49 protein-coding genes (1 of these 49 running past the window's edge) are annotated in these 57,671 nt (G+C 69.9%); 29 read left to right on the forward strand and 20 right to left on the reverse strand.

Annotated elements, in window-relative coordinates; genetic code table 11:
* Positions 1-116: 116 nt before the first annotated feature.
* The 3 genes from ACLQ25_RS07830 to ACLQ25_RS07840 form a co-directional block, all read right to left on the reverse strand.
* A complete protein-coding gene (locus ACLQ25_RS07830) occupies positions 117-632 on the reverse strand; it encodes a hypothetical protein (RefSeq protein WP_425730218.1) in 516 nt (171 codons plus the stop codon).
* Between the two features lie 150 nt (positions 633-782).
* A complete protein-coding gene (locus ACLQ25_RS07835; protein ID WP_425730219.1) occupies positions 783-2,000 on the reverse strand; it encodes a chitosanase in 1,218 nt (405 codons plus the stop codon).
* A 118-nt stretch (positions 2,001-2,118) separates the two neighbouring features.
* Positions 2,119-3,036: a LysR family transcriptional regulator gene (locus tag ACLQ25_RS07840; protein WP_425730220.1), complete on the reverse strand. Its 918-nt coding sequence runs from the start codon at positions 3,034-3,036 to the stop codon at positions 2,119-2,121.
* A 71-nt stretch (positions 3,037-3,107) separates the two neighbouring features.
* Here ACLQ25_RS07840 and ACLQ25_RS07845 point away from each other — a divergent pair, with 71 nt between their 5' ends.
* Together ACLQ25_RS07845 and ACLQ25_RS07850 are read left to right on the forward strand one after the other, a co-directional pair.
* Positions 3,108-3,986, forward strand: a complete 879-nt coding sequence (locus ACLQ25_RS07845; RefSeq protein WP_425730221.1) for a dihydrodipicolinate synthase family protein — start codon at positions 3,108-3,110, stop codon at positions 3,984-3,986.
* A gap of 185 nt (positions 3,987-4,171) precedes the next feature.
* Positions 4,172-4,786 carry a hypothetical protein gene (locus ACLQ25_RS07850; RefSeq protein WP_425730222.1) on the forward strand — a complete coding sequence of 205 codons (615 nt, stop codon included), beginning with the start codon at positions 4,172-4,174 and terminating at the stop codon, positions 4,784-4,786.
* Positions 4,787-4,801: 15 nt separating this feature from the next.
* Here ACLQ25_RS07850 and ACLQ25_RS07855 read toward each other — a convergent pair whose 3' ends face one another.
* Entirely contained in the window at positions 4,802-6,427 is a 1,626-nt protein-coding gene (locus tag ACLQ25_RS07855; RefSeq protein ID WP_425730223.1) for a glycoside hydrolase family 43 protein, read from the reverse strand.
* A 253-nt stretch (positions 6,428-6,680) separates the two neighbouring features.
* On the opposite strand from ACLQ25_RS07855, the gene ACLQ25_RS07860 reads away from it, so the two are divergent.
* From ACLQ25_RS07860 to ACLQ25_RS07875, 4 genes are all read left to right on the forward strand, one after another.
* A complete protein-coding gene (locus ACLQ25_RS07860; protein ID WP_425730224.1) occupies positions 6,681-7,976 on the forward strand; it encodes an extracellular solute-binding protein in 1,296 nt (431 codons plus the stop codon).
* A gap of 52 nt (positions 7,977-8,028) precedes the next feature.
* Positions 8,029-9,027: a carbohydrate ABC transporter permease gene (locus ACLQ25_RS07865; protein WP_425730225.1), complete on the forward strand. Its 999-nt coding sequence runs from the start codon at positions 8,029-8,031 to the stop codon at positions 9,025-9,027.
* A complete protein-coding gene (locus tag ACLQ25_RS07870; protein ID WP_355048125.1) occupies positions 9,024-9,863 on the forward strand; it encodes a carbohydrate ABC transporter permease in 840 nt (279 codons plus the stop codon). Before ACLQ25_RS07865 ends, ACLQ25_RS07870 begins: the two co-directional genes overlap by 4 nt.
* A gap of 90 nt (positions 9,864-9,953) precedes the next feature.
* A complete protein-coding gene (locus ACLQ25_RS07875) occupies positions 9,954-10,934 on the forward strand; it encodes a LacI family DNA-binding transcriptional regulator (protein WP_425730335.1) in 981 nt (326 codons plus the stop codon).
* Positions 10,935-10,946: 12 nt separating this feature from the next.
* Here the strand turns inward: ACLQ25_RS07875 and ACLQ25_RS07880 are convergent, their stop codons facing one another.
* Entirely contained in the window at positions 10,947-11,651 is a 705-nt protein-coding gene (locus ACLQ25_RS07880; protein ID WP_425730226.1) for a SanA/YdcF family protein, read from the reverse strand.
* Between the two features lie 367 nt (positions 11,652-12,018).
* Between ACLQ25_RS07880 and ACLQ25_RS07885 the strand changes: the two genes are divergently transcribed.
* The 4 genes from ACLQ25_RS07885 to ACLQ25_RS07900 all read left to right on the forward strand — a co-directional run bounded on the left by ACLQ25_RS07885 (position 12,019) and on the right by ACLQ25_RS07900 (position 26,774).
* Positions 12,019-18,297, forward strand: a complete 6,279-nt coding sequence (locus tag ACLQ25_RS07885) for a protein kinase domain-containing protein (protein ID WP_425730227.1) — start codon at positions 12,019-12,021, stop codon at positions 18,295-18,297.
* A 46-nt stretch (positions 18,298-18,343) separates the two neighbouring features.
* Entirely contained in the window at positions 18,344-21,292 is a 2,949-nt protein-coding gene (locus ACLQ25_RS07890; RefSeq protein ID WP_425730228.1) for a helicase-related protein, read from the forward strand.
* Positions 21,292-25,440, forward strand: a complete 4,149-nt coding sequence (locus tag ACLQ25_RS07895; RefSeq protein WP_425730229.1) for an Eco57I restriction-modification methylase domain-containing protein — start codon at positions 21,292-21,294, stop codon at positions 25,438-25,440. Before ACLQ25_RS07890 ends, ACLQ25_RS07895 begins: the two co-directional genes overlap by 1 nt.
* A gap of 98 nt (positions 25,441-25,538) precedes the next feature.
* Positions 25,539-26,774, forward strand: coding sequence for a hypothetical protein (locus tag ACLQ25_RS07900; protein ID WP_425730230.1), 1,236 nt, complete (start codon positions 25,539-25,541; stop codon positions 26,772-26,774).
* Positions 26,775-26,958: 184 nt separating this feature from the next.
* Here the strand turns inward: ACLQ25_RS07900 and ACLQ25_RS07905 are convergent, their stop codons facing one another.
* Positions 26,959-27,186, reverse strand: a complete 228-nt coding sequence (locus ACLQ25_RS07905) for a DUF977 family protein (protein WP_425730231.1) — start codon at positions 27,184-27,186, stop codon at positions 26,959-26,961.
* Between the two features lie 104 nt (positions 27,187-27,290).
* Between ACLQ25_RS07905 and ACLQ25_RS07910 the strand changes: the two genes are divergently transcribed.
* From ACLQ25_RS07910 to ACLQ25_RS07950, 9 genes are all read left to right on the forward strand, one after another.
* A complete protein-coding gene (locus ACLQ25_RS07910) occupies positions 27,291-27,563 on the forward strand; it encodes a hypothetical protein (RefSeq protein ID WP_425730232.1) in 273 nt (90 codons plus the stop codon).
* Positions 27,556-28,437 (forward strand): helix-turn-helix domain-containing protein, encoded by an 882-nt coding sequence (locus ACLQ25_RS07915; RefSeq protein WP_425730233.1) that lies wholly within the window; start codon positions 27,556-27,558, stop codon positions 28,435-28,437. Before ACLQ25_RS07910 ends, ACLQ25_RS07915 begins: the two co-directional genes overlap by 8 nt.
* A gap of 101 nt (positions 28,438-28,538) precedes the next feature.
* Positions 28,539-29,438 carry a hypothetical protein gene (locus ACLQ25_RS07920; RefSeq protein ID WP_425730234.1) on the forward strand — a complete coding sequence of 300 codons (900 nt, stop codon included), beginning with the start codon at positions 28,539-28,541 and terminating at the stop codon, positions 29,436-29,438.
* Positions 29,435-29,833, forward strand: a complete 399-nt coding sequence (locus ACLQ25_RS07925; protein WP_425730235.1) for a type II toxin-antitoxin system VapC family toxin — start codon at positions 29,435-29,437, stop codon at positions 29,831-29,833. Before ACLQ25_RS07920 ends, ACLQ25_RS07925 begins: the two co-directional genes overlap by 4 nt.
* 234 nt (positions 29,834-30,067) lie before the next feature.
* Entirely contained in the window at positions 30,068-32,608 is a 2,541-nt protein-coding gene (locus ACLQ25_RS07930) for a GmrSD restriction endonuclease domain-containing protein (protein ID WP_425730236.1), read from the forward strand.
* 47 nt (positions 32,609-32,655) lie between these two features.
* Positions 32,656-33,069, forward strand: a complete 414-nt coding sequence (locus tag ACLQ25_RS07935; RefSeq protein ID WP_425730237.1) for a hypothetical protein — start codon at positions 32,656-32,658, stop codon at positions 33,067-33,069.
* Positions 33,070-33,097: 28 nt separating this feature from the next.
* Complete coding sequence (locus ACLQ25_RS07940; protein ID WP_425730238.1) at positions 33,098-33,322, forward strand: 3'-5' exonuclease; 225 nt, start codon at positions 33,098-33,100, stop codon at positions 33,320-33,322.
* A gap of 59 nt (positions 33,323-33,381) precedes the next feature.
* Positions 33,382-33,801, forward strand: coding sequence for a hypothetical protein (locus ACLQ25_RS07945; protein WP_425730239.1), 420 nt, complete (start codon positions 33,382-33,384; stop codon positions 33,799-33,801).
* Between the two features lie 295 nt (positions 33,802-34,096).
* Positions 34,097-34,348: a hypothetical protein gene (locus tag ACLQ25_RS07950; RefSeq protein ID WP_425730240.1), complete on the forward strand. Its 252-nt coding sequence runs from the start codon at positions 34,097-34,099 to the stop codon at positions 34,346-34,348.
* Between the two features lie 425 nt (positions 34,349-34,773).
* Here ACLQ25_RS07950 and ACLQ25_RS07955 read toward each other — a convergent pair whose 3' ends face one another.
* From ACLQ25_RS07955 to ACLQ25_RS07970, 4 genes are read right to left on the reverse strand one after another with little or no spacing between them, the layout of a single operon-like run.
* A complete protein-coding gene (locus ACLQ25_RS07955; protein ID WP_425730241.1) occupies positions 34,774-35,379 on the reverse strand; it encodes a response regulator transcription factor in 606 nt (201 codons plus the stop codon).
* The gene (locus ACLQ25_RS07960) at positions 35,376-36,521 is read right to left on the reverse strand and encodes a sensor histidine kinase (protein WP_425730242.1); all 1,146 of its coding nucleotides are present in this window, start codon (positions 36,519-36,521) and stop codon (positions 35,376-35,378) included. Before ACLQ25_RS07960 ends, ACLQ25_RS07955 begins: the two co-directional genes overlap by 4 nt.
* A 20-nt stretch (positions 36,522-36,541) precedes the next feature.
* A complete protein-coding gene (locus ACLQ25_RS07965) occupies positions 36,542-37,273 on the reverse strand; it encodes an ABC transporter permease (RefSeq protein ID WP_425730243.1) in 732 nt (243 codons plus the stop codon).
* A 1-nt stretch (position 37,274) separates the two neighbouring features.
* A complete protein-coding gene (locus tag ACLQ25_RS07970; protein WP_425730244.1) occupies positions 37,275-38,168 on the reverse strand; it encodes an ABC transporter ATP-binding protein in 894 nt (297 codons plus the stop codon).
* A 253-nt stretch (positions 38,169-38,421) separates the two neighbouring features.
* Here ACLQ25_RS07970 and ACLQ25_RS07975 point away from each other — a divergent pair, with 253 nt between their 5' ends.
* Positions 38,422-39,222 (forward strand): SAM-dependent methyltransferase, encoded by an 801-nt coding sequence (locus tag ACLQ25_RS07975; RefSeq protein ID WP_425730245.1) that lies wholly within the window; start codon positions 38,422-38,424, stop codon positions 39,220-39,222.
* A gap of 53 nt (positions 39,223-39,275) precedes the next feature.
* On the opposite strand, the gene ACLQ25_RS07980 is transcribed toward ACLQ25_RS07975, so the two are convergent.
* Entirely contained in the window at positions 39,276-42,077 is a 2,802-nt protein-coding gene (locus tag ACLQ25_RS07980) for a M14 family zinc carboxypeptidase (RefSeq protein ID WP_425730246.1), read from the reverse strand.
* Positions 42,078-42,245: 168 nt separating this feature from the next.
* Here ACLQ25_RS07980 and ACLQ25_RS07985 point away from each other — a divergent pair, with 168 nt between their 5' ends.
* On the forward strand, positions 42,246-42,608 hold the full coding sequence (locus tag ACLQ25_RS07985; RefSeq protein WP_425730247.1) for an effector-associated constant component EACC1: 363 nt from the start codon (positions 42,246-42,248) through the stop codon (positions 42,606-42,608).
* A 97-nt stretch (positions 42,609-42,705) separates the two neighbouring features.
* Here the strand turns inward: ACLQ25_RS07985 and ACLQ25_RS07990 are convergent, their stop codons facing one another.
* The 4 genes from ACLQ25_RS07990 to ACLQ25_RS08005 all read right to left on the reverse strand — a co-directional run bounded on the left by ACLQ25_RS07990 (position 42,706) and on the right by ACLQ25_RS08005 (position 45,684).
* Positions 42,706-44,031 (reverse strand): glycoside hydrolase family 18 protein, encoded by a 1,326-nt coding sequence (locus tag ACLQ25_RS07990; protein ID WP_425730248.1) that lies wholly within the window; start codon positions 44,029-44,031, stop codon positions 42,706-42,708.
* A gap of 118 nt (positions 44,032-44,149) precedes the next feature.
* On the reverse strand, positions 44,150-44,569 hold the full coding sequence (locus tag ACLQ25_RS07995) for a PPOX class F420-dependent oxidoreductase (RefSeq protein ID WP_425730249.1): 420 nt from the start codon (positions 44,567-44,569) through the stop codon (positions 44,150-44,152).
* A 100-nt stretch (positions 44,570-44,669) separates the two neighbouring features.
* Positions 44,670-45,125 carry a pyridoxamine 5'-phosphate oxidase family protein gene (locus ACLQ25_RS08000; protein WP_425730250.1) on the reverse strand — a complete coding sequence of 152 codons (456 nt, stop codon included), beginning with the start codon at positions 45,123-45,125 and terminating at the stop codon, positions 44,670-44,672.
* Positions 45,126-45,273: 148 nt separating this feature from the next.
* Positions 45,274-45,684: a VOC family protein gene (locus tag ACLQ25_RS08005; RefSeq protein WP_425730251.1), complete on the reverse strand. Its 411-nt coding sequence runs from the start codon at positions 45,682-45,684 to the stop codon at positions 45,274-45,276.
* Positions 45,685-45,803: 119 nt separating this feature from the next.
* Here ACLQ25_RS08005 and ACLQ25_RS08010 point away from each other — a divergent pair, with 119 nt between their 5' ends.
* The 5 genes from ACLQ25_RS08010 to ACLQ25_RS08030 all read left to right on the forward strand — a co-directional run bounded on the left by ACLQ25_RS08010 (position 45,804) and on the right by ACLQ25_RS08030 (position 51,088).
* A complete protein-coding gene (locus ACLQ25_RS08010) occupies positions 45,804-46,712 on the forward strand; it encodes an NAD-dependent epimerase/dehydratase family protein (protein WP_425730252.1) in 909 nt (302 codons plus the stop codon).
* 53 nt (positions 46,713-46,765) lie between these two features.
* Positions 46,766-47,965, forward strand: coding sequence for a low temperature requirement protein A (locus ACLQ25_RS08015; RefSeq protein ID WP_425730253.1), 1,200 nt, complete (start codon positions 46,766-46,768; stop codon positions 47,963-47,965).
* 156 nt (positions 47,966-48,121) lie between these two features.
* A complete protein-coding gene (locus tag ACLQ25_RS08020) occupies positions 48,122-49,027 on the forward strand; it encodes an acetyltransferase (RefSeq protein ID WP_425730254.1) in 906 nt (301 codons plus the stop codon).
* 78 nt (positions 49,028-49,105) lie between these two features.
* Positions 49,106-50,197 carry an alpha/beta hydrolase gene (locus ACLQ25_RS08025; RefSeq protein ID WP_425730255.1) on the forward strand — a complete coding sequence of 364 codons (1,092 nt, stop codon included), beginning with the start codon at positions 49,106-49,108 and terminating at the stop codon, positions 50,195-50,197.
* A gap of 111 nt (positions 50,198-50,308) precedes the next feature.
* Positions 50,309-51,088, forward strand: a complete 780-nt coding sequence (locus ACLQ25_RS08030) for an SDR family oxidoreductase (protein ID WP_425730256.1) — start codon at positions 50,309-50,311, stop codon at positions 51,086-51,088.
* Between the two features lie 180 nt (positions 51,089-51,268).
* Here ACLQ25_RS08030 and ACLQ25_RS08035 read toward each other — a convergent pair whose 3' ends face one another.
* Positions 51,269-52,357, reverse strand: coding sequence for an aldo/keto reductase (locus tag ACLQ25_RS08035; RefSeq protein ID WP_425730257.1), 1,089 nt, complete (start codon positions 52,355-52,357; stop codon positions 51,269-51,271).
* A gap of 109 nt (positions 52,358-52,466) precedes the next feature.
* On the opposite strand from ACLQ25_RS08035, the gene ACLQ25_RS08040 reads away from it, so the two are divergent.
* A complete protein-coding gene (locus ACLQ25_RS08040) occupies positions 52,467-53,096 on the forward strand; it encodes a TetR/AcrR family transcriptional regulator (RefSeq protein ID WP_425730258.1) in 630 nt (209 codons plus the stop codon).
* The gene (locus tag ACLQ25_RS08045; RefSeq protein WP_425730259.1) at positions 53,093-53,830 is read left to right on the forward strand and encodes an alpha/beta fold hydrolase; all 738 of its coding nucleotides are present in this window, start codon (positions 53,093-53,095) and stop codon (positions 53,828-53,830) included. Before ACLQ25_RS08040 ends, ACLQ25_RS08045 begins: the two co-directional genes overlap by 4 nt.
* 24 nt (positions 53,831-53,854) lie before the next feature.
* Here the strand turns inward: ACLQ25_RS08045 and ACLQ25_RS08050 are convergent, their stop codons facing one another.
* From ACLQ25_RS08050 to ACLQ25_RS08060, 3 genes are all read right to left on the reverse strand, one after another.
* The gene (locus ACLQ25_RS08050) at positions 53,855-54,454 is read right to left on the reverse strand and encodes a DUF305 domain-containing protein (protein WP_425730260.1); all 600 of its coding nucleotides are present in this window, start codon (positions 54,452-54,454) and stop codon (positions 53,855-53,857) included.
* A 70-nt stretch (positions 54,455-54,524) separates the two neighbouring features.
* Positions 54,525-55,412 (reverse strand): DUF1996 domain-containing protein, encoded by an 888-nt coding sequence (locus ACLQ25_RS08055; RefSeq protein WP_355048165.1) that lies wholly within the window; start codon positions 55,410-55,412, stop codon positions 54,525-54,527.
* Between the two features lie 297 nt (positions 55,413-55,709).
* Entirely contained in the window at positions 55,710-56,471 is a 762-nt protein-coding gene (locus tag ACLQ25_RS08060) for an SDR family oxidoreductase (RefSeq protein WP_425730261.1), read from the reverse strand.
* 144 nt (positions 56,472-56,615) lie between these two features.
* Between ACLQ25_RS08060 and ACLQ25_RS08065 the strand changes: the two genes are divergently transcribed.
* A complete protein-coding gene (locus ACLQ25_RS08065; protein WP_425730262.1) occupies positions 56,616-57,500 on the forward strand; it encodes a helix-turn-helix transcriptional regulator in 885 nt (294 codons plus the stop codon).
* A gap of 9 nt (positions 57,501-57,509) precedes the next feature.
* Here ACLQ25_RS08065 and ACLQ25_RS08070 read toward each other — a convergent pair whose 3' ends face one another.
* Positions 57,510-57,671 carry the 3' end of a Xaa-Pro dipeptidyl-peptidase gene (locus ACLQ25_RS08070; RefSeq protein ID WP_425730263.1) on the reverse strand. 1,722 nt of this gene lie beyond the right edge of the window, so only the last 162 of its 1,884 coding nucleotides appear in the window; its start codon lies off the right edge, out of view — the gene reads right to left on this strand; its stop codon occupies positions 57,510-57,512.

Below are 57,671 nucleotides of genomic sequence, written 5' to 3' on the forward strand. Positions count from 1 at the left end.
GTGGCGACAACACCCCCCGGATCATCCGAACGACAGGGGCAGGAAGTCATACCGGGCCGGGCGACCGAGGGTCCCCGACTGGGGACGATCAAAAAGGTAACGGGGTGAAGCTCACCTCACTCGTCGTCGGCGGACTCGTCCTCGTCCACGGGGCGTTCGTGACCTGTTCGGCCGAGATGGCCCGTCGAGTCGCGCCACCACTCTGCTCCCGCGTTGTCCCTGAAGGTCAACACTGGACGGCGGCGTGCACCCTCGATCTCGGAGGGAACCTGAGTCTCGAAACGCTCGCCCGGCAGCAGGACGTCTCGCTGGGTGACGACGCGCAGCGCGATGTCCTGTCCCAGATCGAAATGCACCGACAGCCGGTAGATCGGAAGCGCCGACATGTTTGTCACCACAAAGGTCAGCTCGGGCTCCGATACGGGCTCCGGCTCGTCCTCGTCACGATCCAGTGGCGCGACGTCGTCGCGGATCCACACACCGATCGACGCTGCCTGCTGCCTCGCCCACTGCATCTCGGTACGTCGATCACGCTCGGACTCGATCTTGTAAAGCCGGTATGCGACGAACCCCGCTATCGCCGCAAGCAGTGCGCCAGCCGCTGACCCCACCGCGTCCACGACATCCCACACAGGCCGCAGCGTACCGACGACGTCAACGACCGCTGGCCGGTGTGCCGGACATGGTCGGCGTCGGACGACGCCGACGGCGATCGCGCCGCCACCCGCATGCCCAATCGGGGCAACTGGCAGCGGCGCGACCACCGTGGCGCCGCCGGCAGGTCAGCTGATGCGGAACTGCTGTCCGTAGACGGCGAAGGCCAACGGCGTGTTCAGGTTGAAGTTGCCGTTGTTGAGGAACACCCGCTGGGCCGTGTCGACGCGGGAGGTGTCCGAGTGGGCCTCTTCCTTTTTCATCTCGATGACCCGCTCGTCGAGGAACGCGTTGAGCCAGGTCCGCTCGTCGCCGCCCTGCGCCGGGGGCTTCGCCCGGGTGAGCGCGCGGCTGCGGATCTGACGCATGCCCTCGTACCCGTGCATGACCGACGCGTCGTAGTAGGCGAACTGGCCGAGTGCGCGTACCCCGTCGTTCTTGCCGTCGCGGACCGACGGGTTGAAGTAGACCCGGTCCCGCTCGGCCTCCTGTGCCGCCCGGAACACGGAGTCGTTGGCGGCGGTGCGCCAGTCGCGGGTGAAGTTCGGGTCGAGGCCCGAGTGCGACGCGGTGCCGTTGACGGCGCGCAGGGCCGGCAGGTAGCCGGCGAGCACGTTGCCGGGCTTGGTGTTCGTGTAAGCCTGGACGAGTTCGAGCATGTCGCCGGTGCCGGAGCAGAAGCCGATGATGCCGGCGGTGTAGCCGCGACCGTCGCCGATGTCCTCGATGTAGGAGAACTGGGCACGCCAGTCGAGTGAGGAGTTCTCCGCCGCCGACACGAGCTGCATGGCGACGTCCTTCTTCGCCGGGTCGTCCAGGTTGGTGCCGGTGGAGCCGCTGGCGGTCGGCGTGGGGGTGGGGGTGCTGCCGCCGGGAAGGGTCCACTGCTGGTTCGTGGTGCCGCCGCAGGTCCAGATCTGGAGCCGGGCGCCGTTCGCGGTGCTGCGGTCGGTCACGTCGAGACACTTGCCGGAGGCGGTGTTGACGAGGGTGCCACCGCTGCCGGCGGTCCACTTCTGGTCGCCGGTGCTGTTGCAGTCGTACAGCTGGATCTTGGCGCCGTTGGTGGTCGACGCGGCGGTGACGTCGAGGCACTTGCCGAGCGCGCGGATCGAGCTGTCGCTGTTACCCACCGTCCACGTCTGGGCCGCGCTGCCGTTGCAGTCGTAGAGCTGCACCGCTGTGCCGTTGGCCGAGCTGGCGCCGGCCACGTCGACGCACTTGCCGGCCAGGCCGGTGATCCGGCCGGCGGTCGCGGCGCTCGCCGACGGCAGGCCGTAGCCGACCGCCGCGACGCCGATCAGCAGGGTGCCCACGGCGTAGGCGGCTGTTCTCTTACGCACCATGGTGTTCCTCGGGGGAAAGGGGCGGCATGCCGCCGACCGGTCGGGTGCCCGGCGTGGGGGAGGGCGCCAAGGCACCGCGAGAATCAGGAAACTGTATTAACAGATAGCAGTATGTCGATCAACTGTCAATCGGGACTCCACTGGGCAGGGCGGTGGTGGCTCTGCGTAGCGCGGAGACGCACGCCAACACCGCGGGGTGCTCACCCGCACCCCTGCGGTAGGCGACTCTCGTGCGACGGCGCAGGGCCAGCGGGAGGAGCCGAACCTGCGGCGGAGGCCGCGTGAAAGCGAGCTGTGGGACGAGCCCGACCCCCTCGCCCGCGGCGACCAGGGCGAGCATGGCGGTGAAGTCGTCGACGTGGTGCCGTACCGCCGGAGCGAAGCCCGCCAGTTGGCAGACGTGCAGGGCGACCGAGTGGCAGAGCGTCCCGGGAGTGCCGACGATCCACTGCGCGTCGCGCGCTTCGCCGACCGGATCGGCGCCGCCGCCGTCCGGCATGACCCCCGGGGGTACGGCGAGGTAGACGGTCTCCTCCAGCAGCGCGATGGAGTCCAGCGCCGAATCGGGCGCGACCGGCGCGATGTCGTAGTCGTGCAGCAGCGCGACGTCGAGCTGCCGGCTCCGCAGGGCGGCCGGCATGTCGACCGGATCCAACTCGGTGATCGTCAGATCGAGCGCCGGATGGTCGCGGGCCAGGGTGACCAGCGCCGCCGGGAGCAGGGTGCGCACAGCGCTGGGAAAGGCGCCGATGCGTACGCTCCCGCGCAGTCCCGTTCGTGCGGCCGCGAGGGTCGCGTCGGCGGCTTCCAGCGCGGCCAGGATGACCTCGGTGTGCCGTACGAGCGCGGTCGCCGTCGGCGTGAGGGTGACCCGGCGGCCGGTGCGCTCCAGCAGCCGGGTGCCGGCCTCCCGTTGCAGAGCGGCCAGTTGCTGCGACACGGCGGACGGCGTGTAGGCGTGTGCCTGCGCGACCGAGGCGATGGTGCCGAGACGGGCCAGGTCCCGCAGCAGAACGAGGCGACGGACGTCAAGCATCAGCTCAGCTTAGGTATTGCGTGAGTAATCGGAACTGGACCTACCCGGTTCGGTCCGTCGAGAGTGAGGACATGACCCTGACCGGCCTGTACGTGCCCCTGATCACCCCGTTCGACAGGTCCGGCGCCGTCGCCATCGACGCGCTGACCACCCTGGCCTTCGACGCCCTGGACGCCGGCGCGGCCGGTGTGGTCGCGTTGGGAACGACGGGTGAGCCGGCCGCCCTCAGCGACGAGGAGAAGCGCGTGGTCCTCGACGTCCTGGCCGCGGTGTGCCGTGAACGTGGCGCGCGCCTGCTCGTCGGTGCCAACAGCGTCGCGGCGGTACGCGCCCTGGGGGAGCGGCCCGAGGTGACGGCGGCCCTGAGCCTGGTGCCCCCGTTTCTCCGTCCGGGCGCGACGGGAGTGCTCGCCCACTTCGCCCACCTCGCCGAGGGCAGCCCGGTGCCGCTGGTCGTCTACCACGTCCCGTACCGGACCGGGCAGCAACTCGACGCCGACGACCTCCGCCGGCTCGCCGAGGTGCCGGGCGTCGTCGGCGTCAAGTACGCCACGGGTGGGATCGACGCGGACACGATCGACCTCCTCGCCGACATTCCGCCCGGCTTCGCCGTACTCGGTGGTGAAGATCCGCTCCTCTCGCCGCTGCTGGCCCTCGGCGCGCACGGTGCCATCGCGGCCTCGGCCCAGGTCGCGGCGGCGGAGTTCGTCCGGTTGGTCACCCACTGGCAGGCGGGTGACGTCGTCCGTGGGCGGTCGCTCGGTCATCGACTCGCGGGCCTGTCGACCGCGCTGTTCGCCGGACCCAACCCGACCGTCATCAAAGCGGTGCTGTACGCGCGGGGACGCATTCCGACCCCGGCGGTCCGACTGCCGCTGCTGCCCGCCGACCAGGACGCCGCCCGACGGGCGCTGCGTCGCCTGGACGGGTTGGCGAGCGAGCCGACGTGACCGGTCCCGCCAGGCCATCAGACCGCGACGCGACACGTCGGAGACAAAGATCATTTGTTCATCCGGCCGTTGCGCGGCCGTGCGCGTCGGTCGCTATCGTCAGCCCGCGCGCGGGCCCCGACGGTGCCGGCAAGCGCACCGACCCGTGTGCGTCAGCAGCGCCACCGAACCGCGAGGAGCGTTCCATGGCAGTCGATCTCCGCCGTACCCTGCCCTGGTGGGCCGCCGCGACCGCCCTGCTCGCCGTCGCGGCGCTGTCGGCCTGCGGCAGCGCCGACGGCGCCGAGCCGGCCGCCGCGCCCGCCACCAGCGCCGCGGTCGCGCCGACGACGAGCGCGCCGCCCGCGCCGGCACGGGGAAAGCTGCGCGGGTACGGCACGGTGCAGCAGCTCACCGAGACCGCGGACCTCGTCGTACGCGGCCAGGTCGCGTCCGCCGGCTTCCGGGTCGACGAGGTGCTGCGGGCCAGGACCGAATCCGGGGTACGCCCCGGAGCGTCGATCACGCTCGCCAGCCTCGACGCCGGGGTGGCCGACATGGCCGACATGTCGACCCTGGAGTCGGGTCAGAACGTGGTCCTCTACCTGTCCCAGGACGCGGGAACCGCGACGCCGACGTACCGGACGCTCAGCGGCGACTTCGGCATCTTCGACGTCACCGGATCCGGCGACGACGCCGTCGCGGCCACCCGCTCGCAGGCCATGGCCGTGACCGGCCTGCGCGCCGAGGACGCGACGGCGTCGGGTAACGGCTTCCGCACCACCCTCGGCGAGTTGCGCGCGGTCGCCCAACGGCCGTGAGGCGCCTCGCGTGGGTCAGTGCTCCCGGTAGGTGGCGTGGTCGAAGTCGGCGTACACCCCGTCACCACCGAGATCCTGCACCCACAACCCGACGAAGGCGCCGGTGAAGCCCCACGCCGCCGGCTCCCCGTCGATGATCAGCGCGGCGTGCTCGTCGGACAGGATCGTCGCGTCCAGGTCGACGGGCAGGCGCTGCCAGCCGGCCCCGAGGTCGTAGTCGAAGCGGACCACCGGCCCATCGAACACCGCCCGCAGACCGACCCGCGCGACGCCGCTGGCGTCGACGGTGAGCTCGGGGTACGGGGTGCGCCGGCCGTTGTCCGAGCTGAGCAGCTCCAACACCGTACGGCCGTCGTCAGCCCGGGTCAGGTAGAGGTGGTGCCAGTTCAGGGTGTTGTAGTACGCGGTGGTCCCGGCGAGCTGCCGGTGGTCGATCGGGTCGAACTCGACGACCGTCTCCAGCGAGCAGTGCGTCGCCCCGACCCGTCGTGCGACGAGGCTCGGCGCCTGGCGACCCACCGGCGACTGTCCACCGTGGACACGTAGGTGCGAGGGTCGGGAGCGCAGATCGACCCAGTCCGGGGTGGCCGGCCGGCGCAGCGTCGACCAGCAGGATTCCAGTTCGGCGGCGTCGAAGTCGTCGGTGGCGGGCTCCTCGGGCCACGGGTGCGGCGACAGGTCCGGAGCGACGACCTCCTCGGCCGGGACCCCTCCGGGGATGCGGGGCCAGCCACCGTCCGGCCACTCGACCCGCTGGATCGCGGTCTCCCGCCCGAGCACGCAGTTGCCCAGGGGTGAGTAGGGGCGACCGACCAGGTGGGCCAGGTACCACCCACCGTCGGGGGTCTGGACCAGGCTGCCGTGCCCCGCCTTCTGCAGGCGCAGGTCGGGGCGGCCGACCGAGGTGAGCAGCGGCCCGTCCGGGTCCACCTCGTACGGGCCGAACAACTCCCGCGAGCGCGCGACGGTGACCTGGTGTTCCCAGCTCGTGCCGCCCTCGGCGGTGATCAGCCAGTACCAGCCGTCGTGGCGGTACAGGTGCGGCCCCTCGGTCACCCCGACCGGTGTGCCGGTGAACAGGATGCGGGGCCGGCCGACGAGACGCCGCGCGGCCCGGTCGTACTGCTGGATCTCGATGCCGCCGAAGCGGTCCCGGCCCGGACGCCAGTCCGCGCTCATGCTCAGCAGCCAACTGGTGCCGTCGTCGTCGTGGAACAGGGCGGCGTCGAAGCCACGCCCGTGCAGCTTCACCGGGTCGGACCAGGGCCCCGCGATGTCGGGCGCGGTGATCAGGAAGTTCTGGGGATCCCAGTAACCGCTGGCGAAGCTGGCCACGTCACTGTAGACGAGGTGGAACTCCCCGTCGTGGTACGTCAGGTCGGGCGCCCACACGCCGTTGGAGTCGCCGCAGCCGCGCAGATCCAGCAGGCGGCGGTCGGTGATGATCCCACCCAGTGGGCGCCAGTTCACGAGGTCGCGTGAGTGGTGCACGCGTACCCCGGGATACCACTCGAAGGTCGAGGTGGCCAGGTAGAAGTCATCGCCGACGCGCAGGATCGACGGATCCGGGTGGAACCCGGCGAGGACGGGGTTGCGGATCGACCAGGCAGCGGTCGCCACGTCAGCGGTGTCGGTCGACACGGGGGCTCCTCTGTGCGGTGCGGCTGTGAAACTTCCGGAAACTTGCGGGACCAGATCACTGGAAGCCCCTCGTACGGTAGCCGGTCTTATCGCGATAGGACAGGGGTCTTGACCGCTGGGGGAACTGCTCGTAGCGTCCCGGCCATCGATCGGTAATACCGACGAAGCAATGAAAGTTCCGGAGATCCAGGTTCGAACCCTTGCCGGCTCGGCCGGCGTCCGAGCACACCGTGAGTCCCCGAAGGGATGGATCATGACAGAGCACCTTTCCCGCCGATCGCTGCTCGGCATCGCCGGCGCCGGCGCCGGCGCCTACCTGCTGAGTGCCTGTAGCAGCGACGACAAGTCCAGCGACCCGAACGCGGCGCAGACGATCAACTGGTGGCACATCCAGAACACCGAGCCGATGCTGCCGGTCTGGGCCGCGATGGCCAACGAGTACAAGACCGCGCACAGCAACGTCACGTTCACCATCCAGCCGCTGGAGAACGAGGCGTTCAAGGCCAAGCTCACCACCGCCACGCAGGCCGGCGACCCGCCGGACCTCTTCCAGTCCTGGGGCGGCGGCGTGCTCAAGCAGCAGGTCGACGCGGGTCTGGTCAAGGACCTCACCGACGACGTGAAGGACCTGGTCAGCGGCATCCTGCCGGCCGCCATGGGGCCGTACACGATCGACGGGAAGATCTACGGAATCCCGTTCGATATCGGCATGGTCGGGTTCTGGTACAACAAGGACCTCTTCACCCGCGCCGGCATCACCGAGCCCCCCACCACCTGGACGGCCCTGCTCGACGCGGTCCGCAAGCTCAAGACCGCCGGCATCACCCCGGTCGCCATCGCCGGCAAGGACAAGTGGCCAGCCCACTTCTACTGGTCGTACCTGGCGATGCGCATCGGTGGCGTCGGCGCGCTGCAGAAGGCCGTCGACGACAAGAACTTCGACACCCCCGACCTGGTCGCCGCGGGTGAGCGGCTCAAGGAGCTCGTCGACCTGCAGCCCTTCCAGAAGGGCTTCCTCGGCGCCGAGTACGGCTCCCCGGACGGGCAGGCCGCCACCATGGGCAACGGCGGCGCGGCCATGGAGCTGATGGGTCAGTGGGCGCCGGCGGTGCAGGCGTCCAGCTCGACCAGCAAGAAGGGCATCGGCGACAAGCTCGGCTTCTTCCCGTTCCCCGCCGTCGACGGCGGTAAGGGCACCGCCACCGAGGTGTTCGGCGGCGGCAACGGCTTCGCCGTCGGCAAGGACGCCCCGCCCGCCACGATCGACTTCCTGAAGTTCCTGCTCAGCGTCGACAACCAGCGCCGGTCCGCGAAGACCGGCGCGGTCCTGCCCACGGTGAAGGACGCCACCGACGCCATCAGCGACCCGAACAACAAGGTCGTCGCGGAGACGCTGGCCAAGAACACCGGCTTCCAGCTCTACCTCGACCAGGCGTACGCGCCCGCGCTCGGGCAGCAGATCAACGACAGCGTCGCCGAGATCATCGCGGGCAAGAAGGCGCCGGCGGCGATCCTCAAGGACATCACGCAGGTGGCAAAGACCGTCTGATCGTGACCCCGTACCCATCCGTAGCCGGCGATAGAAACCGAGTGGAGCAGGCATGACCAGGCCATCGACCGTGTCGTACACAGGGCGCGGCGACACGGCGACAGATCCGCCGGCACCGGGGCCGGGCATCGCGCGACGGCGCGGCCGCCAGCCCCGGCCGGGGCGGGGTGGCGTCCTTGCCGTCTTTCTGACGCCCGCCCTGACCCTGTTCCTGCTGCTGGTCATCACGCCCATCCTGGTGGCCGCCTACGCCAGTCTTTACAAGTGGAACGGCTTCGGGCTTCCGGAGAACTTCATCGGGCTGGACAACTACACCCGCGCCTTCGGTGACCCGACCTTCCGCGGCGACCTGTGGCGCGGGCTGGTGCTGGTGCTGCTGTCGCTGACCGTGCAGCTACCCGCCGCGCTGGCCCTGGCGATGCTGCTCAACCAGCCGCTGCGCGGCCGAGCCGCCTACCGGCTGATCTTCTTCGCGCCGTACGTGCTCTCCGAGGTCACCACGGCGGTCCTGTTCACCCTGGTGTTCTCACCCAACCGGGGTCTGGGCGAGTCGGTCTCGAAGTTCCTCGGCGCGGAGGCGGGCGCGGTCTTCGCCGACCCGTCCACCGTGCTGTACGCCGTCTTCCTGGTGGTGTCCTGGAAGTACTTCGGCCTCTACATGATGCTCTTCCTGGCGGCCCGACAGGGCATCCCGAAGGAGCTGTCCGAGGCTGCGGTCACCGACGGCGCCACCGCGTGGCAGGCCTTCCGTCACGTCACCCTGCCGCTGCTCGGGCCGACGATCCGGATCAGCATCTTCCTGTCGGTCATCGGCACCATCCAACTGTTCGACATGGTCTGGGTGCTCACCGGCGGCGGCCCGATCCACTCCTCGGAGACCATGGCCGTCACCATGTACCAGTTCGGTTTCCGCCGGTTCGAGGTCGGCTACGCCAGCGCGATCAGCATGGTCATGTTCCTGCTGAGCCTCGTTTTCGCCCTGTTCTACCAGCGCGTCGTCCTGCGTCGGGACACCGCGGGCGCGATCACCAACCAGGGAGGCCAGCGATGACCGCCAAGACCAGTAGCGCCCAGCGGACCCGCAGCATCGTGCTGCACCTGGTCTGCATCGGCGTCGGCGCGCTCATCGTTGTGCCGGTGTGGTTCGGTGTGATCGGTGGCTTCAAGGACAACGGCCAGCTGTCGACCAACCCGCTGGGCCTGCCCGATCCCTGGGTGCCGTCGAACTACACCGATCTGTTCGCCTCCGGCGTGTTCTGGCGGCAGCTCGGCAACAGCCTGCTCATCGCCGTCACCAGCACGTTCATCGTGGTCGCCGCGGCGGCGATGGCCGCGTTCGTCTTCGCCCGGTACGCCTTCCGGGGCCGCGAGTTCCTGGTGACCCTGTTCGCGATCGGCCTGATGTTCCCGTTCGCGGTGGCGATCCTGCCGCTGTTCGTCCTGCTGCGCTCCATCGGCCTGCTGGACAACCCGCTCGGCGTCATCCTGCCCCAGGCCGCCTTCGGGCTGCCGATCACCATCATCATTCTGCGTCAGTTCTTCCGGACCATCCCCGCCGAGGTGGAGGAGGCCGCCGTCCTGGACGGCTGCAGCTCCTTCGGGTTCTTCTGGCGGGTCCTGCTGCCGATGGCCCGCCCCGCGTTGGCCACCGTCTCGGTCCTGGCCGTCGTCACGAGCTGGAACAACTTCATGCTCCCGCTGGTCGTCTTCAGCGATCAGAGCTGGTGGACCCTGCCCGTCGGGGTCCAGGCGTTCCAGGGGCAGTACGCCGACGACACCGCCCGGGTGCTCGCCTACGTCGTCCTGTCCATGCTTCCCGCACTGGGCTTCTACGCCGTGGCCGAACGTCAACTGATCGGCGGCCTCACCGGCAGCGTCAAGGGGTGACGACACCAGATCACCGACCGACCTGAAACGCCCCGCCACACAAAGGAGCGGACCGTGGGCTCCGACAACGGCCGAAACGTCACCATCGCGATGATCGCGCGACTGGCCGGTGTCTCCGTGCCCACGGTCTCGCGCGTCATCAACGGCCGCACCGACGTCGCTCCCGAGACCCGGGAGCGCGTCGAGGCCCTGCTCAACCATCACGGCTACCGCCGACGCACCCAGGCCCGGCGCACCGAAGCCGCGCTGATCGACCTGGTCTTCAACGACCTGGACAGCCCCTGGGCGGTGGAGATCATCCGCGGGGTGGAGGACGTCGCCCGCGCCAGCGGCGTCGGCACCGTCGTCTCCGCCATCCACTGGCGCATCTCCTCGGCCAAGCAGTGGCTCGACAACATGCGTACCCGCTCCACCGAGGGCGTCATCTTCGTGACCTCGATGGTGAACCCACCGTTACAGGCGGAGCTGCGCCGGCTGCACCTGCCCGTGGTCATCATCGACCCGGCCGGCGTCGACCCGCAGGAGTCACCCACCATCGGCGCGACCAACTGGGCGGGCAGCCTGAGCGCCAACCAGTACCTGATCGGCCTCGGTCACCGCCGTATCGGCTTCATCGCCGGGCCGCCGCACCTGATGTGCAGCCGAGCACGGATGGACGGCTACCGCGCGGCTCTGGGGGCCGCCGGCATCGCCGTCGACGACGCCCTCATCCGGCCCGGCAACTTCTACCACGAGTCCGGCTTCACCTCGGGTACGCAGCTCCTGGCCCTGCCCGACCCACCCACCGCCATCTTCGCCTCCAGCGACCAGATGGCCCTCGGCGTCTACGAGGCGGTCCGCAAACGTGGCCTGCGGGTGCCCGACGACGTCAGCGTGATCGGCTTCGACGACCTACCCGAGGTCCGCTGGTGCTCCCCACCGCTGACCACCGTCCGCCAACCCCTCGCGGAGATGGGCATGCTGGCCGCCCGGACGGTACTGCGGCTCGCCGGGGGCGAGAAGACCGAGAGCCCTCGCATCGAACTCGCCACCGAACTCGTCGTCCGCGACAGCGCCCGCTCACCGCGCTGACCCCCACCGTGCTCAGGCGTCACGCAGGGCGTCCTCGACACCGGTCTCGCGGCGACCGAGGTGCGCGGGTTCCCGCCCGGACAGCACGTCCAGCGCGGCCTTGAGGCAGGCGCAGTTCTCGCGCAGGGACCCGAACCGCCAGGTCCGGGAGTACCGCTTCGCGCTGTCGTGACCCACCCCCTGCGCGTCGATGCCGAGCCGCCGGCACAACGCCACGGCCCGGGGCAGGTGGAACGACTGGGTGACGACCGTGGCCCGATCGACCCCGAAGATCTGTCGGGCCCGCGCACACGAGTCGTAGGTGTCGAACCCGGCGTAGTCGAGGACCACCTTGTGCGCCGGCACGCCCCGGTCGACAAGCCAGCGCGACATCGCCTCGGGCTCGTTGTAGTCGGCGTTCATGTTGTCGCCGGACACCAGGATCGCGCTCACCCGCCCGGCGTCGAACATCCACCGCGCGATCTCCAACCGGGCCGCGAGGACCGGCGGCGGCGCACCGCCCGCGTCCACCTTGGTGCCCAGGACCAGGGCGACCGGCGCTGCCGGCACGTCGGCCTCGTCGTAGAGGTGGCCGGCGGCGACGTCCCGGACCCACCGCACGCTGGCGACGGTGCCGCCAGCCAGGACCACCGCAGCCACCACGACCGCGAGGAGGGTACGGCGGACGAGCCGCCGATGCTTCCCGTACCACCGCGCCACACCGAACCGTCCCCGCATGCCGGCGAGACTAGCCCGGCGGCGCTTGTCTCGACCTATCCGGGGAGTACCGCCAGGGCGACGCGTGCGGCGAAGCCGGGTGCGGGTTGCGCGTTCGAGTCGACAATCCGACAGCGTGCGAGGGGCATCACGCCGCAGTGCCGAACCGGGCTCTTCGCTGGTCGGGAAGGGGTGCCGTCAGCCGCCGGAACCATCGGTTGACTATCTCCGCCAACCGGACGATTTGCCGCTGATCAGCTCCAGCAATACTCCACGGACGACATCGCAAACAAACCTCGCGATCCATGGTGGACTGAGTCCTGTCGGCGGGACCCCCCGAGTTGTGCGGGCAATCAGGCCCCCGCTTCGGGTGCATGGCGCGGCTGCGATGGACAACGAGCTGGGGGCGTTGGGTGTGGCGGTATTGAAGGATCGGATCGCGGGGCGGTTTCGCCTCCAGAGTGCGATCGGCAAAGGCAATATGGGCGAGGTCCACCGTGCCGAGGACATGGATGCGAGCGAGGACTCCGGCGACCGCATCGTGGCGCTGAAGCTGATCCTGCGGAGCCGTGCCGGGGTGGTCATCGACACCTCCGCCGACAGCAAGACCCGGCTGCGGTTCGAGCGCGAGGTGCGCATCATGCGCATGCTCCGGCATCCGCGTCTGCCGCGGATCATCGCCGGTGCGGCGCGGGTGGACGAAACGCCGTACATCGCGATGGAGTTGTTGGACGGCGAGACCTTGCGGGACCTGGTGTCCGAGCATCCGCAGTTGCCGGTCTCGTGGGTCGCGGCCATGGGTGCGCAGATCGCGGACGGCTTGGCGGCGGCACACCTTGTCGGGGTCGTACACCGTGATCTCAAGCCGTCGAACGTGATGCTGCTGCGCACCGGCGCGATCAAGGTGCTCGACTTTGGGATGGGCCGGATCCTCGATGACGAGGCCGGTCGAGTCACGAGCACCGGCGTCACTGTCGGTACGGCCCGCTACATGGCACCGGAGCAGTTCCTCGCGGCGGCGGTCACCGCGGCGGCCGACCTGTATGCGCTGGGCTGCGTCCTGTTCGAGCTGTTGACCGGTGTGCCGCCGTTCCTGAGCGAGTCCGGGTTCGAGTTGGGCCAGAAGCACCTGCACGAGGCGGTTCCGCCGATCCGACTGATGCGCTCGGACGTGCCGGCTGAGCTGGTGCGGCTGATCAGCCGGCTGCTGGCGAAGGAACCAGACGACCGACCGGAGAACGCGGTGGTCGTCCGGGAGGTGTTGCTGCCCTTCGCCACCGGCACCGACCCGGTCCCTGGCTGGGAGACCTTCGACCCGGTGGACTACCTGCGGCGGACACGGGCCGCCGTCGACGCCGTCGCACTGTCGGGGATGGGCGAGGCGCGAGAGGAGGACGAGGCCGCCGACGTACCCAGCTTCGGCATGGATGTCTTCGGTGTGCATCAGCAGCTCATCAAGGACTATCGCGCGTTCACCCAGGGCGGCACGGTCATCCGCGACGACCAGATCGCGCTGTTCGTCGAAGATGATCTGAGCGCCAAGTCGCAGTGGCCTGACCCGTGGGTCTCGCTCAATCCGTTCTTCGCCACCGGCGGCTCGATCCTCGAACTCGTCAGCCAGGGCGTGCTGCACGAGGAGTGCGCCCGGATCTTCCAGGCCAAGAAAACCGCGGGCGGTACGCGCTGCGACGGTCGCCCGCTGACGTTGCACCAGCACCAGCGGGAAGCGATCGAACGGGCGCAGACGGGCGCGTCGTACGTGCTGACCACCGGGACCGGCTCCGGCAAGTCGCTGTCGTACATCGTGCCGATCGTCGACCGGGTGCTCAAGGCCCGTCAGGAGGAGAAGAAGGCGCCGAAGCGGGTTCGGGCGATCATCGTCTACCCGATGAACGCGCTGGCCAACAGCCAGCTCAAGGAGCTGGACAAGTTCCTCCAGGACGGCTATGGCCCGGGTCGGGAGCCGGTCAGCTATGCCCGCTACACCGGCCAGGAGAGCGACGAGCAGCGCCGGCAGATCCGCGAGAGCCCACCGGACATCCTGCTCACCAACTACGTGATGTTGGAGCTGATGCTTACCCGCCCGGACGACCGGCGGTCGCTGATCAGGATGGCCAGCGGGCTGGAGTTCCTGGTCTTCGACGAGCTGCACACCTACCGGGGTCGGCAGGGCGCCGACGTGGCCCTGCTGATCCGTCGGGTCCGGGAAGCCTGCCAGGCGGAGGCCCTCCAGTGCATCGGCACCTCCGCCACCATCTCCAGCGAGGGCAGCGCCGAGGACCAGAAGCAGGTCGTCGCACGGGTCGCCAGCACCCTGTTCGGCAGTGCGGTCACCCTCGAAAACGTCATCGGTGAGACCCTGGTCCGCGCCACCGGACCCGCCCCCGACAACGTGCCGGTCGAGCGGTTGCGGGCACCCGGGGCGCCGCGCGCCTACGCCGATCTGGTGAACGACCCGCTGGCCCGCTGGATCGAGACCTACTTCGGCCTCGGCTTGGACGCCGAGGGCCACCTGGTGCGGCAGAAACCTGCAAAGATCGAAGAGGCTGCGAACGAGCTGGCTGATGCCGCTGACCTCACCGTCGCCGACTGCGCGAGGGCGATCCGGCACACTCTCAAGGCCGGCTCGGAGGCACGGCACCCGGTCACCGAGCGACCTCTGTTCGCGTTCCGGCTGCACCAGTTCCTCTCCAAGGGGGACACCGTCTACGTCACCCTGGAGGACGAACTCACCCGCCACCTCACCCGGGACTATCAGCTGGTCCTGCCCGGGTCGGACGGCAAGATCCTGCTGCCGCTCGCGTTCTGCCGGGAGTGCGGCCAGGAGTACCTGACGGTCTGGCGCACCACCCGTAACGGCAGCGTCGTCTACGAGCCCCGCCGCGACACCATCGGCACGGGCGGCCAGGCCACCGACGGCTACCTCTACATCGACTCCGACCGGCCCTGGCCGACCAGCCGGGAGGAGGTCATCGCGGACCGGCGTATTCCGGAGTCGTGGTTGGAGCCCGACGAGCACGGGCAGGAGACCGTCCGCGCCTCCTACCGGGACCGGCTGCCGACCGCCGTCACCGTCGACCCGTACGGCTTTGAGGGTCGGGGTGCGCTGCGGGCCGCGTTCATCCCGTCGCCGTTCCTGTTCTGTGCCCACTGTGGGGTGGCGTACGAGCAGGTCCGGGGCAGGGACTTCGCCAAGCTCGCCACCCTCGACCAGGAGGGGCGGTCCTCGGCGACCTCGTTGGTCTCCGCGTCCATCGTCCGGTCGCTGATGAGCGCGCCGCCGGAGGCGCTGGACCCGAAGGCGCGCAAGCTGTTGACCTTCGTCGACAACCGGCAGGACGCCTCGCTCCAGGCCGGGCACTTCAACGACTTCGTGCAGATCACCCAGCTCCGCGGAGCGCTCTACCAGGCGGCCCGCACCGCCGGCCGGGAGGGCGTCACCCACGAGGATCTCGCGACGGCGGTGACGGCCGCCCTGGGCCTGCGCGAGGCCGACTACGCCCGGGGCAACGACCTGCCGCCGGCACTGGCGAAGGCGGCGGCCCGGACGCTGCGGGACGTCGTCGCCTTCCGCCTCTACCTCGACCTCGAACGGGGCTGGCGGATCACCATGCCCAACCTGGAGCAGACCGGCCTGCTGGAGATCGACTATCAGGATCTCGACTGGCTGGCCGGCAACGAGGACCGCTGGTCGAGGACCCATGAGCCGCTGCGGCACGCCGAGGCGGCCACCCGCATCGACATCATGCGCGCGCTGCTCAACGAGATGCGCCGTTCCCTCGCCATCGACGTACAGTATTTCCGCGACGACTTCGACCCGCTTCAGCGGGCCAGCGAGGAACGGCTCGTCGACCCGTGGGTGCTGTCGGTCAGCGACAGCCCGAAGGTCGGCATCGCCTACCCGCAACCCTCCGGGCGGGGGATGGACCGCACTGGGCTGTTCCTGTCCGGGCGGGGCAAGTTCGGCAAGTACCTGCGCCGGGTCCACTTCGGCACCCGCCTGAGCTTCGACGACGCGCAGCGGGTGATCGCCGAGGTGCTGGAGGTGCTGGCCGACGCCGGCCTGGTCACCAGGATCGAGGTCGCGCCGCAGCGCGCCGGCCGGTTCCACCGTCCGGCCGGCCCGAGCAGCACCGGTTACCGGGTGTCGGCGGCCTCGCTGATCTGGCGGGCCGGCACCGGTGAGCGGGGCAGCCACGACCCGCTGACCCGCACCTTCACCGGCGACGACGGCCCTCGGGTGAACACCTTCTTCCGCCGGCTCTACCGGGAGGCCGCAGGCACCCTCGCCGGCCTCACCGCCCGCGAGCACACCGCCCAGGTGGACCCGACCGAACGGGAACGGCGTGAGGACGCCTTCCGCACCGCGGACCTCAAACTGCTCTACTGCTCGCCCACCATGGAGTTGGGCGTCGACATCTCCGAACTCAACGCGGTCATGATGCGCAACGTGCCGCCCACCCCGGCGAACTATGCCCAGCGCAGCGGCCGGGCCGGCCGATCCGGGCAGCCGGCGCTGGTGACCACCTACTGCGCCACCGGCAACAGCCACGACCAGTATTATTTCCGCCGCTCCGAGCGGATGGTCGCCGGCGCGGTCGCCCCGCCCCGGCTGGACCTGGCCAACGAGGACCTTGTCCGGTCGCACGTCCAGGCGATCTGGCTGGCCCAGGCGGGCCTGAAGCTCGGCCGGGCCATCCCGGAGACGGTCGACATCGCGTACGCCGAGGACTCCCGGCTGCCAAACCCGGCCCTCGCGCTGCGCGACCACATCACCGCTGCCCTGCACGACACCCAGGCGCAAAAACGGGCCGCCCGCGCGGCCCGCACGGTCTTCGCCGGCCTACTGACCGAGTACGCCGAGTCGAGCTGGTGGGACGACAGGTGGATCGAGGACACCGTCCGGACGACCCCCGACCGGTTCGACGCCGCGTTCGACCGCTGGCGTGGCCTGTTCAAGGCGGCGCTCGTCGACCAGGCCGAGCAGAACCGGCGGGTCCTCGACCACACCCTCTCCGAGCGGGACCGGCGCATCGCGGTGGGTCGCCGTAAGGAGGCCGAGACCCAGCTCAACCTGCTCAAGAACGAGAGCGTCGACAGCAAGTCGGTGTTGTCGGACTTCAACCCGTACCGGTACCTCGCCAGTGAGGGCTTCCTGCCCGGCTACTCGTTCCCCCGGTTGCCGCTCGCGGCCTACGTGCCCACCACCGGGCGTCGGTCCGGTGAGGGCGACTACCTCCAGCGTCCCCGCTTCCTCGCGATCCGCGAGTTCGGCCCCGGCGCGCTCATCTACCACGAGGGCGCGCGATACCAGGTCACCCGGATCCAGTTGCCGCCGGACGCCGCGGGTGACGTGACCACCGGTGCGGCCAACCGGTGTGGCCAGTGCGGCTACCACCACGATGACAAGGAGCGGGCCGACCGCTGCCAGATGTGCGACCAGCCGTTGGGCGAGAAGACGACCGGCCTGTTGCACCTGCACACCGTCTACACCAAGCGCCGGGAGCGGATCTCCTCCGATGAGGAGGAGCGCCGCCGGGCCGGCTACCGGCTGGTCACCTCGTACCGGTTCCACGACCACGGTGCCCGTCCCGGTCGCCGCGACGCCCTGGTCGGCGACGCCGCCGGGGGCCTGGCGACCCTGTCGTACGGCGACTCGGCGACCGTCCGGATCACGAACGTCGGGCGGGTGCGGGCCAAGCCGGACGAGCCGGACGGGTTCTGGCTCGACCTGGCCGACGGCCGGTGGATGAACGAGCGCGACGCCGGGGAGGCGGCCGGCGACTCCAGCGAGATGCCGCTCGTCGACGCCGACGGGAACGACAAGCGCCGCAAGAAGCGGGTCATCCCGTACGTGGAGGACCGGCGCAACATCCTCGTGCTCAAACTCGACGAACCGGTTGACCAGGAGGTGGCGCTGTCGCTGATGTACGCGCTGGAGCGCGGCATCGAGGCCGTCTTCGAGCTGGAGGACTCGGAGTTGACCACGGAGCTGCTGCCGCCGAACGAGGGGCCGCGTGACCGGGTGCTGTTCACCGAGGCGGCCGAGGGCGGGGCGGGCGTGCTGCGGTTGATGCAGGCCGACTCGACCGCCCTGCGGCGGGCCGCGGCCGAGGCCCTGGCCATCTGTCACTTTGCCCCCGACGGCACCGATCTGAAGGGACCCCACCCCGACCGCCCCTGTGCCATGGGTTGCTACGAGTGCCTGCTCACGTACGGCAACCAGCTCAACCACCGGTCCATCGACCGGCACAGCGTGCGGGACCTGCTGCTGCGCTTCGCTGCCGCATCCGCCGCCCCGACCGGCCAGGGCGAGTCGCGCACCGAGCAGCTCGCCCGGTTGACCGCCCGGTCGGACACCGCGCTGGAGGCCAAGCTCATCACCTGGCTGAAGAAGCGCGGGCTGCGGTTGCCCGACGAGGCGCAGATCCTGGTCACCGAGGCGTTGGCCCAACCCGACTACGTCTACCGGCTGCCCGGCGCGACCGTCGCGGTCTTCGTCGACGGTCCGGTCCACGAGTACGACGAGGTGGCGCAGCGCGACCGTGAGGCCGAGGAGCGGCTGCGTGACGCGGGCTGGGACGTGATCCGGTTCCCGTACGACGCCGACTGGGCCGCCATCGCGGCGGAGCACCAGTACTGCTTCGGGACCAGCGTCACCGGCTGACCTCTCCGCCCACCCCACCCACCACACGACGCGCGAGGACCCCCTCATGAGCACTCCCTTCAGCGCCGGCACGTTGGTCTCCGCCCGAGGCCGCGACTGGGTCGTACTGCCGGAGAGCGCGCCCGACATGCTCGTCCTGCGCCCCCTGGGCGGCGCGGACGACGACATCGCGGCGGTCTTTCCCGACTTCGAACCCGTCACCGGCGCGCGGTTCGCCGACCCGTCGCCCGCCGATCTCGGCGACGCCCAGGCCGCCGGCCTGCTGCGTTCCGCGCTGCGGATCGGTTTCCGGTCCGGGGCTGGCCCGTTCCGGTCCCTGGCCGGCATCGCCGTCGAGCCGCGCGCCTACCAGCTGGTGCCGTTGATGATGGCGCTGCGGCAACGGACCGTCCGGATGTTGATCTCGGACGACGTGGGCATCGGCAAGACCGTCGAAGCGGGCCTCATCGCCAGTGAACTGCTCGCCCAGGGCAGTGCGCGCAAACTCGCCGTGCTCTGCTCGCCCGCGCTGGCCGAGCAGTGGCAGGGGGAGCTGCGCGGCAAGTTCGGCATCGACGCCGAACTGGTCCTGGCCTCCACGGTGTCCCGCCTGGAACGCGGCCTGGACCTGGGCCAGTCGCTGTTCGACCGGCACCCGTACGTGATCGTCTCCACCGACTTCATCAAGTCGACCCGGCACCGCGACGACTTCGTCCGACACTGCCCCGACCTGGTCATCGTCGACGAGGCGCACACCTGCGTCGCGGCCGACGACAACACCTCCGCGCAGAATCAGCTCCGCTTCGAGCTGCTGCAACGGGTCGCCGCCGACGCCGAGCGGCACCTGCTGCTGGTGACCGCCACCCCGCACAGCGGCAAGGAGGGCGCCTTCCGCAACCTGCTCGGCCTGGTCAAGCCGGAACTCGCCGCCGTCGACCTGGGCTCCGACGCGGGCCGCCGGGCACTCGCCCCCTACTTCGTGCACCGCAAGCGCGCCGACGTGCGCCAATACCTCACCCGCTCCGACGGGCTACCCGACGACACCCTGTCGGAAAAGACGTCGTTCCCCACCGACCGGCACTTCAAGGACGAGACGTACAAGCTCTCCCCGGCGTACCGGGCGCTGCTCGACGACGCCATCGCGTACGCCAGCGAGCGGGTGACCGCCGCGGACCGGCAGGGCCGGAGGGAGGCCCGGATCGCCTGGTGGTCGGCGATCGCGCTGCTGCGATCCCTGGTGTCGTCGCCGCGTGCCGCCGCACAGACCCTGCGCACCCGGTCGGCGACCGTGGCGGCCGGCAGCGCCGAGGAGGCCGACCGGCTCGGCACCCCGTTGACCAGCGACTCGTCCGACAACGACGCCCTCGAAGGTCTCGACGTCGCCCCCGGTGCGGCGACCGGCGACCTGGCCGGGGGTGTCGACCGGGGCGGCGCGCGGCTCGCCGAGCTGGCCGAGCAGGCGGCGAAGCTGGAGGGCCCCACCGAGGACCGCAAGCTCGCGGCCCTGGTCACCCACCTCAAGGCCCTGCTCAAGGACGGCTACCACCCGATCGTGTTCTGCCGCTACATCCCCACCGCCGAGTACGTCGCCGAGCACCTCGACGGCAAGCTCGGCCGCAAGACGGTGGTGCACGCGGTCACCGGCACGCTCTCCCCACAGCAGCGCATCAACCGCATCGAAGAGCTTGCCAGGGCGGCCGGCGACGACCCGGCCGCCCGCCGGGTGCTGATCGCCACCGACTGCCTCTCCGAGGGCGTGAACCTGCAACACCACTTCGACGCGGTCGTGCACTACGACCTGGCCTGGAACCCCACCCGCCACGACCAGCGGGAGGGCCGGGTCGACCGGTTCGGCCAGAAGCGCGACGTCGTCAAGGTCATCACCCTTTACGGCGGTGACAACGGCATCGACGGCAAGGTCCTCGACGTCCTCATCCGCAAGCACCGACAGATCCGCAAGGACCTCGGCGTCTCCGTCTCCGTGCCCGACGAGGCGTCCTCCGGGGTGACCGACGCGATCGTCGAGTGGGTGCTGCTGCGCGGCCAGCAGGCCGAACGCGGCGAACAGGGCAGCCTCTTCGACGCCGACGAATACCGGGCCCTCGACCGCAGGGCCGCCACCCTGGCCGCCGACTGGCAGTCCGCCGCCGAGCGGGAGAAAACGTCCCGCTCCCGGTTCGCCCAGCACGCCATCCGGCCGGAGGAGGTGGCCGTCGAGGTCGCCGCCGTCCGCGACACCCTGGGTCGGGCGGGGGAGATCCGAGCCTTCGTACGCCAGTCACTGCGCGCCCTCGACGGCATCCTGCGCGACGACCCGGCCCGGCCCGGCGACTTCACCGCGGACGTCAGCGGCACCCCCGCCGGCCTGCGCGACGCCCTCGCCCCGGTGCTCGGCGGCGACGTGGTCGAACTCGGCCGTCCGGTGCCGGTCCGCGACACGGCGGCTGTCGACCGGGGCGAGGTGGCGCTGGTGCGCACCGACCCGGCGGTGGCGGCCCTCGCCGGGTACGTCCTCAACGCCGCCCTGGACGAGCAGGCCCCCGGCCCCCGTCCGGCACGGCGCTGCGGCGTGATCCGCACCCGGGCCGTCACCGCCCGCACCACCCTGCTGGTGGTCCGCTACCGCTTCCACCTCACCCTGCCGTCGCGCACCGGCACCCGGCAGCTCGTCGCCGAGGACGCCCGGCTGCTCGCCTTCGCCGGGGCACCTACCAACGCCCGCTGGCTGCCCGCCGACGACGCCTTCGCGCTGCTCGACGCCACCGCCGACGTCAACACCGACCCCGGCTTCGGCGAACGCACCATGAAGCAGATCCTCGCCGACCTGCCCGTCGTAGCCGACCACCTCACCGGCTACGGCCAGGAGTTGGCCGCCGAACTGCTCGCCTCGCACCGCCGGGTACGCAGCGCCTCCGGCGAGATCGTCCGGGGCCTCACCGTCACCGCCCAGGACGGCGCCGACGTGCTCGGCGCGTACGTCTACCTGCCTGCCCCCACCGCAGGAGGCCCCGCCTGATGTCCGCCACCGCCCGCAACCAGGTCTTCACCGCCGTGCACACCATCGGCGGCCTGCTCCCCGCCGACATGCTGGTCCGCATCGCCGAAGGCAGGGACGTCCCCGGCAGCAAGCCCGCCGACTACCGGGTGGTCGGCGCCCGCTCGGTCCGCGACGACGCCGAACGGCACTGGGAGTGGCTCAAGTCGGTGTGGAAGGACCTGCGCGGCAACCTGCCCGCCGCCCCGGAGGCCGACACCCCCGCCGACCCGACCGGCCGCGCCGTCACCCAATGGCTGGAACCGCTGCTCGACGCGTTCGGCTTCGGTGCCCTCACCCCCATCGGGGCCACCGGCATCACCTCCGACGACGGCGGCAAGACCTTCTCGATCAGCCACCGCTGGCAGCACGTCCCGATCCACCTGGCCCGCTGGAACGCCATCCTGGACAAACGCCCGGCCGGCGGCGGCGTCCCGCCGCAGTCGCTGGTGCAGGAGTGCCTGAACCGCTCCGACGCCCACCTGTGGGGGGTGCTCACCAACGGCCGGCAGCTCCGGCTGCTGCGCGACTCCAACGCCCTCGCCACCGCCGCCTACGTCGAATTCGACCTGGAAGCCATCTTCGACGGCGAACTGTTCAGCGAGTTCGTGCTGCTCTACCGACTGCTGCACGTCTCCCGCTTCGCGGTGGGGGAGGAGGCCGCCCCGTCGACCTGCTGGCTGGAAAAGTGGCGCGCGGAAGCGATCACCTCCGGCGTGCGCGCCCTGGACCACCACCGCGAGGCGGTCAGAAGCGCCATCATGACGCTGGGCACGGGGTTCCTCAGGCACCCGGCCAACGGCGAACTGCGGCGCACGCTCGACGTGGACGAGTACCACGGCGCGCTGCTGCGCCTTGTCTACCGGTTGATCTTCCTTTTCGTCGCCGAGGATCGCGACGCCCTGCATCCGCCGGACACCAGCGAGGAAACCCGCGACCGGTACGCGACGTACTTCTCCTCCGCGCGACTGCGCCGCCAGGCGCTGCGGCGGCGCGGCACCGCCCACGCCGACCTCTACCAGGCGCTGCGAATCGTCCTCGACGCGCTCGGCCGCCTGGACGGCCGCCCAGAGTTGGGACTGTCGGGCCTCGGCGGGCTCTACGACGACACCGACGCCGACAAGCCCTTGCGCGGGATGTCGCTCGCCAACGCCGACCTGCTGGCCGCGGTGCGGTTCCTCTGCCGGGTGCGCGACGGCGGCTCGGGCCGCTGGCGTCCAGTGGACTACCGCAACATGGGGGCCGAGGAACTCGGCTCCATCTACGAATCGTTGCTGGAATCGGTGCCGAAGCACAGCGCCGTCGACAGCACCTTCGAGTTGGTCGACCGGGCTGGCAACGACCGCAAGAAGACCGGCTCCTACTACACCCCGAGTTCCCTGATCGAAACCCTGCTCGACTCCACGCTCGACCCGGTCATCGACGACGCCCAAAAGCGCGGCGAGGCGAAGGCATCGGCCGCCGGCAGGCCCGACGCCGCCGACAGCATCGTCGACGAGTTGCTGTCGCTGACGGTTTGCGATCCGGCCTGCGGCTCCGGCCACTTCCTGGTCGCCGCCGCCCGCCGGATAGCCAAACGCGTGGCGTCCGTCCGACAACGCAACCCGGAACCGACGGTCAAGGCTGTGCAACACGCCCTGCACGAGGTGATCGGACGCTGCCTCTATGGCGTAGACCTCAACCCGATGGCCGTCGAACTCGCCAAGGTGTCGCTTTGGCTGGAGGCGCTGGAGCCGGACCGGCCGTTGGACTTCCTGGACGCGCACATCAAGCACGGCAACGGGCTGATCGGCGCGACCCCGGCCCTGATCCGGGACGGCATCCCCAGCAAGGCGTTCAAACCGGTCGAGGGCGACGACCCCACGTGGGCGCGGTTGCTGGAGAAGCGCAACGAGACCGAACGGCAGGAGCATCCTGTCCTCTTCGGGCTCGACCAGGGCATGACGCTTACCAACGTCACCTTCGCGGACGCGCTGCGCCGCATCCACGACGCCGCCGCCGGCAACCTCAGCGACGTCCGCGAGCGGGCCGCCGACTACCACGACTGGGCGGCCTCGTCGGAGTACGTGCACGCCAAGCATGTAGCCGACGCCTGGTGCGCGGCGTTCGTTTGGCACAAGGCCCAGGACCAGCCGCCGGCCATCACCCACGAGGTGTTCGGCGTGTTGCGCGACCCGGCCGGACCGGGCGCTCCGCAAGGCATCTACGACGAGATCACCCGGCTACGGGAGGCGTACACCTTCTTCCACTGGCACCTTGAGTTCCCCGACATCTTCGTGGTGCCCGACGAATCCGACTCACGCGCCGACCTGGACCCGATCACCGGCTGGTCGGGCGGCTTCTCCTGCGTCCTCGGCAACCCGCCCTGGGACAAGGTCGACTTCGAGGACAAGAAGTACTTCAGCGTGGTCGACCCGTCCATCGCCGCTATCGCCGGCACCGCTCGGCGTGCACGAATCGCCGCGTGGGCCGCAGAGTTCCCGGAGTCAGGCGAGCGCTACCGAGCGGCCCGTAGAAGAGTTAAGTCGACCTTCCACTTTGCAGGTGATTCCGGGGCTTTCCCGCTCTGCGCAAGGGGCCTCACGGTCAAGGGCGTCAACTCGCTCCAGACGGACCAACTCTTCACCGAGCGGTTCGGCGCAATCGTTGCACCGGAGGGCCGCTTCGGCGGTGTCATCCCGACGGCCATCGCGACGGGTGCCGGTTCCCAACACTTGTTCAGTAATCTCAGCAGTAGCGGCCGTGTGGCATCGCTGTACGACTTCGAGAACCGCAAGCCAGTGTTCGTGGGCGTGCACTCCAGTTACAAGTTCTGCCTCCTGTCCGCCACGGGGCGAGGCTTGACCGAGCCGGCCGCCCGGTACGCGTTCTTTCTCGAAGACCCGACGGACCTTGACGACGCCGATCGAGTCTTCGCCCTGGCCCCCGAAGAGATCACCCTGATCAACCCGAACACTGGCACGCTGCCAGTCTTCCGTAGTCGCCGAGACGCGGACTTGACGGCGGCCATCTACCGTCGCATTCCGGTGCTGTGGTCTGAGCGCGGACGGGGCTCTAACCTCTGGAGGCTGTCCTTCAAGCGGCTTTTCGACATGACCGATGACTCCGATCTCTTCAGGAGTCGAGAGCAGTTGGAGGCTGAGGGCTGGGAGCTGCACGGCAACGTCTTCGTCCGAGGCGAGGAGCGGATGCTGCCGCTGTATGAGGCAAAAATGGTCAGCTATTTCAACCACCGAGCCGCTGATGTGGTGAAGAGCTTGACCGCGCTCAATCGGCAGAACCAGCCGCGCTATCTCTCCGTAGATGATCTTCGGGACCCGTATCGGTGCGGGGTGTCGCAGAATTGGGTTGCCGAAGATGGCTTGATCTCGACTCAGCGAAACGGCGCAGACGTATCGGTTCCTGCTGTTCGTCGTCGGCTGAAGGATATGGGATGGGAGAGGGAATGGCTTTGCGGCTGGTGTGACGTAACTGCCTCAACTAATGAGCGAACCGCAATCCCTGCCCTTATTCCGCTCGTGGCCGTCGGGCATACCTTTCCGCTGATGTTTCCGGATGTATCTTCAGGTCTAGTTGCCGTCCTCGTTGCAGCTCAATCATCCCTCGTTTTTGATTTCGTGAGCCGCCAAAAAACCAGCGGTGTCCACATGGCTCTGATGACGTGGAAGCAGCTTCCGGTTCCTGAGCCAAAGGTGCTGGAACCGCACGCACCCTTCATCTTGGTTCGAGTGCTCGAACTCGTTTACACCGCGTATGACATGGTTCCGTTGGCGAGAGACCTGGGTGACCGAGGCGAGCCGTTCTGCTGGGACGAGACCCGCCGGACCCAAATCCGTGCCGAATTGGATGCTTACTTCTTCCACTTGTACGGCATCAAGCGTGACGACGTCGACTACATCATGGAAACATTTCAGACAGCGAATGGCGGATTAAAGCATAATGAGATCGCAAAATACGGTTCATACCGAACGAAGGACTTGATGCTTGCTGAGTTTGACCGTATGACTGCAGTTGGATTGAGTGCAACAAGCCCGCTGATTGACGGCCAGAATTACGTGTCAGCTCTAAGGCTCCCGCCGGGGAGTGGTCCGAGGTTTAAGGCAAATCCCGGCATCCCCACTGTGTCTTAGCGTAGTTCTTCCTCTCCTGCAAACGCTGCGCCACATCGCTGTCTCGGCGGCGATGAGCTTGCTGTGCGAAGTTGCTTAAATAGATTCTGGAGTCCGGCGTGATTGTAGCTGAAGTAGACTGGAAAATTGTCCGGCCCACGCTTCTTGGTGTGGGCGCGGGCGTGCTGCTTCTTCATGTTTTTTACCTGGCGGTAAGGACGGAGTGGCCGGTTAAATATGCAACACTAGCTGTTAGTGACTACGGTGTTGTGGTCAATCGAGGCTTTGCGCGTTACCTGGTTTTTGCGCTTGGCCCAACGTATCTCGTGACCTTGCTCGTCTCCACGACTGTCGGACGATTCGGTGGACATTCTGTCTTTTGTGCACTGAGCGTTGGTCTAATTCACGCGGCCCGAACGCTGGGCGTTCTTATCTTCAATAGCTTGAGGATGCGAAGTTCGAGGCTGCGGATTCCGACGGTTGTTTTCTCTGCACTCTCATCTTTGGGGCTCTTGGTGGTCAGCTTCCTTGGCGGTCTTGGCCCTGGTCGGGCAGTAATCGTGGTTCCACCCTTAGATGAATTCTTCAAAGCGTTCTGGACTGCGGCATTTGTGGCGGTCGTGGCCGTTATGGCGCTTCGTGATAACGGTAGGCAGCGTGATATTGAGGAGATTGTTGAACGGTCTCGACGGGAGGTGGGGGACAAGCTGCTGCGGTGCGGCCGACAAACCGCTGCGGAGTTTGATGCTGATCCAATGCTAGTGGAGGCTGTCCTCTTGGCGGAGAACCTGGAGAGGCCGAGGTGGTTTCGCGGCCTTGAGCGCTTGAAGGGACGAGTTTTCCCTTCCGGCACTTACGGGGTGATGCAGGTTTGGGCGGGAAAACCGATTTCCGATAAGGAGTCTATTCGAGTTGCTGTGCGCCAGCATTTGGGTGGAATCAATGGCTCTATGATTTGCAGCGGAGATGGTTACGTAGATAACGATAGGCTTTCGGACGCGCTGAGATCGTACAACCCGAATAGATCATTCATTGACCTCGCTTCCGACATTTTCACGTTCATATATGACCCCGACGACTATCGGGTTCTGGGTATTGGAATGGGGCAGAGCGATTCTACTGAGCCTGTTGAGGTGGATCAAGATAGTCGCGTATTTGTCGATAAGCCTTACGAGGCTCACGCATTGAATTTGATGCGGCAAGCAATGTGCGCCGCTTCGAAGGCTCCGCCTGAGTCGATAGCGAGGATCAGTATGGCCCTGGCTTCCTATCAGGAAGACCTCGAGAAGTGTGGGCGCTTCAATGCGGATACGGAGGCACAGGTGAGCAGTATAAGCGCGGATGGTAAATTATAGCGAGAAGAGCGGTGAAGGATCATTCCTACGCCACGACGTAAGGGCTGGCCACTCATCGACCCAATTAAGGGCGCTAAAATTCGAGTGCAATTCGGAGTATGAGGGAACCCGAGATTCTTAGGTGCTTCCTCGCGCCGCCTGCGCCAGACATCGGAGCCGGCCTCAGGGTCTGTTGTTATGGGGTCTAGTCCGCTTGGTCAGCCACGAAGACGCCCAGCCCTTGTCGTCCGATGAGTTCTCCGGACTCGATCATGGAGTCGACGGCCCTCCGGACGGTCGCGGAACTCGTGGAGTGTTGGTCCATGAGTTCCCGTGTGGTCGGGATCTTTTCGCCCCGCTTCAGTAATCCGGCCTTGATCCTAGCCCTCAGATCATCACGGATGGATCTCCAGAGGGGCTGGGCGTAGGGCATACCCCGATGTCACCACCGGCGAAGCGGCGGTAGACGAGCAACCCAAGGTTTGCTAGGAATGCTGGGAACGTGGAGTAAGCTTCGGGCAAACCCGGGGAGGCGGCGTGGGTGGGCGGTGGAAGTGGTTCTTGCGGGCCGGACAGGTTGCGGTGGACCTGACCGGGCAGGTGGTGCCCGACGGGGACGAGCCGGGGCGCTGGCGGCGGAAGACGGTCGAGAACGTCGTACCCGATGGGGTCCAGACCTCGCGGTGCGACGGCGCGGTCGTCTACGAGTGGCCCGCGCGGCGGCGGGCGGCGGGCGGGCTCAACCAGCGGGCGGACCGCTACCGGGCGCAGCCGCCCGGCCAGCGGCGGCGCGAGGGTTCCGATGGTTGACGCTACGGGCTCGACGGTGCCGCGTCGGCAGCTCGGGCGGATGCTGCGGGATCTTCGCGCCGAGGCGTGCATGACGCTGGACGCCGTGGCCGAGGCGGTGCAGTGCAGCCGGCAGAAAATGTGGCGGGTCGAGAGCGGCCTCGGCCCGGTGCGCGGGGTCGACGTGCGGGCCATGTGCGAGCTGTACGGGGCGCGGCCCGAGCTGACCGCCGCGCTCGTCGCCCTGGCGGGGGAGACGCGGGCGAAGGGCTGGTGGCACGCCTACGGCGACCCCGTACCCGACTGGTTCGACCTGCACGGCGGCCTGGAGTCCGCCGCGTGCCGGCTCCGCGAGCACGCCGGGGCGCTGGTCCCCGTGCTGTTGCAGACCCGGGGGTACGCGTCGGAGACCTGCCCGCGCCGGCCCGGCGCGACCGACGAGGAGCGGGAACGCCTGGTCGAGGCGCGGCTGCGGCGGCAGGGCCTGCTCCGGCGGCGGCTGCCCCGACCGCCCCGGTTCGAGGTGATGCTCTCCGAGGCGGTGCTGCTGCGGGTGGTGGGTGGCGTGGCGGCCATGGCCGAACAGCTCCGGCGCCTGGAGGCGGCGAGCCGGTTGCCGCAGGTGTCGATCCGGGTGCTGCCACTCGCCGCCGGCGCACGCGACGGGGCGCTCGCCGGATCGTTCGTGATGCTGGACTTCCCGCTCGGCCTGCGCGTCGACCCCGACCCGTCGGTAGTCTACCAGGAGTCGTTGACCGGGGCGCTGTACCTCGATCGGCCGGCAGAGCTTGCCGCGTACGAGCAGGTCTGGGCCGGCCTCGACGCGCTGGCCCTGGGCGAGGAGGAGTCCCGCCGGCTGATCGTCAAGATCGGCGAGGAAATGCACTCCGATTGAGCGTCGAGTGATCGGGGCGTCGCTCGGCGTTGCGCCCGGTGCTGCGTCGCTCGGCGCGTACCCTTTCTGGACCGGCAGCGCGAAGCGCGGAGGAGGTGACGATGGCGACTGATGATTCGTCGGCTGTCGACCTGACGCTGCGGGCGGTGGGGCCGGCTACGGAGGGCGGTCGCCTGCCGCTCGCCGAGCTGTCCCGGCTGGCGAGCGGGTTGCAGGCGGCCCTGGAGTTGCTGGCGCTGAGTATTGCCGGCAAAACCACCGGTCCCGGTCGTCGGCCTCGCGAGATCGTGGACGCGGTACGGCTCGACTTCGTCGGATTCCGAGCGGGTTCGGCGTTGCTGGACATCGCGCGAACCGGGCAGCTCTCGCTCGACGAAGGAGTGTTGGAACAGGCGCTGACGGCGCTGGAAGAGGGCACGAACCGTCTCCGTGAACGGCCGGAGGTCCTGCCACCTCACTTCGGCCCGCAGGTGCTCAATCAGCTTCGCAGTCTGACCGGTGGGATCAGCGCCAGGGGCGTCACCCGGGTGGAGCTTTGGCAGGGCGACCGCACCCGGTTCGTGATCGACGAAGCGCTACACCGAGCCGTCCGCCGGACTTCGCTTGAAAAGATCGCCCAGGAATCGACGATCGTCGGCCGCCTGCACATGGGAGATTTTTCCCCCGCAACCCTGCGCTGCCGGATCGACACCTACGCCGGAAGTATCCTCTGTGACTTTGACTCTGACCTACGGGACGCCGTGCTGGACGCGATGGACCAGGTGGTGATGGCAGAAGGCGTCGCCGAGCTTGAACCCAACGGCACGACAATCCACATTCTGCACCTGTCGAGCCTGCACAGGCTCGACTCTGCCGAGCCGAAAAGCCTGGACGACATCGCCAGGGCGCAGGGTGTGACGCCGGTTCGTTCGGTCGACGAGCTACGGGGGGCACCGATCGGCGACATGAACGACTTTCTGGCCGCGCTGCGTTCGGCCAGAGGTGAGGGTGAAGACCAGTGAAGCGGGTCCTCGTCGACACTGATGCGTTCTCGACCATCTGGCAGGGAACCGATGACCACCTCGCTCAGCAGTTGATTGGCTCGACGCCCATCCTCAGCTTCGCGACCGTCGCCGAGCTGCACTACGGCGCGGCGAAGGCGGGATGGGGCGACCGTCGTGTCCTGGCCCTCGACGAGGCCGTCCGGCGCTACGTGGTGGCCCCCTATGACCAGGAACTGGCCCGGCTGTGGGGACGGCTCAAGGCGCAGGCCCAGTCCGCCGGCCATGCGCTTGGGCAGACGGCGCAGACCAACGATCTTTGGATCTGTGCTACCGCGATCCGCTACGAGGCTCCGCTGCTGACATTGAATCGCAGGCATTTCGACAGTTTCCCCGGGCTCGTCGTACTGCCGTGAAGCACTTCCGCGCTAGAGCGGAGTGAACGACGGTGGGGTGCGCCAGGCTCCCTCAACCTGATCTCCATGTGGGGTGTTGCTTAAACGACCGCCGTGCGGAATGACGAGCGGTCTCAGCGCCGCCGGGCGCTGTCGACTATCCGACGCGGCAACTTCCCGTGTGTGTTGCCCGCGGGTCTGTTGATCTGGTTGTGTTGCCGGCTTAGGGCGAGGTCCGAATAGGACGGGAGCGGGATGGTCGCGGCGCAGGAAACGACGTTGCAGGGTCTGCTGGAGGGGGCGAAGCAGTATCACGTGCCGCTCTACCAGCGGACCTATTCGTGGACCGAGCTTCACCTCGAACGGATCTGGGACGACGTCTGCCAGCTCGCCAGGGACCGGGTCGAGCACCCGACCGCCACCCACTTCATCGGTTCGCTGGTGCTCGCGCCCAGCCCGGCCATGGGTCCGGTCGGCGTCGCCGAATACCTGGTGGTGGACGGCCAGCAGCGGTTGACCACGCTGACACTCCTGCTGTGCGCCATCCGCGACCGCCGGGCCGAGCGCGAGAGTCCGAAACACCGGCTCCGGCTGGACCAGCAGTACCTGACCAACCCGTTCGAGGAGCAGCGCTGGTTGAAGCTGGTCCCCACCCAGGCGGACCGGGACGCGTACGCGGCCTGCGTGAAGTCGACGCCGCACGCCGGCGGGGACAACCCGGTGGGTCGCGCTTACCGGTTCTTCGCCAAGAGGCTGGCGACCATCGGCACCACCGAGGAGCCGGTCGCCATCGAGCAGATCGAGAGCGCCGTGATCACCGGACTGGCGTTGGTGGCGATCACCGCCAAGGCCGGTGACAACGTCTACCGGATCTTCGAGTCGCTGAACAACACCGGGCTGACGCTCACCCAGGCCGACCTGCTGCGTAACTACATCTTCATGCGGCTGCCCAACCGGGGACACGCCGTCTACGAATCGCTCTGGCTGCCACTGCAGCAGCGGCTAACCCCGATGGAGCTGGTCCTGCTCTTCTGGCTCGACCTGGTCCACCGCGACCCGAAGGTCAAGCAGACCGACACGTACTCGACCCAGCAGGAACGCCTCGAAAAGCTTCGAACCGAAGCGGACGTCGAGGCCGAGGTGCAGCGATTCAGCCGGCTCGGGGCGCTGCTGCGGGTGATCCTGCACCCCGGCGAGGAGCAGGACCCGGGCGTACGGCGGCGGCTGGAGCGGCTCAGCGCGTGGGGCACCACCACGGTCTACCCGCTGCTGCTGCACCTGCTCGATCGACGGGACCAGGGCACGGCGACCTCCGAGCAGATCGCCTCCGCGATGTTGTACCTGGAGAGCTTCTTCGTCCGGCGGCTGCTGATCGGCCGGAGCACCATGAACATCAACCGCATCCTGCTCGCCGTGGTCACCGAGATGGACCGGGACCTACCGGTCCACGAGGCGGTGCGGAGGTACCTGTCGACGGGCCGCAAGCACTGGGCCACCGACGCGAGCCTGCGTGCCCTGGTACGGACCATCCCGTTCTACCTCAACGGCCGGGCCAGCCAGCGCAGCCTCGTGCTGCGCTGGCTGGAGGAGTCCTACGACAACAAGGAACCGGTGGCGCTGGAGAAGCTGACCATCGAACACGTACTGCCGCAGACGCTCAGCGGCGAGTGGGCGCAGATGCTCGCCGCCGACCTCGACACGCACGAGACCTCCGACGAGGCCCACGAGGCGCTCGTGCACACCCTGGGAAACCTCACCCTCACCGGCTACAACTCGGAGCTGAGCAACAAGCCGTTCGCCGTGAAGCGGATCGCTCTGGCGAAGAGCGGTATCCGGCTGAGCAGGGAAATCGCCGACCAGCAGCGGTGGGGCGGCTCGGAGATCCTGGCGCGGGCCGACGTCCTCGCCGAACGAATCATCACCATCTGGCCAGGTCCCACACAGGAGAGCGGTAACCAGTCCGACGTGCCCTGGGACGTACTGGCGAAGGCCCTCGCCGAGCTGCCAACCGGCTCGTGGACCACCTACGGTGACCTGGCCGCCCTGATCGGTACGGCGCCACAACCGGTGGGGAACCGGCTGGCCAATCATCCGACCCCGAACGCCCACCGGGTGCTCCAGGCCGGCGGGATCGTCGCGGGAAACTTCCGGTGGGTCGAACCGGACCGTACCGACGACCCACGGGAGGTGCTCCGCGCCGAGGGGGTTACGTTCGACCAGCACGGCCGCGCCGACCATGCGCAGCGCATCGGCACCGAGGAGTTGGCACAGCTCGCCGGCATCACGGCTGAGGAACTGCCGGAGCGGATCCCCCGACCCCGGCCGGGCCAGAGCGGCACCTACGCCGACCGGTTCCTCGAACAGGTCACCGCTATGCAGAGTCCGGCGGTGGCCACCGCCACGGTCGTCCTGCTTGAGGCCTGGACCGCGATGGGCGGCACGCTGTCCTACGGCACCGGCGCGGAGACGTCCTGCTTCCTGATGGCCCGGCGCAGAGAGCACGAGCTGGGCAGCATCTGGCCAGCGGTGATCTACCCGGGCGGGAAGTTCGAGGTGGTGTTCCAGCATCTCAGCGTCCGCACGCCGTTCAACGACATCGCCCTGCGGGAGGAGCTTCGGCAGCGGCTCAACCAGATGCCGGGGGTGAACATCGCCGCCACCAAGCTCACCCTGCGGCCAGGCTTCCCCCTGACGGTTCTCGCGGATGCCGACGCCCGCGAGGCGCTGCTCGACCATCTGCTGTGGTTCTACGACCAGGCGCAACTGTCCCCGTCGGACGAGCTGGTCACCGACTAGGCACCCCTGACCGCCACCCCTCGACCCGTCACCCCGGAGGCCCACCGGTGCCCCAGCTCGCCTTCGCCAACAGCTTCTGGCAGAGCTTCGACGTCCTGGAGAGGCCGATCAAGGCCGGCGTACGCAAGGCGATGGAGAAGTTCCAGCAACTCACCATCGCCGAGCTGCACTCCGACAAGGGACTGCACCTGGAGTCGGTGCACAACGCCCGGGACTCGCGCATGCGGACCATCCGGATCAACGACTTCTGGCGTGGCGTCGTGCTCGCCCCCGACGACGGTAGCGACACGTTCCTGCTGCTCAACGTCGTGCCGCATACCTGGGCGGCGAAACGCCTCTACACCGTCAACACGGCGACTCTGCGCACGGTTCAATCTCCTGCTGAAAACGGTGTACGACGAGCTGACCGCCGCCGGTGTGCCGGCGGTGTGGGTGCGCGATCAGCCCAGTGCAGACGTTGAAGGCGTACGGCTCGCCACCATGCACGCGATGAAAGGCCTCGAATTCCGCTGTGTTGCAGTGGCGGGAGCCACGGTGAGGGCGGTTCCCTTCGCAAAGGAGGTCACGCCCAGCGAGGTCGACCAGCTGCAACACGACAGCGACCTACTCCGGGAACGCTGCCTGCTCTTCGTCGCGAGCACCCGCGCCCGGGAGGCGCTGCATGTGTCGTGGAGCGGCCAGCCCAGCCCGTTCCTGTCGTTCGTGTCCAGCTGATGCGCTCGCCGCGAAGCGGCCGGACGCCCTCTGCGGCGGCCTCCCGGAGCAACAGGTGGATGACGTGGGAGAGCGGCGGTCCCAAGAGCGTCGAGAGCGCCTGCGTGAACTGCGGCGACGCCGTCCACGGCCGGGCCAACTCCCAGCACCGCGGACCCGACGTCGCCTGGTTCGTGCACTGTCGTCCCTGCGCGAAACTGGTCGCGGACCAGATGGAACCCCTTGCGGTTCTCCCGCCCGGCAGCGGCGTCGACCTGCACCGGTGCCGACAGTGCGGCAACCACCGGGTTTGCCGCAGGGGTTGGCGTACCCGCTGCCACATCTGCCTCGACGAGCGTTCAGCGGGATTCGCGGTGAGCGCCGGCCAAGAGCTGCTCTCCCGCCTGCCCGAGGAGCCCGAACTGGCCCACAAGCTACGTCAGTTCGCCGGCCTGACCACCACCGATGCCGTCCCGCCGCGAGTCGCCGCCGAGTACTAGGCCGCCGTTGCGCTCGGCACCGACCTCGACCGCCGCCGCCGTGACGGCTGGACCGACGTGGCCGGCGACGTCCACGGCCTGCCCTGGTTCGGGCGACGGATGCAGTCGGCGTCCCACGGGACCTGGGGCGTGCACGTCCATTGCGGTTCCTGGCAACGTCTCACGGTTCGCTGCTTCGCGTGTCCGCCGGAGGCCGGCGACCGCTCGTTCACCGCGTTGCGGGACACGCCGTACCTGCTCTATCTCGTTCGGTATCGCGGGTTGCTGAAGTTCGGTGTCGGCGGGGGTACCTCGGGTGCGGGAACACCTCCGGGCGGGCGCCGAACTGGTGGAGGTCCTCGAAGCCCGACACGCTGACGTCATCGACGCGGAGGCGATCCTCAAGCGGCGCAAGCGGGAGGCCGCCGTGCCGCTGCGGGTGTGGCGGCCGTGGCGGATGCCGACCAGTTTCGGCAAGGGCACCGAGGTGGTCTACACCGGTGCGCGAATCCGGTTGGCGGACGTCCTGCCGAACGGCGTCGACGTCCGAGACCGCTTCGTGCGCTAGGCGCGCGGCAGCCAGACGCCATCGGCCTGGGCTTTGCTCCACACGACCAGGTTGGGATACGTCCGCCGACGCCGCCATCGCAACCGGGGATGCGGAGCCCGACGGCCTGAGCGATGCGGTCCGCCGTCATCCCACCCTGGGCGAGCCAGACCATGAGCCGGGTCGCGATGATCGCGTGGTGGCGCTGCTGACCCGGCGTAGCAGGTCGACATAGGCGGCTCGGGTGGTCTCCAGGATCTGCCGGGCGGTGTGTGCCGCGGAATGCTGGCGGACCCGTTCGTCGAGGCGACGCCCCACCGCGTCCAGCGCGGCGTCGTCCGCCCACACGCCCCCGGGAAACATCGGCGCCCATCACCGTCGAACCGTCATCACGTTACCAACCGGTGGTGCTGCGTGTCGTCCCCGCGAGGGGCAGACTACGTCGCTCAGAGCCAGCCGTTGGCGCGCGCGGTGCGGGCCGCCTCGATGCGGTTGCGGGTGGCGGTCTTGCCGATGGCCGCGGACAGGTAGTTGCGCACGGTGCTCTCGGACAGGTGCAGCGCGGCGGCCATGTCGGCGACGGTGGCGCCGTCCACGGCGGCGACCAGCACCTCGCGCTCCCGATCGGTGAGCGGGTTCGGGCCGGCCGCGAGGGCGGCGGCGGCCAGCGCCGGGTCGATCACCCGCTCGCCGGCCAGCACCCGTCGGACGGCCACCGCCAGCTCCTGCACCGGCCCGTCCTTGACCAGGAAGCCATGGGCGCCGGCCTCCATGGCCCGGCGCAGGTAGCCGGGCCGGCCGAAGGTGGTCAGGATCAGCACCCGGCAGGACGGTAACTGGTCGCGCAGCGCGGCGGCCGTGTCGAGGCCACTGCCGTCGGGCATCTCGATGTCCAGCAGCGCCACGTCGGGGCGTACCCGAAGAGCCTCGCGCGTGGCCTGGGCCCCGGTCGCGGCCTCGGCCACGACCTCGATGTCGGGTTCGAGGTTCAACAGCAGGGCCAGCGCGCCGCGCATCATGCCCTGGTCCTCGGCGAGCAGGAGCCGGATCACGACGCCCACCGTCCGGTGGGAGTGTGAGGGAGTCGGGCGGTGAGCAGCAGGCCGCCGTCGCGCGCCGGGCCGACGTGCAGCGTCCCGCCGGCCTGCGCCAACCGCTCGGTGAGACCGCGTAGGCCGTTGCCGTACTGCGGCCGGCCACCCACCCCGTCGTCGCGGATGGTCAGCACCGCCTCGTCGGTGTCGGCGGTGACCTCGATGTCGCACCGCGACGCCCGGCTGTGCCGCACGACGTTCGTCACCCCTTCCCGCAGCACCCAACCGAACGCGTCGTCGGCCTCCACCCCGAGCTGCCGGTCGCCACCCTTGACGCTGACGGCGATCCCGACGTCGGCCAGGGCCGTACGGACGCCGTCGAGTTCCCGGGCGAAGCTGCGTTCCCGGTAGCCGGTGACCGCCTCGCGCACCTCGGCGAGCGCCGTACGACCGATCCGTTCGATGTCCGTCGCCTCGGCGACGACCCGCTGCGGATCCGTCGGGGCGAGCCGGCGCACCACCTCCGCCTTGACCACCACCAGCGACAGCGTATGGCCCAGCAGGTCGTGCAGGTCCCGCGCGAAACGCAGCCGCTCCTGCTCCACCGCCGTGCGGGCCAGCTTCCGCTGGGTACGCCGCAACTCTTCCACCAGTCGGGCCGTGCGGGCGAACGCCAGCGTCACCGCGCCCGCGAGCACGGTGATCAGCGCCATCTGGGCGGTCTCGGTGGCCGGCAGCCGATGTGCCACACCGATCACCAGGACGGCCGCCGCCGATCCGCCGACCCAACCGAACCCCCAGGTCACGCGCACGAAGGCGACCGCGCCGGCCGCGGCGACGTACAGGAACAGGACCAGCCAGCCCTCCGGCCCGCCGGCGTACGCCACCGCGAGCCCGACCCCGAGCAGCGCGAAGGCGACGAGTCCGGCGTGGTGCACGGCCGGCCGGACGGGCAGGTCGGCCACGGGTACGGCCACCAGGGCCAGGTAGAACAGCGCGAAGACGACGAGCCCCACCGCCGCCGGTGGTGCGGGGTGTACCTGCCCGCGTGCGATCGCGGCGGCCGGCGTCAGCAGCAGCCAGAGCCAGAGGGTGTGCGCGGCGACGAGCATCAAGCCTTGTCGGCGGGTCCCCCCGGACCCGGTCGCACCGGACGACATGGTGGACACCGTATCGGGGGTCACCGGTGAACGGTGGACCGCCGGTACGCCCACGCCGCCAGGGCCGTGAACGCCAACGTCCACCCGATGAGCACTGCGAGTCCCGACGGGGTGGGCGTCAGCCCGGCGGCCGAGCGCCAGCCGAGTTCCGCGAACCGGTACGTCGGCAGGGCGTGTGCCAGGTGACGCAGCACGGCGGGGAAGTACGCGACGGGCACCAGCAGGCCGCCCAGCACCGACAGGCCGAGGAAGGCGAGGAAGTTGACCGGCTGGGCGAGCTGCGGGCTGAGGCCGTACCCGATGGCGAGCCCGAGCAGCGCGAACGGCACCGTGCCGACCCACATCAGCAGCAGCAGCGCGACCCACCGCGCGGCCCCCAGCTCGACGTGGTGCGCGAGGCGTCCGGCGCAGCCGACGGCGATCACCGACGGCACCCCGCTGAGAGTGCAGACGAGGGCCTTCGCGGTCACCGCCCGCCAGGCGGGCAGTGGGGTGACGCGGAGCTGGCGCAACCAGCCCGACGCCCGCTCCTGCGAGACCGCGGACCCGACCGAGAGGACGCCCGCCACCGCGCCGTAGCCGGCCAGGCCGACCATGAGGGCCACCGCCGCGTCGAGGCCCTCCAGCCGGTCGCCGTCCAGACCGATCCCCGAGAAGATGAGGTACGTGACCACGGGCGTGAGCACGGTGAACAGCAGCAGCCGCGGGTCGCGGGCCAGTCGGCGCAGTTCGAATCGCAGGTACGCGCGCATGTCAGTGCTCCGTCGGTGTCGCGGTGAGAGTGAGGAAGGCGGCGTCCAGGGCGGCGGCGGTGACCTCCAGGCCCTGGAAGCCACGCGTGCCGGCCAGGGCGAGGACGGTGGCGTCGGCGTCGTCGGTGGTGAGCGCGGCCCGGCCGCCCCGGACCTGCACCGACCGGACCCCGGGGAGCGCGTCGAGGCCGTCGAGCGGCCCACCGGCGAGGTCGAAGGAGACGGTACGGCCGCCGGCCAGCGCGCGGATCTGGGCGGGCGGCCCGTCGGCCACGACCCGCCCCGCGGCGAGCACCACGACCCGGTCGGCGAACTCGTCCGCCTCGTGCAGGTGGTGGGTGCTGAACAGGACGGTGTGCCCGTCGGCGGTGTACCGGTCGATGGCCGCCCAGAACGCCTGCCGGGCGGCGACGTCCAGCGCGGCGGTGGGTTCGTCGAGGACCAGCAGGTCCGGGTCGCCGGCCAGCGCGAACGCGAACCGTGCGCGCTGCTGCTCGCCGCCGGAGAGTTTGTCGAGGCGGCGGCCGGCGCGCTCGGTCAGCCCGGCCAGCACCAGCACCTGGTCGGTGGCCATCGTTCGCGGGTAGAGGGCCCGAGCCAGGTCGACGACCTCGCGGACGGTCGCGCTGGACGCCCAGCCGGCGTCCTGGAGCATGGCGCCTACCTGTCCCGCCCGGACCGCCTCGGCCGGCGCCCGACCGAACAGACTCACGGTGCCGCTGTCGGGTCGGTCCAGACCCAGCATGAGCGAGATGGCGGTGCTCTTGCCGGCGCCGTTGGGCCCGAGCAGGGCGACCGTGCTGCCCCGCGCGATCGTCAGGTCGAGCCCGTCGACGGCGCGGACCGGACCGAACCGCCGGGTGAGGCCGCTGAGGCGTACCGCTGTGTCATCCATGCCCGTCACGCTAGGCAGGCGCGCGCGGCGCGGGCAGAGTCACCGGTACGCGGTCGGCCAGGACATTTGTCCCGCCCGCGAACCGGGGCACGGTCACCAGGCCAGCCGGCCCCGGCGCCGACGCGGTACGTACCTCTCTGATCTCCCGCATGCCGGTGGGGCCCGAGGCCGCGCTCCGAGTGCCACCCGGGGAAAGATGACCGACCATCGTGGACGCTATGCTGCGGGCTCGGCAGGGGAGAGGTGGTCGGCCATGACGCAGTCCGAGCCCGGGGTCAACCTTCAGACCGACAGGCCGAACGCCGCGCGGATGTTCGACTTCTACCTCGGCGGCAAGGACAACTTCGCCGCCGACCGGGCCGCCGCCGAGATGGTGTTGCAGGTCGCGCCGTGGATGCCCGAGGCGGCTCGGCAGGGCCGCGACCTGATCGCCCGCACGGTCCGCCACCTCGTCGAGGAGAAGGGCGTCCGGCAGATCCTGGACCTCGGATCAGGGCTGCCGACGCGCGACAACGTGCACGAGATCGCCCACCGCATCGACCCGGCCGTACGCGTCGTCTACGTCGACAACGACCCCGTGGTCTGCGCCCACGGGCGTGCCCTGCTCGCCGACGCGGCGACGGTGTCGGTGGTGCAGGCCGACCTGTGTAGACCCGCCGAGTTGCTCGGTCACCCGGAGGTCGCCGCCGCCATCGACTTCGACAGCCCGGTCGCGGTCCTCATGATGTTCGTGCTGCACCTCGTGCCCGACGAGCAGGCCCCGCAGCGCATCGTGGCGGCCTACCGCGACGCGCTCGCCCCCGGCAGCTACCTCGCGCTGTCCCACGCCAGCACCGACGCGCACCCGGACCTGATGGCCCGCATCTCGGCGATCTACGCCCGCGCGAACAGCCCGTTCGTGCCGCGCGGCCGCGCCGACGTCACCCGGTTCTTCGGCGACTTCGTCCTCGAGCCGCCCGGCCTGGTCAGCATGTGGCCGTACCCCGAGCCGCCGGCCACCGTCGACACCGAGGTCGCCCGCACCGGCTACAGCGGCGTCGCCCGCAAACCGTAGGCGCCCGCCCCGACGTCAGCCGGGACGGGCGCTTTCGCTGTGCGGTGAAGCGGTCAGGCGACCACCGACCGCAACGGCACTCCGGCGGCGCGCAGCGCGCGTACCAGATCGTTCGTGAAGGGGTGTTCTTCGGCCTGGAGGCCCTGCGGGTTGGGGATCACGACGTACGCCGAGGTGTCCTTCGTGGCCGTGCGCGCGTCGGTGGTGAAGCGTTCGACGACGGCCCGCGCGCGGGGCAGGTCGGCCGCCGCGACCTCGATGGTGATCGGCCGCCAGCCGCCGCCCAGGTCCGCCGCGACCGGCGCGGCGGCGGCGCTGGCGCGCGCCGCGTCCCCGCCCGGCGTGCGTCGGGCGTCCGGCGCGCCCGGCGGGTAGAGCAGCGCGTTCGCCACCAGGTGCAGACCATTTTCGTTGTACGCCCGAAAGAGCGGGTTGAACGCGAACAGCACCGCCCGACCGGCGCCGGTGGGCTCGTCGACGACGGCGGCCGTGCCCCTGAGGGTGTCCGCGCCGACGGTGTAGCCGTTGGCCCAGAACGTATCGCCGGCCGGGTAGGTGAGGACGTTCGTCCCGGTGCTGCTCGGGGTGAGGACCGGGTCGCTGTTGTTGAACTCGAAGTCCTCGGCGGGGCGGCCCAGGGCGACCGGGTTGTCGGTGTCGACGTCGACCCGCAGGTGTGAGCCGATCACCAGGTAGTCGGCCGGCTTGGTCTTCTCGGTGGTGGAGGTGAGGCCGGCGGCGCGGGCCAGCCGGGTGCCCTCGTTGCGCAGCCCGAGGTAGGTGTGACCCTGGGCGATCCAGTCGCGCAGGTTGGCCTGGCCGGCGGCGGTCAGACCGCCGGTGGGGCTGCTGCCGTCGGGGACCAGCAGCACGGTACGTCCCGTGAACGCCTCGGTGTTGTCGTTGATGTCGGCGGTGGTGACCGGCTTCAGGTCGAGTCCCCACCGCTTGCCGAGCACGTAGCGGGCCTCGCCGTGCGAGCCGGACGTGGTGGAGATGCCGGTGCCCTGGAACAGTCCGACGTCGGGCCGGGCGAGTGGGGTGCCGGTGGGGCGTCCGCCCGGGGTCAGGGTCACGCCGACTGACCGAGCCAGGTCGTCGACCGTACGGCTCAGGCTGCGCGCCGGGATCGCGACACGGCTGGTGTCGAGGTCCCGCACGAGCGGCACGCCCCGGCCGAGCAGGGTGAAGGTGAACTCCGCGGCGGCGGCCGAATCCAGCGGGTAGGTGTAGGAGCCCCACGGCCACGCCAGCCCGCTCCGGCCGCCGGTGATGTCCCGCACCAACTGGGCCTTCGGCCGGATGTTGTCGCCTGTGTAGATGGTGGAGACACCCATCAGCAGCGGGTTGCTCCAGGACGACACGTCGTAGAAGTACGGGAACGGCACGTACGGGTCCTCGCCCATGATCGCCTGGATCCAGTGCTTCTGCGGCTGGTCCATGGGGATCCAGTACGCGCCCTTGGGCACCGTGACGTTCGTGGCGCTGCGGCCCCCGAAGACGCGGGCGGTGGGCACGCGGGTGGGCTTCTGCACCTCGTACACCTCGACGTCCATCCGGCGCAGCCGCTCGACGAGCCGGCGGACGTCGGCGAGCTGCCGGTCGGGAAGCAGGAAGTACGAGCGGATCGTCACGTCGGGCACCGGGAACTGGACCTCGTTGGTGGGCTGCACCACCTCGTTCGGTTCGAGGGTGCCCGTCCGGCCCTGGGCGAGCGCGTCGGTCCAGATGTCGAAGTAGCCGTCCAACACCTCGCGCTTGTTGGCGGCGGCCCAGCCGAGGGTCGACCACTGGGTGTGGAACTGCTGCTGCACCCGGTCGGCGACGGCCGAGGCGCTGCCCTTCTCGTACGTCATGCCGGCCGCCCCGAATCCGGTGGTCGGCACGGTGTCGCCGTAGCCCATGAAGAACATGTCGTACGTGTCGTAGTTGAAGTAGCACTCGGTGGTGACGGTGTCGTCGCAGGCGCCGTTGTAACCGAAGCCGGCCTTGTTGGCCTCGCCGATCCGGTTGATCCAGTCCACGGCCTCACCGGCGATCTCGTGGTGGATCGGGTCGGCGTTGGGCGGGAAGAAGTACTGCCGGCCGCCCATCTCGTGCGCGTCCACGAACACCTGCGGCGGGTAGCGGCGCAGCAGTTCGAGCTTGCCGTCGGTCTCCTGCTGGGTGCGGGAAAACCAGTCCCGGTTCAGGTCGAAGCCGAACTCGTTCTGCCGCCGGGTCGCGTCGCGGCCGTCCGGGTTCTGCGTCGGCACGATGACGGTGACCAGGTTGTCGTTGCGCCGGGCGACCTCGCAGGACAGGCCGGCGGCCAGCTCGTACAGCGTCTTGAGGGCCGCGTCGGTGCCGCTCTTCTCGCCGCCGTGCACGTTCGCGGTGATCCAGACGATGGCCGGGCTGTCCTTCGCCGTACGGGCGGCCGTCCGCGCGCTCGTCCGGCGGGGATCACGCAGGTCGCGTACGTCGTCGGCGATCTTGCGCAGCGCGGACGGCCGTACGTGCCGCTCGTTGGACACCACCGCGTACGGCAGGGGTTGCCCGAGGACGCTGGACGCCAGCACTCCGGTGACGACCCGCTCGGAGGCGCGGTCGACGGCCCCGAGGTACGTGCGGACCTCCTCGTTGGTGACGACCCGTTCCTGGCTGACACCGAGAGGAAAGCCGAGCGTCGCCTCGGGGCTCGGCACACCGCCCAGCCGGGCGGTCGGGTCGCTGCTGCAGGTCGACGGTGCGGCAGCGCTCGCCGTTGCGGTGCCGCCGAGCAGGGGAGCCGTGCCGAGCAGGAGCGTGATCGCGGCGGCGCCCGCCAGCCGCCTCGGAGGGACCGTCCAGAACGGACGCGACGATGGGGCCATGTCTCGGGTTCCCTTCTTGGGGGAAAGCCTCGCAGTGGCCGGAGCCTATGGATCCGCCGAGGCGGCGGTCAAGCTCTGATCGACTTCGGTAAGTGCGTGGGATGCCCCGCGCGGATCCGGCTGGCAGGATGGTGGCGTGACTCAGCGTCGTCCTGGAGGGAGCAGAACGTGCCGGAGGCGATAACGCTCGCGGTTCGTCCAGATCTTTCGTCTGCCGACGCCCAGCGTTCGCTGGCGTCGTGGCTGCGCGCCGACGACCGGCTGCGCGCCGGGGTGACCACGACGCCGCCGACCGATGAGACGTCAACGGACGGCACGGACGTGCTGCGGGTGGCGATCGGCGACGCCGGCACTGTCATGGTGCTGGTCCAAGCGGTCGCCAGTTGGTTGACCCACCGCCGCGAGGACGTGACGGTGCAACTCGTTCTACCCGGCGGATCGTCGGCGGAGTTGGACGTCCGCCGGGCGCGGGACATGGACCAGGTGACGGCGCTCATCGAGGCCGCGGTGCGCGCGGTGGCCTCGGAGTAGGGCCGACCCCCTGATCACTTGATGAGGAGCAGTTCGGGTACCGGTACTCGCAACTGCTGGTCATCAAGTGATCAAGGGAGCCGCGCCGCGGGTACGGCTACCAGGTGGTCAGGCCGAGGCCGATCGTCTTGGTCAGGGTGGCGTTGTCGTCGTCGCCGTCGAGCGACCAGATCATCGCCCCGCCCAGGCCGGCCCGTCGGATGTAGAGCGTCTTCTGCAACACGACGGCCGGGTCGTCGTACGTCCAGAGCGTCGTACCGTCGAACAGCCAGGCGTGCCCGGCGCGCAGGTCGCGGTGCACGGCGTAGCCGTTGCCGGTCAGCTTCTTGAGGTTCTTGTAGTCCTCGTACCCGGCCTCGAAGGCGGCCGGCGCGGGTCCGGTAGCCGGCTGGAAGAGGCCGTTGCCGCCGCCGGTGATGCCGGTCCAGCCACGACCGTAGTAGGGGATGCCGAGGACCAGCTTGTGCCGTGGCGCGCCCCGGGCGATCCACCCGTCGACGGCCACCTCGACGGAGAAGTCCGGGTTGTCGGGCGAGCCCGCCGGCACGCGCAGCGCCGACTGCTGGTTTGCCCGCGCGTCCCAGCCACCGTGGAAGTCGTACCCCTGCACGGTGCCGAAGTCCAGGTACGTGAAGATCTTGCGGCCCTCGAAGCCGGCGTCCATGGCGGCCGGGTTCGCCGGCAGGAAGGCCGTCAGCGGGTGGTGCGAGCGGGTGGTCCGGCCGTACGCGTCGAGCTGCCGGCGGAACTCAGCGAGCAGCTTGGTGAAGTTCTCCCGGTCCTCGGGGCGGATGACGTTGCCCGGCTCACCGTCCCAGTTGGGCCACTCCCAGTCGAGGTCGACGCCATCGAAGACGCCCGCCCCGGCGCCCGGCGCGCCCGGGAGGTTGCCCTTGAGGTACAGGTCGATGCAGGAGGCGACGAACGCCTTGCGGGAGGCGTCCGTTCGGGCGGCGTTGGAGAAGTACGTCGACCAGCTCCACCCGCCCAGCGAGATCAGCACCTTGAGCTGGGGGTGCTTGGCCTTCAGTTTGGCGAGCTGGTGGAAGTTGCCGTTGAGGGCCTGGCCGGGGGCGTCGGCGACGCCGTCGACGCTCTCCTCGGCGGGCACCGGTCGCTGGTAGTCGGCCCAGGCGTCGCCCTCGCCCGGCCCGCCATCCACATAGCAGCGGCCGTCCTCGCTGATGTTGCCGAAGGCGTAGTTGACGTGGGTGAGGCGGCTCGCCGCCCCGGACGTGTCGAGCTTCTTGACCGGGAACGCCCGACCGTAGATGCCCCACTGGGTGAAGTAGCCGACCCGGTGGTAGCCGGGCTGGCGGTCGGGCTTGGCGCTGGCGCTCGCGGCGGCGGGCGGGGCGGCGGTGATCAACAGGGTCGCCAGGGTGACGACGGCGGTGAGGCGGCGGTGGCGCAATGGACGCATCGGCACTCCCACAAGGCATCAGACAAAATTAGTAAAGACACTTATCTGATTGATGAAGTTAAGCCGATCACGCTCTGCGGTCAAGAGCCGCCCGTCCGCCACCGCCGCCTTGAGGCGGTCAACCGACCTGGTTGTTGTCCTTCATCGACCCCCAACCGTGCCAGCGGTCGATCTCGATCAGGGCGCTGACCCGACCACGCTCCCGACGCGGATAGGCATTGCCCGTGTAGTGCCGCGACAGCCGGTCGATGTCGGCCAGATCCTCGTCCACGCGCAGCTCGGCGACGTGCCCGACGATGCTCACGTGGGTGTACCACCCAGCCTCGTCCAGCACGGTGAGGGAGACCCTGGGATCGTTGCGGACGTGCTCCAGGCGGCGGCGGCTCTCGTCCATGTTCACCAGGATCCGGCCGTCCTCCCACAGGTACCAGGTCGCGGCGGACACCGGCTGACCACCATTGCGAAGCGTGGTGATGACAGCCGGGTTCGGCTTCTTGAGCATCTCGACCGCGGCCTCGGGAAGCGGTGGCTTGGACATGGTTTCTCTCCTCACACGAGCGTCTACCCCTGCACGGTACGCACCCGGCCGGCCCCCGCACGCCAGGACGCGGATCGTGGCACGCGGGAGGCCGGACGACTCAATCGAGCCAACCGCCGTCGCGCATGAGGACGCGTCCCTTCAGCTCGTTCGCCTCCCGCCAGGCCAAAACGCGTCGCGGCCGGATCACGAAGTACTGGTAGGGCTCCGCGCTCGCGCTCGGGTCGAAGCCGGTCTTGGCGGCGAACGCCGCCCGCCGCTCGTGGGCGAGGTCGGCGGTGTCCACCGCCTCGGCGGCGCCTTCGACGATCACGACGTCGCGGGTCGTTCCCAGGCTGAGCCGCACCCGACCATCCCCGAGCAGGTTGCGGCCGGTGACCGACGCGCGCGGCGTCGAGATGAGAAACACGGTCCCGTCCCAGAGGAAGGAGAGGGGGACGAGGTGCGCGCCTCCCGGGGAGCCCGACGTGGCGACCCAGAGGTCGACGTCGTCGTCCAACCTCCGGCGCGTGTCCCTCAGCCGCTCCTCACGGCTGCGCGGCGGCGCGCTCGCCATGCCCTCCCCCTTCGGCCTCGTGATCCGTGAGCGGTTCGCCCGCCCCCGGCGCGACCAGCGGCACGTCCGGCACGGGACGCAGTCGCGCGACGTCGTTCAGGCGCTGCTCCTCGGCGCGTGCGCGTCCCCAGGTGGCGAGACACATAGCTCAGCGCAGTTCCTGGATGCGGACCATGTTCCCGGCGGGATCGCGGAAGGCGCAGTCCCGCACGCCGTACGGCTGCTCCGTCGGCTCCTGGACGACCTCGACGTCACCGGACTGCACCTTCTCGAAGGTGGCGTCCAGGTCGCGGGTCGCCAGCAGGATCCACCCGTACGTGCCCTTGGCCATCATCTCCGCGATGGTGCGCCGCTCGTCCTCGGTGATCCCCGGGTCGGCGGCCGGGGGCGCCAGCAGGATGGACGTGCCGGGCTGCCCGACGGGGCCGACGGTGATCCACCGCATGGTGCCCTTTCCGACGTCGCTGCGGACCTCGAAGCCGAGGGCGTCGCGGTAGAAGGCCACCGAGGCGTCCGGGTCGACGTGCGGGAGAACGGTCGTGTGAATGGTGATGTCCATGCTGGTCATGCTAGGTAGGGCCGCCAGCGGTGACTTCTCGATTCCTGATCGATGCGGCGGGCGGCCGCCGGTACGCACCCGCGTGCGGGCCGCCGGAACGGGCCGGCGAGGATGGGTTCATGACCGATCCCGTACTCCCCGCACGTGTCGTCGTCACCGGCGCCACCGGCAAGCTCGGCCGCGCCGTGGTCGCCCACCTGCGCGGCGTCGGCGTCGACGTGCTGGCGGTGGACCGTGTCGGCGGGCGCGACCCCCGCGATGTCGACGGCGAATTCCTTCTCGTCGACCTGACCGACTACGGGCAGGTGGTCGAGGCGTTCACCGGGGGCGCGGACGAGCACGCCGGTGGCATCGGAGCGATCGTGCACCTGGCCGCCGTTCCGGCGCCCGGGCTGATGTCGAACGCGGTCACGTTCGCGAACAACTCCGCCGCGACGTACAACGTCTTCGCCGCCGCTCGGGCGGCCGGCATCAGGCGGGTGGTGTGGGCGTCGAGCGAGACGGTGCTCGGCCTGCCGTTCGACACCCCGCCGCCGTACGCGCCGGTCGACGAGGAGTACGCGCCCCGGCCGGAGTCGACGTACTCGCTGAACAAGGCCCTTGAGGAGGAGATGGCGCGGCACTTCTGCCGGTGGGACCCGGAGCTGGTCATGGTGGGTCTGCGCTTCTCCAACGTGATGGACGTCGAGGACTACGCGCCGTTCCCGTCGTTCGACGCCGACCCGCGGGCGCGGCGGTGGAACCTGTGGGGTTACATCGACTCCCGTGACGGCGCCCAAGCGGTGGAACGGGCCCTCGCGTACGACCGGCCGGGCGCGGACGTCTTCATCATCGCCAACGCCGACACCGTCATGACCCGTTCCAGCGCCAGCCTGCTGGCCGAGGTCTACCCGGGCGTCGAGATCCGTAAGGAGCTGGGCGAGCACGAGACCCTGCTCAGCATCGACAAGGCGCGACGGCTCCTGGGCTACGAGCCCCGGCACTCGTGGCGCGACCACGTCGGGCCCGCCGCGGGCGATCCGGCCTGACGAGCGGGCGTACCGGGATAAAGTTCCCTTAACCGGTACGAGGGGGTGCGGCCATGCTGACGCGCACCTGGATGCGCGGGCTGGCCGACAGCACGAGCCCGCGTTCGGCGACCGTCCTGGAGCTGTTGTTCGACATCGTCTACGTGTTCGCGCTCGCCCGTCTCGCCGGGCGGGTCGCGGACGACCTGACCATCGTCCGGCACACGCTGCTGTCCGAGGCGGGGCAGACGCTGCTGATCTTCACGGCGATGTGGATGATCTGGTCGCTGAACGCTCTGCTGGCCAGCACCTACGACCCGCGCCGGGTCGACGTCCAGGTCGTCCTCCTCATGACGATGTTCGGCACGCTGGTGTTGGCGGTCTCGTTGCCGCAGGCGTTCGGCCAGCGCGGCATGATCTTCGCCTGCACGTACGTCGCCATCCAGCTCGGCAGATCGCTGTACCTCACGATCGCCCTGCGAGGTGATCCGGCGCAGAGTTTCTCGTACCGGGTGCTGGCCTGGCACACGGTCACCGGCGTGCTCTGGATCAGCGGCGGCATCGACGGCGGCCTCGGCCGTGGTGTCTTCTGGACGCTCGCCCTCGGCATCGAAGTCGTCGGCGCGGCCATCAACTGGCCCGTGCCGTTCATCGGTCGTGCGCCGATCGACCGACTGGCCGGGGTCTCCCAGGTGCACCTCGCCGAGCGGTACAACCAGTTCTTCATGATCGCGCTGGCCGAGGTGGTGCTCGAAGCCGGCGCCGCCGTCAGCTTCCCGGGCTTCTCGACCGACCGGACCATCACCCTCGTGGCCGCCTTCGTGGCGACGGTCTCGTTCTGGCGGATCTACTTCTACCACGTGGGGCCGGGCCAGCAGGCCAGCGGCAGCCCCGCCGGGGAGGGTCTGCAACTCTCCCGGCTGGCGAGCTACAGCCTGCTGCTCATCGTCGGTGGCATCATCTGCACCGCCGTCGGCTTCGGGCAGGTCATCGAGGATCCGCACCCGCCCATCGACTGGGCTCTGGTGGCCATCATCTTCGGTGGTCCGGTGCTGTTCCTGATCGGCCGCAGCTACCTGGAGCAGGAGTATCGCAACGCGCCGCGCTGCCGGATGTTGTTCATCGGCGCGCTGGCGCTGGCGGTGGCGGCGCTGCCCAGCGTGCTCCTTCCACCGGTAGCGGTCACCGCGGCGGCGGCGCTGATCCTGGCCGGGATCGCCGTCGCCGACGGGCGCGCCCACCGACGCGGCGCGCAGACCAACCCGACACTGTGACGCGGGGGCGTTGAACGCCGAGAACGCCTCCCGTATGGTGGCGGCACGCCGTCGAGCCGGAAGGGGGTCAGAACAATGTCCGATGTTCTGCGCCCCCTCCGCGTACCGGCGTCCACGCGGATCTGACCCGGGGCGCGCGCTTTCCGGAGGTCCGCCATGACCAGTCTGGTCATCCGCCCGCTCGTCGCGGGCGAGGAAAACCTGTTCGACTCCATGACCGATCCGCTGCCCCAACTGCGGCAGATCCCGTACGCCGACGGCATCGCCGGCGGCGGCTACCGACCCGAGACCACCTGGATCGCCCTGCGCGGCGGCCGGGTCGTCGGCCGGGCCGCCTGGCTCCTCCCGCCCGGAGCTGTTGGCGCCCCCTGGCTGGAGCGGTTCGACCTGGCCGCCGAGCCGGAGGTGGGGGCCGCGCTGCTGCGCGCCGCCCACGAGGCGCTGGGAGGTGCCGGTCGCTACTACGCGGCGCTGCCGGCGCACTGGCGGCGTCGACCCGAGGTGCTGGCTGCGGTCACCGCGCCGATGGAGGCGGCCCGACTCGCCGGCCTGGTCGAGGTGGGTGAGCGGCTGCGCTGCTCGTGGACGGGCACGCCGCTGCCGGCGACCTCCGGCCGCTACACGTTCCGCCCACCCGTCGACGTGGCCGAGATCAACGCCCTGGTCGCCCGGGTCGCCGAGCCCGACATCCTGACCGGCGGGGAGATCGCGCGTGCCGTCGGCGGCGTCGACCTGGCCACCGATCCGGTGGCCTGGTTGGGGGAGTCGCCCGAGAACTGGCGGGTCGGCGTGGCGGACGGGCGGCCGGTGGGGCTGGTCGGCACGGCCGGCGACGCCTGCTATCCGCTCCTGGCGTACCTCGGCCTGTTCGACGACGCGGCGCGGGGGGAACTGCTGGCCGAGGCCGTCCGGGTGCTCGCCGCCGGTGGCGCGCGCGAGGTGATCGCCGACGTGGACGCCCACCGCGTCGCGGTGCTCGCGGAGTTGGAACGGACCGGCTTCCGGCAGCTCCGCGCCCGCGTGCTGTTCACGCCACCGAGCGAAGCGACCGAGACGGTGTAGCCCGCTTCGGGTGCGCCCCGGGTCACCGGGGCGCGCCCCCGCGGCCGTGCCGACGTCACCTCCTGTCAGGATCTGCCCATGCCGGAGTTCCTCACCATCGTCGTCGGCGCGACGGCGCTGGTCGCGGCGGCGGTCGCCGGGCTCTACCTCTGGCCGCTGGGGCACCGCAAGCTGCGGCTCGCACCGGCGTCAGCGCTCGACTTCGATGCCGCCACCGCTGCCGCGCAGAGCATCACGGCGGCAGAGGCCACGGATCCGCGGGTACGGCCGGAGTCGCGCAGCCGTCTGCTGAGCCACGGCGCGCGTACCGCCCGGGCCGTCCTGCTGCTGCACGGCTACACCATGGCGCCGGAGCAGTACGACGCGCTGGCCGAGGTGTTCTTCGCCCGGGGCTACAACGTGTGGATACCGCGAGCCCCGCACCACGGCACCGTCGACCGGCGGGCCCACCACCGGGTCGAGGCGGGCGAGCTGACGGCGTACGCCCAGCAGGCCGTGACGGTCGCGGCGGGCCTGGGGGATGAGGTGGGTGTCGTCGGCATCTCCGGTGGCGCGGTGCTGGCCACCTGGCTGGCCCAGACCCGGGGGGACGTCGTACGGCGGCTGTTGGTGCTGTCGCCGTTCTTCGGCCCCCGGCAGGCACCGGCGTTCGCGGTCCGGCCCCTCATCACGCTGTACGGGCGGCGCGTCCTGCGCGACCGGGTCACCGCTCGCGGCTACTCGCTCGTGGCGGTCACGCGGTACCTGACGATCGTGCGGTCGTTGCCGCGTCGTTCCCGACGGACCGGCCTCGTGAGCGCGGCCGTGGCGATCAGCCCGCTCGACACGGTGGTGGACCCCGCCGCGGCGGTGCGGGTGCCCCGCCGGATCGCGCGGGCGAACGGTATCGACCTGCGGGTGTACGCCCTGCCCGAGTCGCTGGGCGTCCGCCACAACACCCTCGACCTGACCGCGCTCGACGACCGGGCCGCCGACGTGTTGCGGCGCTACGTCGACCTGTACGAGAGCTCTCCGGCGTCGACATTCTGTCCCCCGCAGGCCGGCGGCGGCCCGGACGAGCGCGCGAATCCCGCTGAGACGTGTCATCGGTGGAGTCCGGGCGGCGCGGCGACAGGCGAGCACCGCTGTCACTTGCCGCCCGGGATTCGTTGGCGGTCGTCGCGGCGTTAAATGCGGCGAGCGCGTGCAAGGGAAGCGTCTGCGGCACGTTCGGTGACAAGGACGCCCTCTCCGGTCTCGTTGAACACCCGGCGCTCCACAGAAGTCGCTATCCTGCACCTTATGTACAAAACTCACAACTCACCAGATTCCACTGAGTTTGCCGGTAAGCGCGCGGTCGTCACGGGAGGCTCTCGCGGCATCGGCGCTGCCATCGTGCAGCGGCTGCTCGACGGCGGCGCGACAGTCGTCACCACCGCGCGTAACGCCTCCGACGAGACGCCGAAAGCCGCCACCTTCGTCCAAGGCGACATCGGTACGCTCGCGGGCGTGCAGGCATTCGCCGCGGCAGCGCTCGACGAACTTGGCGGCGTCGACATCCTGGTCAACAACGCGGCTGCGGCACGCGCCCACCTCGGGGGTGTCTCGTCCATCCCCGACGACGAATGGCTCGACGCCCTTCACCTCAACTACCTGTCCGCCGTCCGGGTCAACAACGCGCTCCTGCCGGCGCTGCGCGAAGCCGGGGCGGGCGGCGCGATCGTCAACATCTCGTCGGGAGCGGCCCTTACGCCGGCGCCGCCGTTGGCTCACTACGGTGCTGCCAAGGCCGCCCTCAACACCTACGGCAAAGCCCTCGCCACCGAGCTCGCGCCTGCCGGAATCCGCGTCACCACGATCATCCCCGGCAACGTGCTCACCCCGGGCGCCGATGCGATCCGCCAGAACTTCGCCGACGCCATGAACGTCGAGCTCGCCGCCACCACAGCGAGCATCCCAATGGGGCGTCCCGGGGACCCGCGCGACATCGCCGAGGCGGTCGCCTATCTCGTATCGGACCGGGCTCAGTGGGTCACCGGAGTGAGCCTGGTAGTCGACGGCGGTGAACTCCCCGTCGTCTAGCTGCTGGTTCGGTTAGCCGCAGGAACGGCCACCTTCCCGGAGGGTGGGCCATCGACACCTCCGGTCAAGGTATGAGCGTCAGCGCCTCACACCTCGCCGGAGGCCTCTTTGTCCAGAGCCGGCACGCCGTCACCAACGCGCATGATCACTACATCTAGTCGGCGAATCAGTGGGGCTCGACTAGGCCGCGTTGACGACCTGCGGGGCGTAGCCGGCCGGCTTGTCGCCGATGGAGAGACCCGGGCTCACCACCCAGGACTGGTACTGCGGGGTGAACATCATGTAGGGCAGGTCGAGCTTCGGCGCGCTGGCCTCGTCGAGCCGGCGGCGGGCGTCGGCCGGGATCTCGAAGTCGAGCGCCTCGAAGTTGCTGGCGACCTGCGCGGCGCTGCTCGCGCCGATGATCACCGAGGCGACGGCGGGCTGGGTGGCGACCCAGTTGATCGCGACCTGTGCCATGCTGCGGCCCAGGTCGGCGGACACGCTCTCGAGAGCGTCGATGACCCGCCAGTCGCCGGGGCTGATCTCCCGACCTGCGGCGTTGGGAGTGGTCAGCCGGCCGGACCCGCTCAGGCCCTCGCCACTGCGCCGGTACTTGCCGGTAAGCAGGCCGCCGGCGATCGGGCTCCACGCGGTCAGCCCCATGCCCACGGTCTGCGCCATCGACACGAACTCCGCCTCGACGCTGCGGTTGACCAGGGAGTACGGGAGTTGCAGGTTGATCAGCGGGGCCAGTCCGTGCGCCTCGGCGTAGCTCTGCGCGCGGGCCGCGTACCAGGCCGGTACGTCGGAAAGGCCGGCGTACCGGATCTTGCCGGAGCGCACCAGGTCGTCGAGGGTGTGCACGACCTCCTCGACCGGGGTGATCCGGTCCCAGGTGTGCAGCAGGTACAGGTCGATGTAGTCGGTGGCGAGTCGGCCCAGTGACGCCTCGACGGCCCGGATGATGTGCTTGCGGCCGTTGCCGCTCGCGTTCGGGTCGCTCGGGTCGATGGTGTTGGTGAACTTGCTGGTGAGGACGAGTCGCTCGCGGACACCGGCCCGGTCGATCAGGCGGCCGAGGATCTTCTCGCTCTCCCCGGCGGTGTAGAAGTCCGCCGTGTCGACGAAGTTTCCGCCCGCCTCGAGATACTGCCGGAAGATCAGCTCGGACTCCTCCTCGGTCTTGCCGTACGCGGCGTGGAAGCCGTCGACACCGAAGTTCATCGTGCCCAGCGCGAGTCGGCTCACCCGAAGGCCGGACCGTCCGAGCAGGTAGTACTGGTTCATCGTCGCGTCCTCCTGGTCGCTGTGCGGGCCTCGGAGCGGGCCACGCGTTCACGACCTTGGCTCGCCAAAAATGGACCTGCAAGTCCAAAACCCGAGCTAGGGTGAGGCCATGACTCGCGCGTTGACCCGCAAGGGCGAGGCGACCCGTGCGCGGATCGTCGCCGGCGCCGCCGCCGAGATCCGTGAGCGCGGCGTCGACGAGGTACGCCTCGAAGATGTGATGGCCCACACGGGCACCAGCAAGGGCCAGCTCTTCCACTACTTCCCGGACGGCAAGGAGGAGTTGCTGCTCGCGGTGGCCCAGCACGAGGCCGACCAGGTGCTCACCGACCAGGAGCCGATGCTGAGCAACCTGACCTCCTGGCCGGCCTGGCAGGCGTGGCGGGACCGGCTCATCGAGCGCTACCTCGCGCAGGGCGTGAAGTGCCCGCTCAACGGGCTGCTCGGCCAGACGGGTCGGCGCGCGCCGGGCGCTCAGGCGATCGTGACCGGGCTCATGTGGCGCTGGCAGGACAAGATCACCGAAGGGGTCCGGCACATGCAGTCGACCGGTGACATCGCTCCCGACGTGGACGCCGAGCGCACCGCCGCGGCCCTGCTGGCCGGCATCCAGGGCGGCGTCCTGCTGCTGCTCTCCACCGGCAGGATCGACCACCTGGAGGCGGCGCTCGACGTGACCATCGAACGCCTGCGGGCCGGCCGCCGAGATGATCAGAAACCGGAAGAGGTACGGCAGTGAACGACGGCGACAACCGACCGCCACTGGTCCTGATCCACGGCCTGACCTACGACAGGAGGCAGTGGGACCCGGTGCGGCGCGAGCTGGCGGCGATCGACCCGGACCGGCGGATCCTCGCCCTCGACCTGCCCGGTCACGGCGACGCGCCCCGGCGGGACTCCTACCGGATGTCCGAGGTCGCCGATGTCGTGCACACCCGGGTGGCCGAGGCGGGTCTCGGCACGCCGATCGTGGTGGGGCACTCGGTGGGCGCGGTGGTCGCCACGACCTACGCGGCGCGTCATCCGGTGTGGGGAGTGGTCAACCTGGACCAGATCCTGCTGCCCGGGCCGTTCGGCGCCGCCGTACGCGAGGCCGAGCCGACGCTGCGCGGCCCGCAGTGGCGGCAGGTGTGGGACCGCATGCTGGCCGGTATGGGCATCGAGTCGTTGCCGACCGAGGCGCGTGCGATCGTCACCACCGCGACCGACCCCCGGCCGGATCTGCTGCTGGGGTACTGGGGCGAGATCCTGCACTCCGCCGACGAGGGCATCGGCGCCGCGCGGTCCGATGACCTGCGGTCGATCGCGGAGCGCGGGGTTCCCTACCGCTGGGTGACCTCGTCCGAGCCGCCGGCTCGTTACCTCGCCTGGCTGACGGGAGTTCTGCCGGAGGTCGAGGTCACCGTGCTGCCCGGTAGCCACTTCCCGCACCTGGCCGAGCCGGCGACGATCGCCCGGCTGCTGGTGAGCTGAAACGCGGCGTCGGGCCCGGAGCCGTCAGGTCGGCCGGGGCGTTGCCGGTGGTCGGTCGAGCTGGTCGAGACGGGCCAGATCGCCGTCACCGGCTCGGATCACGGCTGCGGCCAGCGCCGTGGTGTCCGGGTGGACGCCCGCCCGTTGCTCGGCGGCGGCGATCTTGACCGCCTGCGCGAGGTGCGCCCGCAGATGCGTGGCGAGCAGCCGCTGGAACGCCTTCCCGGTGGTCGATCGGAGCGCGGCCAGCTCGTCGGCGGTGATCATGCCGGGCATGTCGTGACCCTCGTGCGGGTTGGTCGTCGGCGCTCCGGCCTCGCCGAGCAGGTCACGGGAGCGGGCCAGGTCGGCCCGGTTGCTCGCCTGGACCCGCGCGGCCAGCCCGCGCCAGGTCGGGTCGGTGGTGTGGGTGGGCACGAGGTCCAGCACCGGGATCAGTCGTTGCGTCATCGCCGCGGTGAGCTGCAGCCAGGCGATGTCGGTAGGGCTGAACGCGCCGGTCGACGGGGTGGCGGCGGCCGGCGTGGAGAGCGGTGGCGCCGCCTCGCCCGTGGTGCTCGACGGCCCGCCGGCGCAGCCGGCGGCGAGTACCGCCGTCATGAGCAACGCGACGTGAACGCGCATGCCTCCTCCTTCCGGCGCGGCCCCGGCGTGGAGAGAGGACGACCCGGCAGGACCGGGCCGTCCCTACGACTCAGATCGGTCGGCCGTCGTGTCCACACTTGATGACCGGACGGATGCAGTCCTGGACCCGGCGGGCCATCTCCGCCGTCGGCCAGGCGTTGAAGAAGTCGCCGTGCATCGTGTAGCCCGGCCCGGAGGCGAGCCGGAAGTGCGACGGGTCGCCGTTGACCGGGTACCGCAGCACCTGCCGCAGCTTCGGCACGTGCACCGGGTGGGTGCTCGGGCAGGCCTGGTTCACCGGGTACGCGAGGTGGCTCTTGTGGTCCGCGGAGTCCAGGTCGCGGCCGTTCCAGCACTGCGGGAAGTCCAGGTACGACTCCAGCATCGTGCCGGCCGGGCAGTTGACGAAGTCCTTGGACGGTGGCACCTGACCGGCGTGCAGGCAGGACCAGCGGGCGATGCTGTCGTTCGGGCCGGTGGCCTTCGCGTTGCCGGCGACGAGCCGCAGGCCCTGCGGGATCGGTTGGGTGTTGGCGACGACGTCGGAGCGCACACCCTCACCGAGGTAGTAGAACGTGGCGATGGCCGGTTCCACCGCGACGTTGTCGCGGTAGAGGGTCGGCACCCAGTACGACGAGACGTCCACCGCCGGGTTGCAGGTGGTGGTGGACTTCACCAGGTCGGGCAGGGTGGTGGTGGCGTTCGTCGCCGTGCTGCCGAAGAAGCTGTGCATGTGTGAGGCCCCCGGCAGTCCGGGGAAGACGATCGGGTCGTCCGGCAGCCGGTGGCTGTACGTGCAGTCGGCGGGGAACTCGGCGACCCGGATGACGTTGGCGACCGGGGCGGCGTCGGCCCGGTCGGTGGTCGAGACCAGGTACGTGCCGAGGAGGGTCAGCAGGGCGCCGATCGCCACGGTGAGGCGTAGCCGGCGGGGGACGTGGGGTGCGGCCCTGTCCATCTGGTAACTCCTGTCGGGGGGACGGGTCAGGGGCAACTCCGGTGCCGCCGCCGAAGACAGCGGAGTGTGCCCTGGCCAGACTGGTGGTGGCCCGGTGGGGCCGGCGCGAGAGAGCGCTCTCAGCGGTCCAAGCCTCGCCCCGATGTCGAAAGTTGTCAATACGTCCCGCAGTTGCTGGAAAAATGACGACGACAGCACACCGGCCGGGCCCCCGGTGGTGGGGGCCCGACCGGCTGCAGCGCGGTGAGCTATCTTCCTAGGATGCCCTGGCGGGTGTGACCGCCACACCGGAAGGTGTCAGCCCTGGCGACCGGGAAGCATCGCCAGGGCCGTCGAGCGCTGCGCGACGAGGTCCGCGTAGGTGCCGTCGCGCTCGGCCCAACGGTGCATGTGTACGCCCTTGACCAGGATCTCGCTCGGGGTCGGGTTCGCCGAGAGCAGCTGCATGACCTCGGCGGCGAAGTCGTCGAGCGGCAGCGCGCGCGGGTTCACCGTCTCCTGACCGGCTGTCGCGACGGCCGGGGGGACGAGTTCGACGACGTCGACACCGGTGCCGTCGAGTTGCGCGCGCAGCGCCTCGGAGTAGGCGTGCACCCCGGCCTTCGAGGCGGCGTAGCTGGGCATGGGCGGGAACGGCAGGAAGGCGATGCCGGAGGTGACGGTGATGAAGGTGCCCGCACCCCGACCGACCAGATGCGGAGTGAACGCGTCGATGACCCGGATGGTGCCGACCAGGTTGGTGTCGATCGTCGTCTGCGCCGCCGCGAAGTGCGCAGGGTCGCGAAGGTCTTCCAGGAGCATGGCACCCGACATCGTCACCACCGTGTCCAGCTCGGAGTAACGGGCGAGCACGGCGTCCCGGGCGGACGCGACAGAGGTGCCGTCGGTGACGTCGATGCCGAACGTGCCGAAACCTTCCGCGGCGAGTTCCGCGAGGGCCTCGGGGTTGCGACCGCCAACGGCCACGGTGCTGCCCGCCGCGGCGAACCGCCGGGCCAACTCCCGCCCGATACCCGAGGTGCCGCCGACCATGAAAACTGTGCGGTTGGAGAGATCCACGAGATCTTCCCTTCGATCCAGAGGGCGCCCGAACAGGGCGATCACAAGTCTTGACGCAGGCCGGCGGATGTGGCAGGGCCCCCGTTTTCCCAGGTCCCACCAGGGCCCCCTCTACGGCACGCGCGCCGCACTACCGTGGTGACCATGAGTGAAGAGGAGCCGGGCGGCGGCCACCGGCTGGGCGGCTACCTGAGGGCCCGGCGCGAACTGGTCTCACCGTCGCAGGTAGGGCTCCCGACCGGCGGCCGACGCCGCGTGCCCGGCCTACGACGCGAGGAAGTCGCCCTGCTCGCCGGGATCAGCCCCGACTACTACCTGCGGCTGGAGCGGGGCCGGGACAAGAACCCCTCACCGCAGGTCCTCGAATCGCTCGCGCGCGTCCTGCAGCTCGACGACATCGAGCGGATGTACCTGCTCGACCTCGCGGCGGCGCGCCCCCGGGCGCCGCGCCGCAAGCGCTCCGAGCACGTACCAGCGCGGGTGTACGAGTTGCTTGCCCACCTTCAGGTCCCCGCGTTCGTGGAAGGACGCGCCTTCGACGTGCTGGCCTCCAACCCGATGGCCGTGGCGTTCTCCCCGCGCCTGCGGCCCGGTCAGAACCGGCTGCGGTCGCTCCTGCTCGATCCCGAGGAACGAGCCTTCCACCAGGACTGGACGAAGGCCACCGCCAACTTCATCGCCACCCTCCGCACCACCATCGGGGATGACATCGACAACCCCCGGTTCGTCGAGCTGGTGGGCGAACTCGCGCTGTCCAGTCAGCGGTTCCGCACCCTGTGGGCCCGCCACGACGTCCGCAATCTCGACGGAGGCACGACAACGGTGCACCACCCCGTCGTCGGTGACCTACGCCTGCACCGGGACAAGCTCCCCATCGAGGACGTCATCCTCGTCGTCTACTACCCCGACAAGGACAGCGACAGCGACGAGAAACTGCGGCTCCTCGCCGCACTCGCCCACACCGGGACCGCCGCCGACCAGACGCGGGTGGGGCGGCTCGACGCGTCGTCGGACCGCCCCACCCGTTGACGGAGTCGATCAGAAACCGAGTACGCCCCGTCCGCCCACCACGGGCAGCCGCAGCTCGCTGTCGTTCGGGGCGACGCGCAGCTCGGTGCCGCCCAACGGCAACAGCGTGTACTCCTGGTCGGAGGAGAAGACGACCACGCCGATCCGGTGGCCCGCCGGGAAGACGTAGTC

The organism is Micromonospora sp. DT44, assembly GCF_049841635.1.
Lineage (GTDB): Bacteria > Actinomycetota > Actinomycetes > Mycobacteriales > Micromonosporaceae > Micromonospora.

Coding starts and splice junctions, on each gene's coding strand:
- ACLQ25_RS08065 (WP_425730262.1), top strand. CDS start 56,616: ATGAGTGAAGAGGAGCCGGGCGGCGGCCACCGGCTGGGCGGCTACCTG.
- ACLQ25_RS07850 (WP_425730222.1), top strand. CDS start 4,172: ATGGCAGTCGATCTCCGCCGTACCCTGCCCTGGTGGGCCGCCGCGACC.
- ACLQ25_RS07840 (WP_425730220.1), bottom strand. CDS start 3,036: ATGCTTGACGTCCGTCGCCTCGTTCTGCTGCGGGACCTGGCCCGTCTC.
- ACLQ25_RS07875 (WP_425730335.1), top strand. CDS start 9,954: ATGATCGCGCGACTGGCCGGTGTCTCCGTGCCCACGGTCTCGCGCGTC.
- ACLQ25_RS07890 (WP_425730228.1), top strand. CDS start 18,344: ATGAGCACTCCCTTCAGCGCCGGCACGTTGGTCTCCGCCCGAGGCCGC.
- ACLQ25_RS07975 (WP_425730245.1), top strand. CDS start 38,422: ATGACGCAGTCCGAGCCCGGGGTCAACCTTCAGACCGACAGGCCGAAC.
- ACLQ25_RS08030 (WP_425730256.1), top strand. CDS start 50,309: ATGTACAAAACTCACAACTCACCAGATTCCACTGAGTTTGCCGGTAAG.
- ACLQ25_RS08000 (WP_425730250.1), bottom strand. CDS start 45,125: ATGGCGAGCGCGCCGCCGCGCAGCCGTGAGGAGCGGCTGAGGGACACG.
- ACLQ25_RS07970 (WP_425730244.1), bottom strand. CDS start 38,168: ATGGATGACACAGCGGTACGCCTCAGCGGCCTCACCCGGCGGTTCGGT.
- ACLQ25_RS07880 (WP_425730226.1), bottom strand. CDS start 11,651: ATGCGGGGACGGTTCGGTGTGGCGCGGTGGTACGGGAAGCATCGGCGG.
- ACLQ25_RS07965 (WP_425730243.1), bottom strand. CDS start 37,273: ATGCGCGCGTACCTGCGATTCGAACTGCGCCGACTGGCCCGCGACCCG.
- ACLQ25_RS07835 (WP_425730219.1), bottom strand. CDS start 2,000: ATGGTGCGTAAGAGAACAGCCGCCTACGCCGTGGGCACCCTGCTGATC.
- ACLQ25_RS08035 (WP_425730257.1), bottom strand. CDS start 52,357: ATGAACCAGTACTACCTGCTCGGACGGTCCGGCCTTCGGGTGAGCCGA.
- ACLQ25_RS07945 (WP_425730239.1), top strand. CDS start 33,382: ATGACGTGGGAGAGCGGCGGTCCCAAGAGCGTCGAGAGCGCCTGCGTG.
- ACLQ25_RS07905 (WP_425730231.1), bottom strand. CDS start 27,186: ATGCCCTACGCCCAGCCCCTCTGGAGATCCATCCGTGATGATCTGAGG.
- ACLQ25_RS08025 (WP_425730255.1), top strand. CDS start 49,106: ATGCCGGAGTTCCTCACCATCGTCGTCGGCGCGACGGCGCTGGTCGCG.
- ACLQ25_RS07915 (WP_425730233.1), top strand. CDS start 27,556: ATGGTTGACGCTACGGGCTCGACGGTGCCGCGTCGGCAGCTCGGGCGG.
- ACLQ25_RS08040 (WP_425730258.1), top strand. CDS start 52,467: ATGACTCGCGCGTTGACCCGCAAGGGCGAGGCGACCCGTGCGCGGATC.
- ACLQ25_RS08050 (WP_425730260.1), bottom strand. CDS start 54,454: ATGCGCGTTCACGTCGCGTTGCTCATGACGGCGGTACTCGCCGCCGGC.
- ACLQ25_RS07870 (WP_355048125.1), top strand. CDS start 9,024: ATGACCGCCAAGACCAGTAGCGCCCAGCGGACCCGCAGCATCGTGCTG.
- ACLQ25_RS07845 (WP_425730221.1), top strand. CDS start 3,108: ATGACCCTGACCGGCCTGTACGTGCCCCTGATCACCCCGTTCGACAGG.
- ACLQ25_RS07995 (WP_425730249.1), bottom strand. CDS start 44,569: ATGTCCAAGCCACCGCTTCCCGAGGCCGCGGTCGAGATGCTCAAGAAG.
- ACLQ25_RS07940 (WP_425730238.1), top strand. CDS start 33,098: ATGAAAGGCCTCGAATTCCGCTGTGTTGCAGTGGCGGGAGCCACGGTG.
- ACLQ25_RS08015 (WP_425730253.1), top strand. CDS start 46,766: ATGCTGACGCGCACCTGGATGCGCGGGCTGGCCGACAGCACGAGCCCG.
- ACLQ25_RS08005 (WP_425730251.1), bottom strand. CDS start 45,684: ATGGACATCACCATTCACACGACCGTTCTCCCGCACGTCGACCCGGAC.
- ACLQ25_RS07920 (WP_425730234.1), top strand. CDS start 28,539: ATGGCGACTGATGATTCGTCGGCTGTCGACCTGACGCTGCGGGCGGTG.
- ACLQ25_RS07930 (WP_425730236.1), top strand. CDS start 30,068: ATGGTCGCGGCGCAGGAAACGACGTTGCAGGGTCTGCTGGAGGGGGCG.
- ACLQ25_RS08020 (WP_425730254.1), top strand. CDS start 48,122: ATGACCAGTCTGGTCATCCGCCCGCTCGTCGCGGGCGAGGAAAACCTG.
- ACLQ25_RS07895 (WP_425730229.1), top strand. CDS start 21,292: ATGTCCGCCACCGCCCGCAACCAGGTCTTCACCGCCGTGCACACCATC.
- ACLQ25_RS07860 (WP_425730224.1), top strand. CDS start 6,681: ATGACAGAGCACCTTTCCCGCCGATCGCTGCTCGGCATCGCCGGCGCC.
- ACLQ25_RS07885 (WP_425730227.1), top strand. CDS start 12,019: ATGGACAACGAGCTGGGGGCGTTGGGTGTGGCGGTATTGAAGGATCGG.
- ACLQ25_RS07990 (WP_425730248.1), bottom strand. CDS start 44,031: ATGCGTCCATTGCGCCACCGCCGCCTCACCGCCGTCGTCACCCTGGCG.
- ACLQ25_RS07960 (WP_425730242.1), bottom strand. CDS start 36,521: ATGTCGTCCGGTGCGACCGGGTCCGGGGGGACCCGCCGACAAGGCTTG.
- ACLQ25_RS07980 (WP_425730246.1), bottom strand. CDS start 42,077: ATGGCCCCATCGTCGCGTCCGTTCTGGACGGTCCCTCCGAGGCGGCTG.
- ACLQ25_RS07865 (WP_425730225.1), top strand. CDS start 8,029: ATGACCAGGCCATCGACCGTGTCGTACACAGGGCGCGGCGACACGGCG.
- ACLQ25_RS08055 (WP_355048165.1), bottom strand. CDS start 55,412: ATGGACAGGGCCGCACCCCACGTCCCCCGCCGGCTACGCCTCACCGTG.
- ACLQ25_RS08010 (WP_425730252.1), top strand. CDS start 45,804: ATGACCGATCCCGTACTCCCCGCACGTGTCGTCGTCACCGGCGCCACC.